The sequence below is a fragment of the Staphylococcus sp. CWZ226 genome (genome assembly GCF_018986355.1).
Classification (GTDB): domain Bacteria; phylum Bacillota; class Bacilli; order Staphylococcales; family Staphylococcaceae; genus Staphylococcus; species Staphylococcus simulans.
The window spans coordinates 1-57671 of sequence record NZ_JAHMSB010000014.1; the positions used below are offsets into that span (position 1 = coordinate 1).

59 protein-coding genes and 1 riboswitch (1 of these 60 running past the window's edge) are annotated in these 57671 nt (G+C 34.4%); of the genes, 49 read left to right on the forward strand and 10 right to left on the reverse strand.

Annotated features, from left to right (window positions below; translation table 11 throughout):
* Window positions 1-209: 209 nt before the first annotated feature.
* Window positions 210-596, reverse strand: coding sequence for a rhodanese-like domain-containing protein (locus tag KRR19_RS10570; RefSeq protein WP_002481030.1), 387 nt, complete (start codon window positions 594-596; stop codon window positions 210-212).
* A 224-nt stretch (window positions 597-820) separates the two neighbouring features.
* Between KRR19_RS10570 and KRR19_RS10575 the strand changes: the two genes are divergently transcribed.
* A complete protein-coding gene (locus tag KRR19_RS10575) occupies window positions 821-1651 on the forward strand; it encodes a lipoate--protein ligase family protein (protein WP_002481029.1) in 831 nt (276 codons plus the stop codon).
* A gap of 49 nt (window positions 1652-1700) precedes the next feature.
* Here the strand turns inward: KRR19_RS10575 and KRR19_RS12270 are convergent, their stop codons facing one another.
* On the reverse strand, window positions 1701-1913 hold the full coding sequence (locus KRR19_RS12270) for an SA1362 family protein (RefSeq protein ID WP_057510475.1): 213 nt from the start codon (window positions 1911-1913) through the stop codon (window positions 1701-1703).
* A 26-nt stretch (window positions 1914-1939) separates the two neighbouring features.
* The gene (locus tag KRR19_RS10580) at window positions 1940-2527 is read right to left on the reverse strand and encodes a hypothetical protein (protein WP_105978016.1); all 588 of its coding nucleotides are present in this window, start codon (window positions 2525-2527) and stop codon (window positions 1940-1942) included.
* A 244-nt stretch (window positions 2528-2771) separates the two neighbouring features.
* Here KRR19_RS10580 and KRR19_RS10585 point away from each other — a divergent pair, with 244 nt between their 5' ends.
* The 21 genes from KRR19_RS10585 (at window position 2772) to gndA (ending at window position 24269) form a co-directional block, all read left to right on the forward strand.
* Window positions 2772-3830: a M24 family metallopeptidase gene (locus KRR19_RS10585; protein WP_057510476.1), complete on the forward strand. Its 1059-nt coding sequence runs from the start codon at window positions 2772-2774 to the stop codon at window positions 3828-3830.
* Between the two features lie 27 nt (window positions 3831-3857).
* Window positions 3858-4415, forward strand: a complete 558-nt coding sequence (gene efp, locus KRR19_RS10590) for an elongation factor P (RefSeq protein ID WP_002481025.1) — start codon at window positions 3858-3860, stop codon at window positions 4413-4415.
* 212 nt (window positions 4416-4627) lie between these two features.
* Complete coding sequence (gene accB, locus KRR19_RS10595; protein WP_002481024.1) at window positions 4628-5101, forward strand: acetyl-CoA carboxylase biotin carboxyl carrier protein; 474 nt, start codon at window positions 4628-4630, stop codon at window positions 5099-5101.
* A 2-nt stretch (window positions 5102-5103) separates the two neighbouring features.
* Window positions 5104-6456: an acetyl-CoA carboxylase biotin carboxylase subunit gene (gene accC, locus KRR19_RS10600; RefSeq protein ID WP_002481023.1), complete on the forward strand. Its 1353-nt coding sequence runs from the start codon at window positions 5104-5106 to the stop codon at window positions 6454-6456.
* 15 nt (window positions 6457-6471) lie between these two features.
* Entirely contained in the window at window positions 6472-6843 is a 372-nt protein-coding gene (locus KRR19_RS10605; protein WP_023015159.1) for an Asp23/Gls24 family envelope stress response protein, read from the forward strand.
* Between the two features lie 20 nt (window positions 6844-6863).
* Window positions 6864-7253 (forward strand): transcription antitermination factor NusB, encoded by a 390-nt coding sequence (gene nusB / locus KRR19_RS10610; RefSeq protein ID WP_002481021.1) that lies wholly within the window; start codon window positions 6864-6866, stop codon window positions 7251-7253.
* A gap of 15 nt (window positions 7254-7268) precedes the next feature.
* On the forward strand, window positions 7269-8609 hold the full coding sequence (gene xseA, locus KRR19_RS10615; protein WP_207021186.1) for an exodeoxyribonuclease VII large subunit: 1341 nt from the start codon (window positions 7269-7271) through the stop codon (window positions 8607-8609).
* On the forward strand, window positions 8602-8835 hold the full coding sequence (locus tag KRR19_RS10620) for an exodeoxyribonuclease VII small subunit (RefSeq protein ID WP_002481019.1): 234 nt from the start codon (window positions 8602-8604) through the stop codon (window positions 8833-8835). Before xseA ends, KRR19_RS10620 begins: the two co-directional genes overlap by 8 nt.
* Entirely contained in the window at window positions 8828-9703 is an 876-nt protein-coding gene (locus tag KRR19_RS10625; RefSeq protein WP_105978087.1) for a polyprenyl synthetase family protein, read from the forward strand. The genes KRR19_RS10620 and KRR19_RS10625 overlap by 8 nt, the downstream gene beginning before the upstream one ends.
* A gap of 178 nt (window positions 9704-9881) precedes the next feature.
* Window positions 9882-10334 (forward strand): transcriptional regulator AhrC/ArgR, encoded by a 453-nt coding sequence (gene ahrC / locus KRR19_RS10630; protein WP_002481017.1) that lies wholly within the window; start codon window positions 9882-9884, stop codon window positions 10332-10334.
* 14 nt (window positions 10335-10348) lie between these two features.
* Entirely contained in the window at window positions 10349-12025 is a 1677-nt protein-coding gene (gene recN / locus KRR19_RS10635; protein WP_156666978.1) for a DNA repair protein RecN, read from the forward strand.
* A gap of 27 nt (window positions 12026-12052) precedes the next feature.
* A complete protein-coding gene (locus KRR19_RS10640) occupies window positions 12053-12943 on the forward strand; it encodes a phosphate acyltransferase (protein WP_002481015.1) in 891 nt (296 codons plus the stop codon).
* A gap of 1040 nt (window positions 12944-13983) precedes the next feature.
* On the forward strand, window positions 13984-15042 hold the full coding sequence (buk, locus tag KRR19_RS10645; RefSeq protein ID WP_057510481.1) for a butyrate kinase: 1059 nt from the start codon (window positions 13984-13986) through the stop codon (window positions 15040-15042).
* A gap of 10 nt (window positions 15043-15052) precedes the next feature.
* On the forward strand, window positions 15053-16477 hold the full coding sequence (gene lpdA / locus KRR19_RS10650) for a dihydrolipoyl dehydrogenase (protein WP_216733620.1): 1425 nt from the start codon (window positions 15053-15055) through the stop codon (window positions 16475-16477).
* Window positions 16478-16496: 19 nt separating this feature from the next.
* Complete coding sequence (locus tag KRR19_RS10655) at window positions 16497-17489, forward strand: thiamine pyrophosphate-dependent dehydrogenase E1 component subunit alpha (protein WP_002481011.1); 993 nt, start codon at window positions 16497-16499, stop codon at window positions 17487-17489.
* Window positions 17489-18472 carry an alpha-ketoacid dehydrogenase subunit beta gene (locus tag KRR19_RS10660; protein WP_216733621.1) on the forward strand — a complete coding sequence of 328 codons (984 nt, stop codon included), beginning with the start codon at window positions 17489-17491 and terminating at the stop codon, window positions 18470-18472. Before KRR19_RS10655 ends, KRR19_RS10660 begins: the two co-directional genes overlap by 1 nt.
* A 19-nt stretch (window positions 18473-18491) precedes the next feature.
* Window positions 18492-19796 carry a dihydrolipoamide acetyltransferase family protein gene (locus KRR19_RS10665; RefSeq protein WP_216733622.1) on the forward strand — a complete coding sequence of 435 codons (1305 nt, stop codon included), beginning with the start codon at window positions 18492-18494 and terminating at the stop codon, window positions 19794-19796.
* Window positions 19797-19892: 96 nt separating this feature from the next.
* On the forward strand, window positions 19893-20330 hold the full coding sequence (gene brxB / locus KRR19_RS10670; RefSeq protein ID WP_002481008.1) for a bacilliredoxin BrxB: 438 nt from the start codon (window positions 19893-19895) through the stop codon (window positions 20328-20330).
* A 12-nt stretch (window positions 20331-20342) separates the two neighbouring features.
* Entirely contained in the window at window positions 20343-21320 is a 978-nt protein-coding gene (locus KRR19_RS10675) for an aromatic acid exporter family protein (protein ID WP_057510485.1), read from the forward strand.
* Between the two features lie 334 nt (window positions 21321-21654).
* Window positions 21655-22779 (forward strand): M20/M25/M40 family metallo-hydrolase, encoded by a 1125-nt coding sequence (locus KRR19_RS10680; RefSeq protein WP_216733623.1) that lies wholly within the window; start codon window positions 21655-21657, stop codon window positions 22777-22779.
* Window positions 22780-22859: 80 nt separating this feature from the next.
* The gene (gndA, locus tag KRR19_RS10685) at window positions 22860-24269 is read left to right on the forward strand and encodes an NADP-dependent phosphogluconate dehydrogenase (RefSeq protein ID WP_002481005.1); all 1410 of its coding nucleotides are present in this window, start codon (window positions 22860-22862) and stop codon (window positions 24267-24269) included.
* Between the two features lie 65 nt (window positions 24270-24334).
* Here the strand turns inward: gndA and KRR19_RS10690 are convergent, their stop codons facing one another.
* Window positions 24335-25189 (reverse strand): effector binding domain-containing protein, encoded by an 855-nt coding sequence (locus tag KRR19_RS10690; RefSeq protein WP_156666983.1) that lies wholly within the window; start codon window positions 25187-25189, stop codon window positions 24335-24337.
* A gap of 135 nt (window positions 25190-25324) precedes the next feature.
* A complete protein-coding gene (gene zwf / locus KRR19_RS10695; RefSeq protein ID WP_002481003.1) occupies window positions 25325-26809 on the reverse strand; it encodes a glucose-6-phosphate dehydrogenase in 1485 nt (494 codons plus the stop codon).
* Between the two features lie 137 nt (window positions 26810-26946).
* Between zwf and rnz the strand changes: the two genes are divergently transcribed.
* Entirely contained in the window at window positions 26947-27867 is a 921-nt protein-coding gene (gene rnz, locus KRR19_RS10700; protein WP_023015174.1) for a ribonuclease Z, read from the forward strand.
* An 88-nt stretch (window positions 27868-27955) separates the two neighbouring features.
* On the opposite strand, the gene proC is transcribed toward rnz, so the two are convergent.
* Window positions 27956-28765 carry a pyrroline-5-carboxylate reductase gene (proC, locus tag KRR19_RS10705; protein WP_002481001.1) on the reverse strand — a complete coding sequence of 270 codons (810 nt, stop codon included), beginning with the start codon at window positions 28763-28765 and terminating at the stop codon, window positions 27956-27958.
* Between the two features lie 133 nt (window positions 28766-28898).
* Here proC and KRR19_RS10710 point away from each other — a divergent pair, with 133 nt between their 5' ends.
* The gene (locus KRR19_RS10710; protein ID WP_199183487.1) at window positions 28899-29660 is read left to right on the forward strand and encodes an SDR family NAD(P)-dependent oxidoreductase; all 762 of its coding nucleotides are present in this window, start codon (window positions 28899-28901) and stop codon (window positions 29658-29660) included.
* 109 nt (window positions 29661-29769) lie between these two features.
* Here KRR19_RS10710 and KRR19_RS10715 read toward each other — a convergent pair whose 3' ends face one another.
* Window positions 29770-30678, reverse strand: a complete 909-nt coding sequence (locus KRR19_RS10715; protein WP_002480999.1) for an aldo/keto reductase — start codon at window positions 30676-30678, stop codon at window positions 29770-29772.
* Between the two features lie 85 nt (window positions 30679-30763).
* Between KRR19_RS10715 and KRR19_RS10720 the strand changes: the two genes are divergently transcribed.
* From KRR19_RS10720 to xerD, 3 genes are all read left to right on the forward strand, one after another.
* The gene (locus KRR19_RS10720) at window positions 30764-31306 is read left to right on the forward strand and encodes an NUDIX hydrolase (protein ID WP_023015176.1); all 543 of its coding nucleotides are present in this window, start codon (window positions 30764-30766) and stop codon (window positions 31304-31306) included.
* A gap of 105 nt (window positions 31307-31411) precedes the next feature.
* Entirely contained in the window at window positions 31412-31864 is a 453-nt protein-coding gene (gene fur / locus KRR19_RS10725; protein ID WP_002480997.1) for a ferric iron uptake transcriptional regulator, read from the forward strand.
* A gap of 22 nt (window positions 31865-31886) precedes the next feature.
* Window positions 31887-32786, forward strand: a complete 900-nt coding sequence (gene xerD, locus KRR19_RS10730) for a site-specific tyrosine recombinase XerD (protein ID WP_002480996.1) — start codon at window positions 31887-31889, stop codon at window positions 32784-32786.
* Between the two features lie 23 nt (window positions 32787-32809).
* On the opposite strand, the gene KRR19_RS10735 is transcribed toward xerD, so the two are convergent.
* Window positions 32810-33322: a DUF309 domain-containing protein gene (locus KRR19_RS10735; RefSeq protein ID WP_002480995.1), complete on the reverse strand. Its 513-nt coding sequence runs from the start codon at window positions 33320-33322 to the stop codon at window positions 32810-32812.
* A gap of 102 nt (window positions 33323-33424) precedes the next feature.
* On the opposite strand from KRR19_RS10735, the gene KRR19_RS10740 reads away from it, so the two are divergent.
* The 6 genes from KRR19_RS10740 (at window position 33425) to KRR19_RS10765 (ending at window position 39060) form a co-directional block, all read left to right on the forward strand.
* Complete coding sequence (locus KRR19_RS10740) at window positions 33425-34156, forward strand: segregation and condensation protein A (protein ID WP_023015178.1); 732 nt, start codon at window positions 33425-33427, stop codon at window positions 34154-34156.
* Window positions 34146-34694: an SMC-Scp complex subunit ScpB gene (gene scpB / locus KRR19_RS10745; protein ID WP_057510490.1), complete on the forward strand. Its 549-nt coding sequence runs from the start codon at window positions 34146-34148 to the stop codon at window positions 34692-34694. The genes KRR19_RS10740 and scpB overlap by 11 nt, the downstream gene beginning before the upstream one ends.
* Complete coding sequence (locus KRR19_RS10750) at window positions 34687-35421, forward strand: pseudouridine synthase (RefSeq protein WP_156666985.1); 735 nt, start codon at window positions 34687-34689, stop codon at window positions 35419-35421. The genes scpB and KRR19_RS10750 overlap by 8 nt, the downstream gene beginning before the upstream one ends.
* 319 nt (window positions 35422-35740) lie before the next feature.
* A complete protein-coding gene (locus KRR19_RS10755; RefSeq protein ID WP_002480991.1) occupies window positions 35741-36463 on the forward strand; it encodes a response regulator in 723 nt (240 codons plus the stop codon).
* Entirely contained in the window at window positions 36447-38204 is a 1758-nt protein-coding gene (locus KRR19_RS10760) for an ATP-binding protein (protein ID WP_002480990.1), read from the forward strand. Before KRR19_RS10755 ends, KRR19_RS10760 begins: the two co-directional genes overlap by 17 nt.
* Window positions 38205-38316: 112 nt before the next feature.
* Window positions 38317-38452, forward strand: a riboswitch (FMN riboswitch).
* A 59-nt stretch (window positions 38453-38511) separates the two neighbouring features.
* Window positions 38512-39060: an ECF transporter S component gene (locus KRR19_RS10765; RefSeq protein ID WP_002480989.1), complete on the forward strand. Its 549-nt coding sequence runs from the start codon at window positions 38512-38514 to the stop codon at window positions 39058-39060.
* Between the two features lie 116 nt (window positions 39061-39176).
* Here KRR19_RS10765 and KRR19_RS10770 read toward each other — a convergent pair whose 3' ends face one another.
* Window positions 39177-39425 carry a ferredoxin gene (locus tag KRR19_RS10770; RefSeq protein ID WP_002480988.1) on the reverse strand — a complete coding sequence of 83 codons (249 nt, stop codon included), beginning with the start codon at window positions 39423-39425 and terminating at the stop codon, window positions 39177-39179.
* Window positions 39426-39523: 98 nt separating this feature from the next.
* On the opposite strand from KRR19_RS10770, the gene KRR19_RS10775 reads away from it, so the two are divergent.
* The 4 genes from KRR19_RS10775 (at window position 39524) to ypdA (ending at window position 44817) form a co-directional block, all read left to right on the forward strand.
* Window positions 39524-40480, forward strand: coding sequence for a helix-turn-helix domain-containing protein (locus KRR19_RS10775; protein WP_216733624.1), 957 nt, complete (start codon window positions 39524-39526; stop codon window positions 40478-40480).
* Window positions 40480-41856: a RecQ family ATP-dependent DNA helicase gene (locus KRR19_RS10780; protein WP_002480986.1), complete on the forward strand. Its 1377-nt coding sequence runs from the start codon at window positions 40480-40482 to the stop codon at window positions 41854-41856. The genes KRR19_RS10775 and KRR19_RS10780 overlap by 1 nt, the downstream gene beginning before the upstream one ends.
* Before the next feature lie 273 nt (window positions 41857-42129).
* A complete protein-coding gene (locus tag KRR19_RS10785; RefSeq protein WP_207021193.1) occupies window positions 42130-43677 on the forward strand; it encodes a LysM peptidoglycan-binding domain-containing protein in 1548 nt (515 codons plus the stop codon).
* Window positions 43678-43830: 153 nt separating this feature from the next.
* Window positions 43831-44817, forward strand: a complete 987-nt coding sequence (gene ypdA / locus KRR19_RS10790) for a bacillithiol disulfide reductase YpdA (protein WP_002480984.1) — start codon at window positions 43831-43833, stop codon at window positions 44815-44817.
* 61 nt (window positions 44818-44878) lie between these two features.
* Here the strand turns inward: ypdA and KRR19_RS10795 are convergent, their stop codons facing one another.
* Entirely contained in the window at window positions 44879-45853 is a 975-nt protein-coding gene (locus KRR19_RS10795; RefSeq protein WP_105967085.1) for an asparaginase, read from the reverse strand.
* Between the two features lie 78 nt (window positions 45854-45931).
* Here KRR19_RS10795 and cmk point away from each other — a divergent pair, with 78 nt between their 5' ends.
* The 12 genes from cmk to aroA form a co-directional block, all read left to right on the forward strand.
* Entirely contained in the window at window positions 45932-46603 is a 672-nt protein-coding gene (gene cmk, locus KRR19_RS10800; protein ID WP_002480982.1) for a (d)CMP kinase, read from the forward strand.
* Between the two features lie 292 nt (window positions 46604-46895).
* On the forward strand, window positions 46896-48086 hold the full coding sequence (rpsA, locus tag KRR19_RS10805; RefSeq protein WP_023015187.1) for a 30S ribosomal protein S1: 1191 nt from the start codon (window positions 46896-46898) through the stop codon (window positions 48084-48086).
* Window positions 48087-48236: 150 nt separating this feature from the next.
* Window positions 48237-49547 (forward strand): ribosome biogenesis GTPase Der, encoded by a 1311-nt coding sequence (gene der, locus KRR19_RS10810; RefSeq protein ID WP_002480980.1) that lies wholly within the window; start codon window positions 48237-48239, stop codon window positions 49545-49547.
* Between the two features lie 19 nt (window positions 49548-49566).
* A complete protein-coding gene (locus KRR19_RS10815; RefSeq protein WP_023015188.1) occupies window positions 49567-50565 on the forward strand; it encodes an NAD(P)H-dependent glycerol-3-phosphate dehydrogenase in 999 nt (332 codons plus the stop codon).
* Window positions 50566-50734: 169 nt separating this feature from the next.
* Window positions 50735-51007: an HU family DNA-binding protein gene (locus KRR19_RS10820; protein WP_002480978.1), complete on the forward strand. Its 273-nt coding sequence runs from the start codon at window positions 50735-50737 to the stop codon at window positions 51005-51007.
* A 179-nt stretch (window positions 51008-51186) separates the two neighbouring features.
* Window positions 51187-51744, forward strand: a complete 558-nt coding sequence (locus KRR19_RS10825) for a hypothetical protein (protein WP_002480975.1) — start codon at window positions 51187-51189, stop codon at window positions 51742-51744.
* 16 nt (window positions 51745-51760) lie between these two features.
* Entirely contained in the window at window positions 51761-52486 is a 726-nt protein-coding gene (locus KRR19_RS10830; RefSeq protein ID WP_023015189.1) for a demethylmenaquinone methyltransferase, read from the forward strand.
* 1 nt (window position 52487) lies between these two features.
* On the forward strand, window positions 52488-53444 hold the full coding sequence (locus KRR19_RS10835) for a polyprenyl synthetase family protein (RefSeq protein ID WP_002480973.1): 957 nt from the start codon (window positions 52488-52490) through the stop codon (window positions 53442-53444).
* 105 nt (window positions 53445-53549) lie between these two features.
* Window positions 53550-53999 (forward strand): nucleoside-diphosphate kinase, encoded by a 450-nt coding sequence (gene ndk / locus KRR19_RS10840; RefSeq protein WP_002480972.1) that lies wholly within the window; start codon window positions 53550-53552, stop codon window positions 53997-53999.
* A gap of 205 nt (window positions 54000-54204) precedes the next feature.
* Entirely contained in the window at window positions 54205-55371 is a 1167-nt protein-coding gene (gene aroC, locus KRR19_RS10845; protein ID WP_023015191.1) for a chorismate synthase, read from the forward strand.
* A gap of 17 nt (window positions 55372-55388) precedes the next feature.
* Window positions 55389-56465 carry a 3-dehydroquinate synthase gene (gene aroB, locus KRR19_RS10850; RefSeq protein ID WP_207021195.1) on the forward strand — a complete coding sequence of 359 codons (1077 nt, stop codon included), beginning with the start codon at window positions 55389-55391 and terminating at the stop codon, window positions 56463-56465.
* Window positions 56466-56474: 9 nt separating this feature from the next.
* Window positions 56475-57671: the 5' portion of a 3-phosphoshikimate 1-carboxyvinyltransferase gene (aroA, locus tag KRR19_RS10855; RefSeq protein ID WP_070625925.1), read on the forward strand. It continues 102 nt past the right edge of the window; 1197 of the gene's 1299 nt are visible here — the first part of the coding sequence; it begins with the start codon at window positions 56475-56477; the stop codon falls past the right edge of the window.

Sequence of the window (57671 nt, forward strand, 5' to 3'; positions counted from 1 at the left end):
CTTACATAAGAGTCCGTGAGGACTTCTATTATAAAGATTTTTATACATATTTTCGAAAATTTCATAAAAAAAATAAACTACCGTTACACTTTTTCAAGTTATAACGGTAGTTTGTCTACGGTCTGAACCCTCGTTTTTAATGAACGAGGGTTTTCTTCATGAAAAAAGCAGCAATGACAATTCATCGCTGCTACATTTTAATTATAATGCTATTTTTTTGATTTAACTTTCCCGGTCCATTTTTTGTAACCGCCTTTAAGCATGTAGATATCTCTATATCCATTTTTTCTTAAAATACGCGCTGCTCTATAACTTGCTACACCATTGGCATCGCATAAATAAATAGGCTGATCCTTTCTTAGACCTTTAAATCGTTGACTAAAAAGCGTCATAGGAATGTTTCTGGCACCAATAATATGGCCATAATCATAGTCAACTTTTTCTCTTACATCAATCACTTGAGCTTTACGTAAACCTTTATGGAATTCTTCTTGATCTAATTCTGTTACAGCTCTTTTATTGATGAAAAATTGGATTAACATATATACAGCAATAATAACTAAAACAGCTAAAATGATTATCCAAAAGCTATTCATCTTGCTTCCTCCTATATTTACCGATACTACAATTATAAGACTGTTTCACTCATTTATCAAAAAGTTTTTCTCAGAAATGAACCGAGATTTCATTTTGTACAAAAATGCAAATCAGATTTAATATTTACTGAAGAAAATCCAGCCATGAATATTAATCAAATATGCTGTATGTATGGTAATATACATACATATAGTTAAATACAAGGTGATTGGAGATTTTAAAATTGACAGAAACATGGAATTTTATTAATTCGGGCAGTCATGACCCATTTTATAATATGGCTATGGATGAAGCTTTATTAAACTTTGTATCCAGAGGTGAAATCGATCCTGTCATCAGATTTTATACATGGGATCCAGCAACGCTTTCTATTGGTTATTTCCAAAGATTAAAGAAAGAAATTGATATTGAAAAGGTCAAAGAAAAAGGCTATGGCTTAGTAAGACGACAAACAGGTGGAAGAGGCGTGTTACACGATAAAGAACTAACATATAGCGTAATCGTTCCTGAGTCTCATCCTAATATGCCTAAAACAGTTACAGAAGCATACAGAGTCATTTCACAAGGTTTATTAGAGGGATTTAAGTTATTAGGCTTCGACGCTTATTTTGCTGTTCCTAAAAGTAAAGAAGAAAGAGAAAAATTGAAACAACCAAGAAGTTCTGTTTGCTTTGATGCTCCAAGCTGGTATGAACTCGTCGTAGAAGGAAGAAAAATTGCAGGTAGCGCACAAACTAGACAAAAAGGCGTTATTCTTCAACATGGTTCTATTTTAAAAGATATTGATATTGATGACTTATTTGATATGTTTATCTTTAAAAATGACCGCTTAAAAGATAAAATGAAGCAAGCTTTTGTAGATAAAGCTGTTGCGATAAATGATATTTCGGATAAAACAATTTCGATTGAAGAAATGGAAGTAGCATTTGAAAAAGGATTCCAAAAAGGGTTGAATATTAACTTTAAACCATTAGAACTTACTAAAGAACAACAAGCTGAAGTAAAAGAACTTGCAGAAAAATACAAATCTGAAGAGTGGACTTATAGAAAATAAGTAAAATCCCCTGAACCTCTATTTAAACGGTGGTCAGGGGATTTCATTTTTATTTACGACGGTTTCTATATTTCCATTTTGCTATTTTATATTTCCTTTGATCTTTTGTTAAAAAGAAGAAGAAATACAGTAAGTAAGCAATACCTGCGATAATAGCTAAGCTAATTATCGTTCTTACAAGGGAAAATAATATTGAATCTAAGTTCAATATTAACCCGATAAGCGCAATTAATAATATGAGATAAAATAATACTTTACGCATGTTTTCACCTTTCAATACTTCTTGCTTTATGAATTAGATTTACTAACTTTAATTTGTGCTAATTCTTGTTGGCCTTGTTTTATTTTCTTATCACTTTTTGTAGAGTAACCATCTCTGATAGTTTTAAATGCACTGACCAACTTATTATTAAGTTCTTCAATGTTTTTATTATCAGATTTATCTTTATCAGACATACTACTTTTTTCAAGATCGATTTTGTATTTATCATGTGCACTTTGTAAATCAGTGACTATTTTATCGAGTTTGCTGACCACAGCTTCTTTTCGTTTATTCTTTTGGACATCACTTTCAATTTTGTGATAATCCTTTAATGTATCAGTCACTTTTTGATAGTAATCTGATGTCGCGTTAGCATTTTTGGTTTTCATGCTATTTTGTGCTGCTTCTTTAGTATTCTTTTTATCAGCGCCGAGTTGTTTTTCTTTATCTTTTAAATCACTGATATTTTGCTCTAGTTCTTGGTTTTCTAATTTTAATTGATGATTATCATCTCTTAATTTAGTAGTTTTTTGTTCAAGTGGACCTAAGTTTTGACTCCCGCAGCCCGTTAGTAAAATCGTTGCTCCAATAATCGAAATAAATTTCTTTTTCATAACCTTCTCCTAATTCAAAAGCAAATATTATAGCAATATTTTATCATATTTAGTTCTCAGATTCTTATATTTCAGTTTGCACTTTAATTTTCTTATACTTTTTGGGAATTCTTCTTTGATATAAGGTATAAAAGCTTATAGTTCTATGCGCTTTGTGATAAACTTTGGTTATAATAAAAGTGATATAGTCACTATCACAGCTCCATAAAATTACATGATTAAGAATGACATAGGAGGAGTATGTATGTCTAGAATTGAAAAAGTAAATCAAATTATTTCAGAAAAAAATTTAGATGCGTTAGTTGTATTATCTGATTACAACCGCCGTTATTTATCAGGGTTTACTGGTACGAGCGGTGCATTAGTAATTACACCTGAGCGTCGCATCTTGATCACGGATTTCCGTTATATCGATCAAGCTACAAATCAAGCTTCTGAATTTGAAATTGTGAATCGTTCTGCAGGTTTAATTGACGAAGTTAAAGATGTTCTCGAACAAAACCAAGTGAAATATGCAGGATTTGAAGGGCACATCGTAAGCTATGATACATTCCAACAATTAAATGATTCAGACGTTGAATATCAAAGTGTCGGTAATGTAATTGAAGATATCAGAGCTATTAAAGATCAATCAGAAATTGATACGATTCAAAAAGCTGCAGATATTGTAGACAAAACGTATGAACATATTTTAAGTATCGCAAAAGCAGGAATGACTGAACAAGAATTAAAAGCTGAATTAGAAAGTAAAATGTTAAAATTAGGAGCAAGCGGTCCTTCATTTGACACGATCGTTGCTTCAGGATATCGAGGTGCTTTACCACACGGTGTAGCAAGCGATAAAGTGATTGAAGAAGGCGAGTTGATCACTTTAGATTTTGGTGCATATTATAATGGTTATGTATCTGATATCACACGTACTTTTGCAATTGGCCAACCAGATCCTAAACTAGTAGAAGCTTATAATATTGTATTAGAAGCACAGAAAGCTGCAGTCGCACAAATTAAAGCAGGAATGACAGGTAAAGAGGCAGATGCTATCGCACGTGATATTATCGCAAGTTACGGTTATGGAGATAATTTCGGACATTCAACAGGTCATGGTATTGGTTTAGAAATTCATGAACAACCAATGCTTGCAAAACAATCTGATTATGTATTAGTTCCAAATAATTGCGTAACGGTAGAACCGGGTATCTATATAGAGGGACTGGGTGGCATCAGAATAGAAGATGACATCTTAATCACAGAAAATGGTAATGAAGTCTTTACTAAATGCACAAAAGACCTTATTATTTTATAATGAAAGCGTATATGAGGAGGAAACTGAATGATTTCGGTTAATGATTTTAAAACAGGTTTAACAATATCTGTTGATAATGGTATTTGGAAAGTTATTGATTTCCAACATGTAAAACCAGGTAAAGGTTCAGCATTTGTTCGCTCTAAATTAAGAAACTTAAGAACTGGCGCAATTCAAGAAAAAACATTCCGCGCAGGTGAAAAAGTAGAACAAGCAATGATTGAAAACCACCGTATGCAATATTTATATGCAGATGGTGACACTCATGTATTTATGGACAATCAAACATTTGAACAAACTGAATTGCCTGGAGATTATTTAGAAGAAGCATTAAAATACTTGAAAGCAAACATGGAAGTTCAAATCCAAACTTATGAAGGCGAAACGATTGGTGTTGAATTACCAAAAACTGTTGAGCTTACTGTAACAGAAACTGAGCCTGGTATTAAAGGTGATACTGCAACTGGTGCAACTAAATCAGCTACAGTAGAGACTGGATATACGCTTAACGTGCCTCTATTCGTTAACGAAGGAGACGTTCTCGTAATCAACACTGGCGACGGCAGTTACGTTTCAAGAGCCTAAATTTTAAATCACCCCTTTTCTGACATCCTATCCATTAATGATTATCAGCAATTTTATGCTGATGGATTCGATGAATGAAAGGGGTTCTTTTATTTTATTATCGTTAAATTACACGATGAGAAAGTTTAAAGTTACAGTGATATGCTTGAATTGATAATTTCAGTCAAGTAAAATATACAAGAAGAGTAAAAACAATCTGAAGGAGCAGTACTATGAATTTTAAAGAAATCAAGGAATTAATTGAAATACTAGATAATTCAAATCTTACTGAAATTAATATAGAAGATAACAAGGGAAGTATCATTAATTTAAAGAAAGAAAAGGAAAGAGAAATCATTACACCACAAATTTCTCAACAGGCTTTCCCTGCACAAGCAGCTGCGCCAGCACCTGTTCAAAATGATTCAGCTGTCAGCGAAGCTTCTTCTGCTGCAAATTCAGAAGCTGATCAGGGGAAAACAATTAACGCACCAATGGTAGGAACATTCTATAAATCACCGTCACCAGAAGAAGAAGCTTATGTAAAAGTTGGGGATACTGTATCAAACGATTCAACAGTATGTATTTTAGAAGCTATGAAGTTATTTAATGAGATTCAAGCAGAAGTTTCTGGGGAAATTACTGAAATCTTAGTTGAAGACGGACAAATGGTAGAGTATGGCCAACCGTTATTTAAGGTGAAATAATTATGAAAAAAGTTTTAATTGCCAATCGCGGTGAAATTGCCGTTAGAATCATCAGAGCGTGTAAAGACTTAGGGTTACACACAGTTGCAATTTATTCTGAAGGGGATAAAGAAGCACTACATACTCAAATTGCTGATGAAGCGTACTGTGTGGGTCCTACACAATCTAAAGATTCATATTTAAACATTCCAAATATCTTATCTATTGCTACTTCTACTGGATGCGATGCAGTTCATCCTGGGTATGGATTCTTAGCAGAAAATGGGGATTTTGCAGAATTATGCGAAGCGTGTCAACTTAAGTTTGTTGGTCCAAGTTACGAATCTATTCAAAAGATGGGGATCAAAGACGTAGCCAAAGATGAAATGATTAACGCAAACGTACCAGTTGTTCCAGGTAGTGACGGACTAGTAGATTCAATCGAAGACGCTAAAAAAACAGCGGAAGAAATCGGTTATCCCGTTATCATTAAAGCTACTGCAGGCGGTGGTGGTAAAGGTATTCGTGTAGCTAGAGATGAAAAAGAATTAGAAAATGGCTACAAAATGACACAACAAGAAGCAGAAACTGCCTTTGGTAATGGCGGACTTTATCTTGAAAAATTCATTGAGAATTTCCGTCATATCGAATTCCAAATTATTGGTGACCAGTTTGGTAATGTGATTCAGTTAGGAGAACGTGACTGTACAATTCAACGAAGAATGCAAAAACTTGTCGAAGAAGCACCGTCACCTATATTAACTCCTGAAAAAAGACATGAAATGGGTCAAGCATCTATCAGAGCTGCTAAAGCAGTAAACTATGAAAATGCAGGTACAATTGAATATATTTATGACTTAGATACTGATGAATATTACTTCATGGAGATGAATACTAGGATTCAAGTTGAACACCCTGTTACAGAAATGGTAACCGGGATTGATTTAGTCAAATTACAATTATTAGTTGCTATGGGTGAGCCATTGCCTTTCACTCAAGATGATATTAAAATCAATGGTCATGCAATGGAATTTCGTATTAACGCTGAAAACCCTTATAAAAACTTTATGCCATCACCAGGTAAAATCACACAATATTTAGCACCAGGCGGTTACGGAGTAAGAATAGAATCAGCTTGTTACACAAACTATACTATTCCACCTTATTACGATTCTATGGTTGCTAAATTAATTGTGCATGAACCTACACGTGAAGAAACAATTATGGCAGGTCTACGTGCTTTAAGCGAGTTCTTAGTATTAGGCATAGACACAACAATACCATTCCATATTCGTTTATTAGAAAACGAAATTTTCAATAGTGGACAATATAGCACTAAATTCTTAGAGCAAAATGATATTATGAAAGAAGATTAAGAAGGAGGCATTCACATGGTTAAAGTATCCGAAGATACACATGCACATTTAGGCAGAGTAGAAATTTCTCCAGAAGTACTAATCTCAATTGCAAGTATTGCAACATCTGAAATAGATGGATTAACTGGACACTTTGCTGAAATCAAAAATGCTTCACCTGAAAAGTTGAATCGTAAAAATTTAACTAAAGGTATTAAACTTGAAACAAAAGAAGATGGAATTTATATAGATGTATTCTGTGAGTTTAAGTATGGTATCAACATCTCTCAAACAGCATTGAAAATTCAACAAACAATTTTCAATTCCCTCAGCAATATGACAACTATAGTTCCTAAACAAGTCAACGTTCATATTACGCATATTGAAGTTGAAAATAACAAGAAATAAGTAACAAAGGAGCACGCTCAATGAGTCGTAAAGAATCAAGAAGCCAAGCATTTCAAGCACTGTTTCAACTTGAAATGAAGAATACAGATTTATCTATAGATGAAGCCATTAATTTTATTAAAGATGATTACCCAGATTTAGAATTCGATTTTATTCATTGGTTAGTATCAGGCGTAAAAGATCATGAACCTGTACTCGATCAAAAAATCCAAGAGAATTTAAAAGATTGGAAAATCTCTCGTTTATTGAAATCAGACCGTATCATTTTAAGAATTGCAGCTTTTGAACTAGAGCATAGTGATACACCACCAAAAGTGGTTATTAACGAAGCTGTTGAACTTGCTAAGCAATTTAGTGACGAAGACCATTATCGTTTTATCAACGGTGTATTAAGTAATTTAAATCAATAGGATAGAGTGATAAGTATGTCCGATTATTTAAGCGTTACAGCCTTAACTAAATATATCAAATATAAATTCGACCAAGATCCGCATCTGCAATCGGTTTTATTAAAAGGTGAATTATCTAACTTTAAACGTCATAGTAGCGGTCACTTATATTTTAATTTAAAAGATAATAATAGCGTCGTAAACGCTATGATGTTTAAAGCACAAGCTAATAAACTAGATTTCACACCCAAAGAAGGTGATGAAGTTTTAATAGAAGCACGCGTGAGTGTTTACGAAAGACGTGGGAATTATCAAATTTATGTAAATAAAATGCATTTAGATGGAATTGGCAACTTATATCAACGTCTAGAAGAACTTAAAAAGGCCTTAACTAAGCAAGGTTTATTTGATATGAGCCACAAAAAGCCGATTCCTAAGTTCCCTAAAAAAATTGCAGTGCTTACCGCGAGTACAGGTGCAGCAATACGAGATATTCACTCTACAATAAACAGTCGATTTCCATTAGTAGAACAAATTCAAATTAGTACATTAGTTCAAGGCGAACAAGCTAAAAATGATATTGTAGAAAAATTACAATATGCTGATACTCTTGGTGCAGATGTCATCATTTTAGGACGTGGCGGAGGATCTATTGAGGATTTATGGAATTTCAATGAAGAAGATGTAGTACGAGCAATCTTTAATACACAAACTCCTGTTATCTCAGCAGTAGGTCACGAAACAGATTTCACATTAAGCGATTTTGTAGCTGATGTAAGGGCTGCTACACCAACTCAAGCTGCTGTCATTGCAACACCTGATCAAGTTGAGCTGACACAATACATCAAACAAATAGAGTTAAGTCTATCCAGACACATCGTCCAATTAATTAATAATAAGAAAAAACATTTAGAACATGTAGCTTCTTATTATAAATTTAAACAGCCATCGTTGTTGTATGATCAACAAATCCAACGACGAGATGAATTAGAAAAACAACTAAGTCTTGCGATGACTAATCATTTGACTTATTTACGACAACGTATTGATTTGCTAAACAGTCGCATAAACGTTAGAGATTTAAAACAACATACGCAACAAGCTATTTTAAACAAATCTCAACTTGATAAGGTATTAAACAAATCAATAAATAATATTTTGAGTAATGCTAAAACGATGTTGGCACAGCGATTAGAAAATTTAAATAATTTAAGTCCAACCAATACAATGTTGCGCGGTTACACGATTGTCAATAAAGATGAACAAGTTATTACAAGTACGCAATCATTAAAAACTAATGACCACATCAGTTTAACCATGAAAGATGGCGAAGTTGATGCAATAGTTAAGAAAGTTAGGTGCAATAAAGATGAGTAATGAGCAAAGTTTCGAAAATATGATGGAAGAGTTAGAAAACATCGTAAAAAAATTAGATAATGAAACAGTTTCTTTGGAAGAAGCATTAGACTTATATCAAAGAGGGATGAAGCTTTCAGCATCTTGTGATGAAACATTGAAAAATGCTGAAAAGAAAGTAAATGAACTCATGAAATCTAATGATGGAGAACAAGCTGAGACATCAGCTGAGAATGAAAATGAATAAAATGATTGAACTAATCAACCAACAATTACTAGAAACAATTCCTGATTCAGCTCTTGGCACTAATTTAGAAGAAAGTATGCGTTATTCTCTTGAAGCTGGAGGAAAACGTATACGACCAGTCCTATTATTAGAAACTTTAAAAATGCTGTCTAAAAACCATACTTACACTAAGGGTGTTCGTACCGCATTAGCGTTAGAAATGGTGCACACATACTCGCTCATACATGATGATTTGCCTGCTATGGATGATGACGATTATCGTAGAGGCAAATTAACAAATCATAAAGTATACGGTGAGTGGAAAGCATTATTAGCTGGGGATGCGTTATTAACAAAAGCTTTTAACTTAATAAGCACAGATAATGCAATTGATGCTGAAACTAAAGTAGCTTTAACATCCCAACTTTCTGATGCGAGTGGTCATTTAGGTATGATTGGCGGACAAACATTAGATATGGAAAGTGAAAATAAAAAAATATCTTTAGAGACTTTACAACAAATCCATCGTGAAAAAACCGGTGCTTTACTGTCTTTCGCAATCAATGCCGCAGCAACAATCGCAAAAGTTGATACTGAAGTATCCGAGATTCTTGATACGTATAGTGAACATTTAGGTTTAATTTTCCAAATTAAAGATGATTTACTCGATGTCTATGGAGATGCTGAAAAATTAGGTAAGCCTGTTGGCAGCGATGAGAAAAATCATAAAAGCACTTATGTGACTTTACTTGGTCTAGAAAAAACAGAACAACGACTTCAATATCACGTTGAGCAAGCGAACCAATGTTTGAAACAATTATCTGATAAACAATATGATACAACTGAGCTTGAAAGTCTGACACAGTTGTTCTATAAACGTGATCACTAAAATTATAAGCTGAGTCCTAATATTCAATTTAGACTTAGCTTATTTCTATTTATGAACTTTTATAAATATGCACTATTATTGGATATTAATAAGCGATATAAGAAGAAAATAAAAGCATTTTGTTTGAACATGTGATACTATGAATGTATAAATATTCGTAATTTGAGGTGTAAGAAAAGTGGCTAAAAAATCAGTAAGACACATAAAAATTAGAGAAATCATATCCACTGAGCAGGTTGAAACTCAAGATGAATTAGTAAAACGTTTAAATTCATTTGATCTGAATGTGACACAAGCAACGGTTTCACGAGATATTAAAGAATTACAGTTAATCAAAGTACCTGCACCGACAGGTCAATATATTTATAGTTTGCCAAATGATAGAAAATACCATCCGTTAGAGAAACTTGGACGTTATTTAATGGATTCCTTTGTAAATATTGAGGGTACAGGTAATTTATTAGTATTAAAAACACTTCCAGGTAATGCTCAATCAATCGGTGCTATCTTAGACCAAATCGATTGGGATGAAGTACTCGGCACTATTTGTGGTGATGATACTTGCTTACTCATTTGTCACGATGAGGATGCTGCAAATGCTATCAAAACACGTATTTTTAATTTGTTATAAGGAAGCGATAAGCCATGTTACAAACACTAACAATTAAACAGTTTGCTATCATTGATGAATTAGAAATTAACTTTGGAAACGGATTAACCGTATTAAGCGGTGAAACAGGTTCAGGGAAATCTATAATCATCGATGCTATTGGACAACTTATAGGCATGCGTGCATCTTCAGATTTTGTTCGTCATGGCGAAAAAAAAGCAACCATAGAAGGTATCTTTGATATTGATAATAATCCCGAAGTGATTAGAACCTTGAACGAATTAGAAGTTGATGCTGATGAAGATTTCTTAATCGTTAAAAGGGAGATCTTCAGTTCAGGTAAAAGTTTGTGCAAAGTAAATAACCAAACAGTAACATTGCATGATTTACGTTTAATTATGCAAGAATTACTTGATATCCATGGTCAACACGAGACACAATCACTGTTAAAACAAAAGTACCATCTTCAACTGATTGATTCATATTCAGATGGCAAATATGATGATATTTTAAAACAATATCAAAATACGTATCAAACTTTTAAAGATAAAACACGTGAACTCGATGAGTTGGAATCTGCTGATCAAGCTTTATTACAAAGGTTAGATCTAATGAAGTTCCAAGCTGATGAACTATCTGAAGCCAATTTACAAGAAGGCGAAGTTGAACAACTTGAAGCTGATATTAAACGCATTCAGAATTCTGAAAATTTAAGTTTGGCTTTAAATGCTGCACATGCAACTTTAACAGATGAACAAGCTATCCCGGATCGTTTATATGAATTGAGTCTGCAACTTGCGAACATTGATGAAATTATTCCTAAAAAGTTCACCGAACTTAAAGAGCAAGTCGACCAATTTTACTATACGTTAGAGGATGCTAAGCATGAGTTGTATGATGAATTATCAAATACAGAATTTGATGAACAGTATTTAAATGAACTAGAATCTCGTATGAATTTACTAAATAATCTTAAAAGAAAATACGGTAAAGATATTTCTAGTTTAATTCAGTATCAAGCTAAACTAGATGATGAGATTAACAAAATAGAAAATTATGAGCAAAGTACAGCAAACTTAAAAGAAGAGATTATTCAGTTACAAAAACAATTAAATAAAGAAGGTCAAATGCTTTCAAAAGAAAGAAGAAAAGTGGCGCGTGAACTAAGAGATCATATTGTAGAAGAAATTCAAAATTTACAAATGAAAGATGCCAATCTCGAAATCTCATTCAAACCTTTAGATGAACCGAATGCAGAGGGTATAGAAAAAATAGAAATATTAATCAGCCCTAACAAAGGGGAACCACTTAAAAGCTTGGCTAAAATTGCTTCGGGCGGAGAATTATCTCGTATCATGTTAGCTTTAAAAAGTATTTTTGTTAAATCTAGAGGTCAAACTGCTATACTATTTGATGAAGTTGATTCTGGTGTTTCTGGTATTGCAGCTCAAAAAATGGCTGAAAAAATGCGTGCAATTTCTGAATATATTCAAGTTATATGTATCTCACACTTACCACAAGTAGCATCTATGAGTGATCATCACTTACTAATCAGCAAAGCATCACAAGATGATAGAACAACAACACATGTTGAAGAATTAATTGGAGAAAATCGTATAGATGAAGTTGCACGAATGATTTCTGGTGCTAATGTGACGAAATTGACAAGAGAAAATGCTAAAGAAATGATAGAGCAAAATCATGCGCTGTAATCTATTTGAAATGAGGGGAGATTAACTATGGAATTCGAAACATTGATCTCTAATACTAAAGAGTTACAAGGTAACATTGGTGTTTTATTTGCGAATGACGAGAAAACAATAGCTGCGATTGTACAATTGCTTAAACAAACAAAATGCCATGTTACGCTCTACGGTACTAAAGATCCAACTGAATTAATACGTTCTTTTAATATAGAAGGGGACTTATTAAGTCGTATACACTTACGAACATTTCACGAGCGTGAGGATGTCTTTAAGAAGTGTGCAGATGATTTAAACTCAGAACAAACTCATGTTTTAATGAAGGGTAACTTACCATCATCAGAAATCTTATCTTTTGTACTAAAACATAAGTCATTTATGGATGAACGACGTTTCTTAAATCATGTATCATGTTTCGATATTCCTTCATATCACAAAATGTTAATCATTAGTGATGTTGCTTTAAATGTAAAGCCTAGCATAGATGATCGTATTCATATGATTGAAAATATTGAAAGCTTTGCGAAGAATATTGGTTATAAAAGTTTAAATGTGGGATTATTATCATCATTAGAGCATCCCACAACCAAAATTCCTTCATCAGTAGATGCTGCAGAAATTGCCGCACACTTTAAACAACATAATTTTTTAAAGGTTGAAGGACCATTCGCCTTTGATAACGCGATTGATAAAGAAAGTGCAATTGAAAAGGGTATTGAATCTGAAATCGCTGGTGATGTTGACGCGTTGATTGTTCCACATCTTGATGTCGGCAACACACTCTATAAATCATTAACTTATTTTGCAAATGCCCAAACGGCTAATTTAATTTTAGGATCGAAATTCCCGATTGTTTTAACGTCTCGAGCAGATTCTATACAAAACAAAGTTAATTCAGCTATTTTGGCACTGCATACATTAAAATAGACATATGAAAAATTCCATTGAAATCTAACTTTTTACTAAATAGGAACAGGATGAGTAAATTCATTTCTGTTCCTATTTTCATGAATAATAGTATCAATTCCTCAGAATATAGTACGATTTTTCTTAAAAGCAAAGATATTTCAAATAAATCCTTTTAACGATTTAATTTCAGGTTTTAAATATTTATTGCACCATGAAGAGATTTTTTTGATAGTTGTACTTTCTGTACTTGTAAACTTTTTCTTGCAGCTTATAACTTACTACTGCCATTTAGTAATCAAATATTTCCTGATATAGCAATAGGTTTATATGGTTCATTTTTAACTGCTGAAGCTATTGGTGAAATAATTGGCGCATAAATAATAAGAATATCAAAAAAGATCTACCAATTCAGAAATTGATGACTTTATTAGGAATTTCAGGAACCTCATTAAGTGTTTGCCCAATTGTATACTTATTACTACATAACTATTTTGTGATTCTACTCATACCATTAATTTTCAATTTATTTTTAACAATGTTTAACATACAAATTTTTTCATATACTCAAAGAAATATTGAAGACATATATTTAGGAAGAGTTTTTGGGATTATATTTTCAGTTGCAATACTATTTATGCCGTTAGGAACTTGGGTGTTTTCTTCTATAATGAAACCTACTAATCTATTCAATTTCTCAATTGTTGGAATAGCCATAGTTATGTTATCCATCATTTTCAGACTCATATTAGGTTTTCGTCATAACTAATCTTTTGTATCAAAATTAAATCATGACATACAAATCTATTATGTGATATTCAGGTTTCTATAACGTTTAAGGCTAATGAATTAAAAGTACGATTTTCATTTGTCAGTGAAAGTCGTATTTTTATTTTGTTTTTAGAGATTTAAACTGCAAAATAACTATTTGAGGGTAACAAGTCATTACTTTTATAGGGGATTACTTTTAATTGAATACTAGATTAAGGTAAAATATAAAGGGTAGTTTTGAGAAAACATGAATACTGCATCATGAATGCAATATAAAGCAGGTGAAATATATGACCAATATTTTAGTCATAAATTTAGGTAGTACCTCTTCAAAAATAGGCTTTTATCAAGATGAAAATTGTGTTTCAATGGAAACGATTCATCATGATTTGAACATCTCACAAAAGCCTTTACTTGATCAAGAATCATATCGAATTGATTCCATAAAATCATTTATAAAAGAAAAGACTCCAGGGATGCAAAGTATCGATGCGATAGCTTGTAGAGGCGGTCTACTTAAACCCATAGCTGGCGGTACATATACAGTGAATTCTAAAATGTATGAAGACTTAAGATCTTTCAAATATGGTGTACATGCTTCCAATTTAAGTGGGATTATAGGGTATAAATTAGGAGAAATACTAAATATACCTGTATTTATTGTTGATCCTGTAGTTGTTGATGAATTAATTGATATCGCAAGGATAACAGGTATAAAGGATATTAAGCGTAGAAGTGTTTTTCATGCTTTAAATCAAAAGGCAGTTGCACGTCAATATGCAAAGTCCATTCAAAAGCCTTATAACAAAGTCAATGTTATTGTGGTTCATATGGGTGGAGGTATTACAGTAGGTGCGCATTTACAAGGTAAAGTTGTGGATGTGAATGAAGGCTTATACGGCGAAGGTCCAATGAGTCCGGAACGTGCTGGCACAATTCCGAATGATATGCTTTATCAATTTGGAGTTGAGCGTGGGTATTCACCTGAAGCACTTCAACACTTTATTAGCAAGAAAGCAGGACTCGTTAATTTATGTTCTACTAATAACATGAAACAGTTAGTGAATGAATATAGCGTAAATAAAACAACTCATTTAATTTTAGATGCAATGATTTATCAAATTGCGAAGACAATTGGCGAAAGGGCTGTTATTTTTAAAGGCGATATCGATCAAATTCTTTTAACAGGCGGAATTGCACACAGTCAACTCATCACGGATAAAATTCAAGAATATGTAGAATGGATTGCTCCTGTTAGTGTATATCCAGGCGAGTTAGAGATGGAAGCTCTTGCAAATCAAGTTTATGAAGCAGTTAATTTACGCGAAGAAGTAAAAATATATAGTTAGGAGATCAATCATGGCAGAAGAACAATATGATTTAGTTATTCTAGGTGGTGGCACTGCAGGTTATGTCGCAGGCATCCGCGCATCTCAATTGGGCAAAAAAGTCGCGATTGTTGAAAATCAATTACTCGGCGGTACATGTCTGCATAAAGGATGTATTCCGACTAAAGCCTTGTTAAAGTCAGCTGAAGTATTACATACAGTTAAACATGCTGCGGCATATGGTATTGAAACAGAACAATTTAATTTGAATTATAATAAAGTATATGAACGAAAAAATGATATTGTTAAACAAATGTATACTGGCGTTAAGCACTTAATGCAGCACAACCATATCGATATCTACAACGGCACTGGACGTATCCTGGGTTCATCAATTTTTTCACCTCAACCAGGTACAATATCTGTTGAATACGAAGATGGTACATCTGAACTTATTCCGAATGATTATGTGCTGATCGCGACAGGTTCTAGACCAGCGGAATTACCTTTCTTATCATTTGATCACCAAGTTGTACTTTCAAGCAATGACATTTTAAAAATGACAGAGCTTCCTCAGTCCATTGCTATTATTGGCGGCGGTGTTATTGGTATGGAATTTGCTTCATTATTAAATGATTTTGGTGTTGATGTAACAGTTATAGAAGCAGGTGAACGCATTTTACCTAGTGAAAATAAATCAGTTACACAAACATTAAAAAAACACCTGAATGATAGAGGTGTGCAGATTCGTGAAAATGTTCAATTATCTGAAGACCAAATTCAAATTAGTGATGATTCAGCTGAAATCAAACTAGAAAATGAAACACTGCAAGTAGATAAAATTTTATTAGCAGTAGGTCGCAAACCAAATACAGAGGATATCGGCTTAAACAATACAAAAATTAATTTAGACGAAAAAGGTTTTATTGAAGTTAATAACAAACAACAAACCCAAGAACAACATATTTATGCAGCTGGAGACTGCATCGGTAAATTACAACTTGCACACGCTGGTTCTAAAGAAGGGACAACTGCAGTAGAAGCAATGTTTGAAGACTCAGTAATTCCAGTTGATTATAATGCAATTCCAAAATGTGTTTATACTTATCCTGAAATCGCATCAATCGGCATGGATGTAGAACAAGCTAAAGCCGCAGATTATAAAAAAGCACGTAGTTTTAAAGTTCCTTTTAAAGCTATTGGTAAAGCTGTGATTGAAGATGCTAATCAACAAGATGGTTTTTGTGAAGTAGTAGTAGACCAAGAAACAGATTCTGTATTAGGATTAAGTATGATAGGTCCACATGTAACAGAACTAATCAACGAAGTTGCTTTACTACAATTTATGAATGGATCTACGCTTGAATTAGGACTAACAACACATGCACATCCTTCACTTTCAGAAGTTCTAATGGAAGCTGGACTTAAAGCAGCAAAACGCTCTGTTCATGCGTAATATGAGGAGGAAATAGAAAATGATGGATTATAAATCTGCCGGTCTGACCGAAAATGATTTAAAAGAAATGTATAAATGGATGGATCTTGGCCGCAAATTAGATGAAAGAATGTGGCTCTTAAACCGTGCAGGCAAAATTCCTTTCGTAATTAGTTGCCAAGGTCAAGAAGCAGCACAAATCGGTATGGCGTTTGCGATGGAAAAAGGAGATGTTTCAGCACCTTATTATCGTGATTTAGCATTAATCACATATCTCGGTATTACACCTGCTGAAACAATGATGTCAGCTTTTGGTAAAAAAGGAGATATCAACTCTGGAGGTAAACAAATGCCTTCACATTACAGTAAAAAATCTGTCGATATTTTATCACAAAGTTCACCAGTAGGCACGCAAGTATTACAAGGTGTAGGTGCAGCTTTAGCATTAAAAATGGATCGCAAACCTAATATTGCTATGGCAACACTAGGTGAAGGAACATCTAACCAAGGCGATTTCCATGAGGGACTAAACTTTGCTGGGGTTCAAAAATTACCATTTATTTGTGTGATTGAAAACAATGAATATGCAATCTCAGTCCCATCACACTTACAATATGCTGCTGAAAAACTTTCTGATCGTGCGCTTGGATATGGTATCCACGGAGAAAGAGTAGATGGAAATGACCCAATTGCAATGTATAAAGCTATGCATGAAGCACGCGAAAGAGCATTAAGTGGCGAGGGTTCTACTTTATTAGAAGCAATGTGTACTAGAATGACTGCACATTCTTCTGATGATGATGACCAATATCGTAGTCCTGAAATTAGAGAAGGCTTAAAATCTCAAGATTGCAATATTAAATTTAAAGCACATCTGATGGATTTAGGCATTGCGGATCAAGCTTGGTTCGACGAAATTGAAAAAGAAAATAAATCAATCGTCAACAAAGCAACAAAAGAAGCAGAAGCTTCTCCTTATCCAGATCCAAGTGAAACATATACATTTGTTTACGAAGAAGGAGGGCTTGAATAATGGCTAAACTCACTTATTTAGCAGCTATCAAACAAGCAATTTATCAGGCTATGGAAAAAGACCCTGATGTATTTGTATTAGGAGAAGACGTCGGTAAAAAAGGTGGCGTATTTGGTGTTACTCAAGGCTTACAAGAAAAATTCGGAATTGAACGTGTCATCGATACACCATTAGCCGAATCAAATATCGTTGGTACAGCTATCGGAGCATCTATGTTAGGTAAGCGCCCAATTGCTGAAATTCAATTTGCTGAATATATTTTACCAGCGACTAACCAAATTATGAGTGAAGCTGCAAAAATACGTTACCGTTCAAATAATGATTGGAGTTCACCAATCACTATTCGTGCACCTTTTGGTGGAGGTATACATGGCGCTTTATATCATTCTCAAAGTATAGAAAGTGTTTTTGCATCTACACCTGGATTAACAATCGTTATTCCATCTACACCATATGATGCGAAAGGTCTGCTATTAGCTTCAGTTGAATCGAATGATCCTGTACTTTATTTCGAACATAAAAAAGCGTATCGGTTACTTAAAGAGGAAGTACCTGAAGAATATTATACAGTCCCACTAGGTAAAGCGGATGTAAAACGTGAAGGCAATGATATTACAGTCTTTACTAATGGTTTATGTGTTAATTACAGCTTACAAGCTGCAGATGTTTTAGCAGAAGAAGGTATAGATGTAGAAGTTGTCGACTTACGTACAGTTTATCCATTAGACAAAGAAACGATTATTGAACGTGCAAAACGTACAGGTAAGATTTTACTTGTAACTGAAGATAATTTGGAAGGCAGCATTATGTCAGAAGTATCAGCAATCATCGCTGAAAATTGCTTGTTTGATTTAGATGCTCCAATCATGCGTCTTGCTGGTCCAGACGTGCCATCTATGCCATTCTCGCCACCATTAGAGGATGAATTCATGATGAATCCAGATAAAATCAAAGCAAAAATGTTAGAACTTGCGCGTTTCTAAATTATAGGAGGCTTATCAAATGGAAATCAAAATGCCGAAACTCGGAGAAAGTGTACATGAAGGTACAATTGAACAATGGTTAGTAGAAGTCGGCGATACTATTGAAGAATACGAGCCTATTTGTGAGGTTATTACAGATAAAGTAACAGCGGAAGTACCGTCTACTGAAGCTGGTACAATTACCAAAATCCTAGTTGAAGCTGGGGAAACTATTAGTGTCGGGACACCAATTTGTGAAATTGAAGCTGAAGGTTCATCAGATGAGAGTTCAGAATCTGATTCAAAACTAGAATCAACAGCAACTACAGAAAAATCCGAAAATGAAAATACATCAACAGAATCCCAATCTGAATCTAAACAAAATTTTAAGAGCGCTACCTCTGATAAACCACTAAATAATGGTAGATATTCACCTGTTGTATTTAAACTAGCTTCTGAACATCAAATTGATTTATCACAAGTTAAAGGGACAGGCTTTGAAGGTCGTGTGACAAAAAAAGATATTGAATATGTAATTGCTCACCCAGAAGCTGTCTCAACTCAAGCTGGGTCAACACCAATTCAAAATAAACCTGCTGAAAAAGAAAATATCCAACCTTCTGCATCTACAGAACAATCAACTGTTCCAGCTGATTCTGTTCCTGTGAATGGTGTGCGTAAAGCGATTGCTAAACATATGGTTCAAAGTGTTTCAGAAATTCCTCATGCATGGATGATGGTAGAAGCTGATGCAACAAACTTAGTGAAAACTAGAAATCATCATAAAAAGCAATTTAAGGCAAAAGAAGGTTATAATTTAACATTCTTCGCATTCTTTGTTAAAGCAGTTGCAGAAGCATTAAAAGAGTTTCCAATGTTAAACAGTAGTTGGCAAGGCTCTGAAATTAAAGTTCATAAGGATATCAATATCTCAATTGCAGTAGCTGTAGAGGATAAATTATATACACCAGTCATCCACAATGCAGATGAAAAATCAATTAAGGGAATTGCACGCGAAGTTAATGAATTAGCTCAAAAAGCACGTCAAAATAAATTAACACAAGCTGATTTACAGGGTGGAACTTTTACTGTAAATAATACTGGAACATTCGGTTCTGTCTCTTCGATGGGCATTATTAACCACCCACAAGCTGCGATTTTACAAGTAGAATCCATTATAAAAAAAACAGTTGTGATTGATGATATGATTGCAATTCGTAATATGGTGAACTTATGTATTTCGATTGATCATCGTATTTTAGATGGCTTACAAGCTGGTCGTTTCATGAACACAATCAAAAATAGAGTAGAACAATTTACAATCGAACATACGCATATTTATTAAACTGTTCTTAATGTTAAAGTTAATCCTGTTGAAGATTACTAAATTAATTAGTAGAATAAAATAGAACGTTATTAAGAACTGAAAGGTGATTTCGATATGGATTTAAATTTCGATTTATATATGAACGATGTTGTAGAACAAGCACGTAACGAGATAGAAAAAGCAGGTTATGAACAACTTACAACGCCTGAAGAAGTAGATGCTGTATTAAAACAAGACGGTACTACACTTGTTATGGTTAACTCAGTTTGCGGTTGTGCTGGAGGTATTGCACGTCCAGCTGCTGAACATTCATTACATTATGATAAACTACCTGATCGCTTAGTTTCAGTCTTTGCAGGACAAGATAAAGAAGCGACACAACAAGCGAGAGATTATTTTGAAGGTTATGCTCCTTCAAGTCCATCATTTGCGTTAGTTAAAGATGGTAAAATTGCTGAAATGATTGAACGTCATCAAATAGAAGGCCATGACATTATGGATGTTATTACACAGCTTCAAAATTTATTCGAAAAATATTGTGAAGAACGATAAGAGGTAAAGCAGATGATGCGTTTTAATCCCTATAAAATAGGATTTAGAACGATAAAGACTGCTGTAGGAATGGCACTTGGAATAATTATTGCCAAATTAATTGGTTTAGATAATTTTTCTTCAAGTGCCATTTTAGTTGTTTTATGTATTAAACATACAAAAGTACATTCCCTACAAGCAATTGTTTCTCGTTTTGTATCCTGTATTCTTATATTGATATTAGGATCTATCGTTTTTAGTTTGCTTGGTCAAAATGCAATTGTATTAGGTTTAATCGTCTTATTCTTTATACCTTTAACAGTAGTATTAGGGGTACAAGAAGGTATTATTACAAGTTGCGTTATATTGCTACATGTTTTTAATGCTAAAGTTATTGATTTACATTTATTTATCAATGAAGTTTTACTGTTAATCGTTGGCTTAGGTATCGCTTTTATTATGAACTTAATTATGCCAAGTCTAGATAAACAATTAAAAGAATATAAACATAAAATAGAGAAACAGTTTACTGAGACTTTCAATGCATTCAGTAAATCATGTTTTGATTTAGATTATCCAGTAGATGTGCCACTCAAAAACATTGAACTCGAAATCCAAAAAGCGAAATCTTATGCGTTCAGAGACGTAAAAAATCACTTTGTTCGTAACGAAAACTCTTATTATCATTATTTTGATATGAGAGAAGAACAATTGGAAATAATAGAGCGTATTGAACACCTACTGAAGAATATAAAATCAGAAGATAAAATGATGCACCGTTTAGGTAATTTGTTTGCTGAAATAGCTAAGAACGTTAATAGTAATGATTATACTGCGATGCGTCTGTATTCACTTTATGATTTACATATTGATCTTTATGATCAATCTCTGCCTCAGTCGAAAGAAGCCTTAATCAATCGTGCAAACGAAATACAAATTGTTAGTGAACTAGAACGTTATTTACAAATTAAATCTCATTTTGGATCGTTAAAATTATACGATGAAATATAAAAAAACGAGGGTGATCTTTTTTACAGATCATCCTCATTTTTTATTACTGCATCAATGGTGCTAAACTTGATAATATCAGTGCAACGATTACTGCTACCAACATAACGATGATAACAACTTTTGAGACTTTGCCTTTAAACACGTTATTCTCCTCCAGATAAACTTTCTTCTTAATTATAAATATAGTACTTTATTTTAAATCAATATGGTTATGTTTTCAACTTGACGCTTACAAATTATTATATCATGATTTTAACCTATTTTTTAGAACATATATGTTTTACAAAGCAGATAAATCGTATACACTAAACATAGTATAGGAAGGGGTTAGAACATGATTAACGAACAACGTTTACTAGAAACATTTTTAGAATTGGTACAAATCGACTCAGAAACAGGTCATGAAGAAATCATTCAACCAATTCTCAAAGAAAAATTTGAAAGTTTAGGTTTAACAGTAAAAGAAGATAATGCAGGTAAACAGCCCGACTTAGGTGCAAACAACTTAATCTGTACACTTGCGGCAACAGAAAATCACAATAAAACCCAAAAATTTTATTTTACAAGTCATATGGATACAGTTGCACCTGGTATTGGCATTAAACCTATCATCAAAGATGATGGATATATCTATTCAGATGGTACAACTGTACTAGGCGCAGATGACAAAGCAGGGATTGCTGCTTTACTTGAATTAATTCAAGTATTAAAAGAAAATCAAATCCCACATGGCCAAATTCAATTTGTTATCACAGTAGGTGAAGAGTCTGGTTTACTAGGTGCTAAGGCGCTTAATCCTGAATTATTAGATGCACAATTTGGATACGCAGTAGATGCCAGTGCACCAATTGGAACAACTGTATTGGGCGCACCTACACAGATGAAACTTAGTGCAGTAATTCATGGTAAAAAAGCACATGCCAGCACACCGGATAAAGGTGTAAGTGCTATTAATATTGCGGCGAAAGCAGTCAGTAAAATGAAGTTAGGTAAAATCGATGATGAAACAACTGCCAATATCGGTAGTTTTACTGGCGGTTCAGCAACGAATATAGTCGCTGACGAAGTCACATTACATGCAGAAGCCAGATCACATGACAATAACAAAATCGAAGCCCAAATCAACCATATGAAACAAGTATTTGAGGAAACTGCCGAAGCTTATGGTTGCAGTGCTGATGTATTTACAAGTAAAAGTTATCAAGGTTTTAAAGTAGCTGAAGATGCTAAAGTGACACAATATGCAGTAAAAAGTGCACAAAGTTTAGGATTAAGTGGAAATACAGTGGTTGCCGGAGGCGGCTCTGATGGAAATATTATCAACGCATTAGGTATTCCAACTGTGATTATTGGTATCGGATATCAAAATATCCATACAACTGAAGAAAGAATGGAAATTCAATCTTTAAATTTATTAGCTGAACAACTACTTAAAATTGTAGAATTAACTAGCGATTGATTTTAAGCTTGAATAAGTGAGCAGGAACGCTAATTGTGATACAATAAAATAGAAAATTTTATCAAAGAGAGGTAAGTAATATGACGCAACAAATTGGTGTAGTCGGTTTAGCCGTAATGGGTAAAAACCTAGCTTGGAATATTGAATCTCGTGGCTATACAGTCTCAGTTTATAACCGCTCAAAAGAAAAAACTGACACAATGGTCGAAGAATCAAAAGGCAAAAATATTCACCCAACTTATTCTTTAGAAGAATTTGTGAATTCACTTGAACGTCCACGTAAAATTCTTTTAATGGTTAAAGCAGGTCCGGCAACGGATGCGACAATCGAAGGTTTATTACCATTATTAGATGATGGTGATATTTTAATCGATGGTGGTAATACAAACTATCAAGATACGATTCGTCGTAACAAAGCATTAGCAGAAAGCGGCATTAACTTTATTGGTACAGGTGTATCAGGAGGAGAAGTAGGTGCATTGACTGGTCCTTCAATCATGCCTGGTGGTCAAAAAGAAGCATATGACAAAGTTGCTGATATCTTAGAAGCAATTTCTGCTAAAGCTGACGATGGTGCGCCTTGTGTAACATACATTGGTCCAGACGGTGCAGGACATTACGTTAAAATGGTACACAATGGTATCGAATATGCTGACATGCAATTAATCGCTGAAAGTTATGCATTAATGAAAGATGCATTGCATATGTCACATACTGAAATCGCAAATACATTCAAAGAATGGAATGCAGGCGAACTTGAAAGTTACTTAATTGAAATTACTGGTGAAATCTTCAACAAACTTGATGAAGACGGTTCCCCATTAGTTGAAAAAGTAATGGATAAAGCAGGTCAAAAAGGTACTGGTAAATGGACTTCTATTAATGCATTAGAACTAGGTGTACCATTAACAATTATTACTGAATCTGTATTCGCACGCTTTATCTCATCAATGAAAGATGAGCGCGTCGCTGCTTCTAAAGAATTAACTGGCCCATCACCAAAATTTGAAGGTAATAAAGATGAGTTCTTAGAAAAAATCCGTAAGGCGCTTTATATGAGTAAAATCTGTTCATATGCACAAGGTTTTGCGCAAATGCGTAAAGCAAGTGAAGAAAACGAATGGAACTTACAACTTGGCGATTTAGCTATGATTTGGAGAGCAGGTTGTATTATTCGTGCACAATTCTTACAAAAAATTAAAGAGGCATATGATAATAATCCAGAATTACAAAACTTATTATTAGATCCTTATTTCAAAGATATCGTAACAAATTATCAATCAGCATTACGTGATGTTGTTGCTGAAAGTGTTGCAAATGGTGTTCCTACACCTGGATTTGCTGCGAGCATTAATTACTTTGACAGCTATCGTTCAGAAAACTTACCAGCAAACTTAATTCAAGCACAACGTGACTACTTCGGTGCGCACACTTATCAACGTAAAGACCAAGAAGGTACATTCCATACACATTGGGCTGAAGAAAAATAATTTTATAAATCTATAAAAAGCACACTATCAGATTATCATTTCTGATAGTGTGCTTTTCACTTTAATTATTCATCTAAATCAACAGGCAACCATAATTGAATTTTTGTAAAAGGATTGTCGAAAGAAATATCAAATGGATAAACCTCTACATACAAAGCTTCAGTTTCATAAGGCAACGTCAGCTGCAATCTTGTTTCAATATAGTGCCATGCTTCATTGACCGCAAAATCAATCTCACCTTGTAAATTAAACTTAGCATATTGTCTAGAGGGTAAAAATCGACTTTCTAAATGAGCGGGGTACCGTTCGCTTGGTACACCTATAAACAATTCAACACCATTTTCCAGTGGGCACTTTACAACAAATAGTTCATGAGGACTTACATCGTTATAACGTTCAAGTTCTTTAATTTTACCATCTACTAATAAATCCTCTAAAAAATCAGCAACAAGAAATGGATTGCTTAAGTCCTCTGTATTCACAAATTTAGCATAACCGACTAATGCGTGATCCTCAGATTTTTCCAATCTATACGTATAAGGTGGACGATCCGTTGTTGCTATTCTTAAATATAATCTTTCTTGCATTTTCAACTCATCTTGCTTCAGCTTTGCTTGAATAGGGGAAATGCCATGATAATCACTAAATGCATTAGCAAAATCATTTGTATCTTCATAATGATACTTTTTAGCGATATCTACTAAACGAAAAGCCCCTACAATCACATCTTCAGCTGCTTTCGTTAATTTTCTAGCTTCTGCATACTCACTAGGAGATAAGCCGACAACCATTTTAAAAGACTGATCTAGATGCATGGGAGAAAGGCCAACGTAATCGCTTAAATCTTGCAAATGAAAAGGCTCATAAACACGGTCCTCAATATAAACAATGGCCTGTTGTATTTGCTTGATAACGTCCAAACTGCTCACTCCTAAAATAACTATTGTCCTATATTATACCGTATTCTTCTATGACTTTCCTACAAAAAGACGTTAAAAAAACAAGACAGTATCAATGTTGTGACACTGTCTTGTCTTCATAAATTTAAACTGATATTAATGTATATCGTCCCACCAGTGGAATCCATCACGACTTAATAACAATTCACTTGTTAATGGACCGTTAGTACCTGATTTATAGTTAGGGAAGTCAGGTTCAACTTGATCCCATTCTTCTTGAATTGCATCAACATATTTCCAAGTTGATTTTAATTCTTCCCAGTGTGTAAAGTTTGTTGCATCACCTTTTAAGCAGTCGAACAATAAGTTCTCATAGGCGTCAACGGTATTCATTTTATCTTGTGCACTCATTGAGTATGATAGTTGAACTGGTTCAGTTTCAATACCTTGTACGTTCTTCTTCGCATTTAAATGAATAGAAACACCTTCATTAGGTTGGATGTTAATAACCAATAAGTTGGAATCTAAATGCTTATCTTTTTCGTAATATAAATTCATAGGTACTTCTTTAAATTCAACCACGACTTGAATAGATTTACGTTTCATTCGTTTACCAGTACGGATGTAGAATGGTACACCAGCCCAACGGAAGTTATCAATCATGACTTTACCTGAAACAAAAGTAGGTGTGATTGAGTCTTCGCTGACACGATCTTCTTCACGATAGCTTTTAACATACTTGCCATCAATTTCACCAGCATCATATTGACCACGTACAAAGTTTGTACGAACCGCTTCAGAATCCAATGGTTGCAACGACTTTAACACTTTTACTTTCTCCGCACGGATATCTGCACTATTTAAACTGATCGGCGGTTCCATCGCTAACAACGCTACCATTTGAAGCATATGGTTTTGGAACATATCTTTCAATGCACCGCTAGATTCATAATACCCTCCACGGTCTTCAACACCTAAAATCTCAGATGAAGTCACTTGAATATTTGAAATGTATTTATTGTTCCATAAAGGTTCAAACATCGCATTCGCAAATCGTAACACTTCGATGTTTTGTACCATGTCCTTACCAAGATAATGGTCAATACGGTAAATTTCATTTTCTTTAAATGATTTTCTAATTTGTTTGTTTAATTTTTCAGCTGAAGCCAAATCACTGCCGAATGGTTTTTCAATTACAAGGCGTTTGAATCCTCTTGTCTTAGTTAAACCAGATGATTTTAAGTAATCCGTAACTAAACCAAAGAAATTAGGGGCCATAGCTAAGTAGAATAGACGATTTCCTTGTAAGCCGAATTCTGAATCGAGTTGATTACTAAACTGCAATAAATCATCATAGCTTTGTTCTTCGCTGACATCATGTTTGAAGTAAAATACATGTTCCATAAATTGATCAAGGTGTTTTGTATCTTTTACATGAGCTTGAATAGATGACTTAACTTGGTTGCGAAAATGCTCATTCGAATAGTCACGACGGCCAATACCAATGATTGCAACATGTTCATCTAAATTATCTTGTTGGTATAAATGGAATAGTGAAGGGAACAGCTTTCGATGACTTAAATCACCAGTTGCTCCAAAAATTGTAATCAAACATGGTATATGCTTTCTTTTATTACTCAAGATTCAAAACCTCAATTCTATATTAGATATGCTATTATTATAAACTATGAAGAATTAATGTAACACATTTATGCTTAAATTTCTTCGTGTTTGTCATTTTAGATATGGTACACTAACGTGTAGAGAGGAGCGTTATAATGGAAATTACATTTTTAGGTACTGGAGCGGCGTTGCCAACCAAAGAACGCAATACACAAGCAATAGCGCTCAACTTAGAACCCTATTCAAATTCAATATGGCTATTCGATGTAGGAGAAGGAACGCAACATCAAATCTTGCATCATTCGATTAAACTCGGAAAAGTAGACCATATTTTCATCACCCATATGCATGGTGATCATATATTCGGCTTACCTGGCTTATTAACAAGCCGCTCTTTCCAAGGCGGGGAAGATAAACCCTTAACAATCATTGGGCCAAGAGGTATTAAAAGCTATGTTGAAATGACATTACAAGCCTCATTATCTAAATTAAATTATCCAATTACATTTATAGAAATTGATGAACAATTACATTACCATCACGAAGGTTTTACAATCAGTGCATATGCTTTGAATCATGGTGTACCATCATTCGGCTATCGTATTGAAGCACCAACCACACCTGGTAAAATAGATGTCGCTGCATTAAAAGCTATCGGTATGGAACCAGGACCAAAATACCAAGAAGTCAAAGAACAAAATACTTTTGTATTCAACAATCAAACTTATGACTCATCACAATTTAAAGGTTCAGATAAAATAGGTCCTAAAATCGCAATATTCGGCGATACCATGCCTTGTAAAAATGAATATTTACTTTCTGAAGATGTTGACGTGATTGTTCATGAAGCTACATATATTGATGGTGATAGAACATTAGCGGATAGTCATCATCATAGCCATATTTCAGATGTATTAAAACTATTAGAAGATTCTCATGCGAAACAAGCATTGTTGAATCATATTAGTAACCGTTATAACCTGAGTGATATCGATGTGTTGTATGCTGAATTACAAGAGCATTATCCACATTTAAAATTTAAATTCGTAAGAGACTTTGATGCGTTTGAAATATAAATTCGTAAGAGACTTTGATGCGTTTGAAATATAAAAATGCTGAGGCAGATAATTTAACTGTCTCAGCATTTCTTTTATCAATTTTAACTTATTCGTCGTTCGATAACTCTTTACTTCTTTTTACTGCCGCATTGAAGCAATCTTCGAAAATACTTTCAATATCGTGTTGAGCTAAAGCATCTAAGCCTGCTTGCGTCGTTCCACCTTTAGAAGTCACGTTTTGTCTTAATTGTTCCATACTTAAATCAGAACGCTCAATCATTTTTCCAGTTCCGATTATCAAGTTACGTATAGATTCTTCAACTTCTTCTTTATCTAAACCAAGTCTGACACCCGCTTCTACATATTGTTCAAACACATGATACAAGAAAGCAGGGCCGCTGCCAGTAATCGCAGTGACTTGATGCAACGCATCTTCTTGAACTTCAATTTCTGAACCAAACGCATGGACAATATCAATAACTTGTTTTCTATCTTCTTGCTTATAGTTTTCTGAGAAGCTGATACCTGTGACTGAATGACCGACTTGTGCGTTCGTATTAGGCATAATACGTGCAATTGGGTTATCATGGTCAAGTTGTTTTCTGATATACTGTATCGAGATACCAGCCATGATGGAAATAAATCTATTTTTATCTGTAATATATGGACGGATTCTATCAGCTAATGCTTCAAAATCATAGGGTTTCGTTCCTAAAAAGACAAAGTCAGCATCTGCTAATAATGCGGCGTCATCATAACTATAATTAACGCCTAATTCGTCAGCATAGCCTTTTAAGACCGCTTCATTAGAACGGTTTGTAATATAAATATCATTAGGATCGATTACTTCAGATGCAATTATTCCTGCAAAAATAGCATGAGCCATGTTGCCTGAACCATAGAATACAATTTTCATATTTTGAATAGCACTCCCTATATTTTGATAATTGATACACTTATCATAGCAATATCAATCATTTTGCACAACAATGTTAATTTGAGGCTATAATTTCAACGGATATACAACTCATACAGAGCGGAGGATTATAATGCAACAGATAATAGGAAAGCATTTTATCGTAACAGGAGGCACGAGTGGACTTGGCTATGCACTTACGCAACAACTTTTAGCCAAAGGTGCTCATGTAACTTTACTAGTAAGAAACATAGAAAAATTTAATGAAACACATTTTCCAGTCAATCAACACTTATTAGATTCAAAGTATTGTGATTTAAATGATGCAACAGATATTCATCAACTCACATTTTCAAAACCAATCGATGGATTTATACATAGTGCAGGGTTGGGATATTTTAAACCTATACTGCAACATAGTGAACAGGAAATGATAGAAACGTATACCATTAATGTCCTTCATTTCAACTTATTATTATCTCAACTTGCACCTTATTTTACACAACATCCTTTTATAGTCGGTGTCAGTAGTTTAGCAGCTTTTTCTATCCAAACAGCAAGTGGTCACTACGCAGCAAGTAAAGCAGGATTTAATCAAGTATTAAACACATTAAGATTGGAACAGCCAGATTATCAAGTGACAGTAGTAAATGCAGGACCGATACGTACACCATTTCATGCTAAAGCAGATCCTACACTAAATTATGCTGCACAAGTTGATAAGTTTATGTTAGATCCTAATGTACTAGCGAGAGATATCATTTCTGCGATGTTAAAAGGAAAGGCTGAAGTTAATCGCCCTAAATGGTTGCACAAACTTTTGAAAATCTATCAATTATCACCAAGAACACTTGAAAGGTTGGCACCGCAATTATTTAATAATAAAAACTCATAATAAAAAGACTTGTCATATCCGTCCAAAATAGTTCTCAGTAACAACGTGACGTTATTTTGAGGAGATGACAAGTCTTATTCATTTATATTCCTATTTATGATTTAGTGGTTTAGTTGAGATGATTTGTATAATGTAAATCTTTTACGCGTTCTTTTGCGGCATGTAAACGTGTTAAATCCACATGTGTTTGATAATTCTTCACGTTTTCTTCTAGTTGTTCAACACTACTAGCACCTGCCACAATTGAACCTAAAACGTCTTGTGTTAATAAGTAATTGAAAGTGAGTGCTGATAAATTATTTTCAATTTCTTTAAGCGATGCGACTGTACTGCCAAGTTCTTGATAACTATAATCAAAAATACCATCCGCAAATTTTTGGTCTAACGCTGTATTGCTTTCAGCTGTCAGTAATCCTTTAAATAATGGTCCACGCGCGAGCATTTTAACACCTTTTTGATGTGCTTGTTGAATTAAATCTTCAGGACGATTATCAATCAAATTATACTGTGCCATCCAAGTGTCAATTTGACTGTGCTCTAAATAATATTTAATAACATTAGGGCGAATAGAAGAGATACCATAGGCACGAATTAATCCTTCTTGTTTTAATTCGTCAAAAGCACTGATTGTTTCATCAAGCGGATCTTCAATTGTTCCGCCATGTAATTGATATAAATCTATTTGATCGACACCTAAGTTTTTTAATGATTGTTTGACACTTTCTTTGATGTGTTTCTTAGAAGGATCCCAAAATGTCGTACCATCTGGTTGAAGGTGGTTACCGACTTTGGTTCCGATAACGATATCTTCTGAGTTTTGATACGGTTTCAAAATTTCTCCTACTAACTTTTCATTGATGCCTTTGTCATACATGTCTGCTGTATCAAAATATGTTATTCCTAATTCAATGGCACGTTCGATAATGGCTTGTGCATGTTTCTTTTCTGTACCAAGACTCATACACCCTAAACCTAATTCAGAAATCTCTAAACCGCTATTCAAAACATTCTTTTGCATGTTGTGACTCCTTTCGATACACTTTAATTGTCTAACACTGCTAGTTTATCAGTATTTCAATATAGTTAAAAGGAACGTGATTCAAATGGATTTAACAGAGAAAACATTAAATAAACAAACTATCTACAAAGGTAAAATTATTGAAGTAGATGTAGATGAAGTACAATTACCAAATGGCAAGACTTCAAAACGTGAAATTGTTAATCACACAGGTGCAGTTGCAGTATGTGCATTAACTAACGAAAACAAAGTAGTTTTCGTTAAACAATATCGTAAACCGATTGAACAAGTATTGTTAGAAATCCCAGCAGGCAAGTTAGAAAAAGGGGAAGAACCAAAATCAGCAGCTTTACGAGAATTAGAGGAAGAAACAGGTTATAAAGCGAATAGTTTAGAATTAATTGCTGATATTTATACCTCTCCTGGATTCGCAAATGAGAAAATCGCTATTTATTTCACTGACGATTTAGTAAAAGGCGAGGTCCATCTAGACCCAGATGAATTTGTTGAACAAGTAGAGTTGAGTCTCGATGAAATCAATGATTTAGTACAAAATCATAAAATTGAAGATGCCAAAACTTTAATCGCGTTACAACACGTATTATCACATTATAATCATTCTAAATAACAAATGAGAATGTGTTGCAATTTGCCTCAAATACTGGTAATTTATAAATGAGTCATTAAATTACATTACAATGATAATAATTATTAGTAGAGGAGTGAGGCTTCCGTGGAAGAACGTTTAAAACGCGTGAAGCAACAGTTACAAAAATCATCCTACAAATTAACTCCACAACGTGAAGCAACGTTAAGAGTGCTTATTGAAAACGAAGAAGATCATCTCAGTGCAGAAGATGTCTATTTAAAAGTAAAAGACAAAGCACCAGAAATTGGTTTAGCAACTGTCTATCGTACTTTAGAACTGCTTGCTGAACTTAAAATCGTCGATAAAATCAACTTTGGCGATGGCGTTTCACGTTTCGACTTGAAAAAAGAAGGCGAAAAGCACTTCCATCACCATCTTGTATGTATGGAATGTGGTAAAGTTGAAGAAATTGTCGAAGACTTATTGCCAAAAGTCGAAGAAAGAGTAGAATCTGAATTTCATTTCAAAATTTTAGACCACCGTTTGACATTTCATGGTATTTGTCGTGAGTGCCAACAAAAGAAAAAAGAGAGTTAGTTTAGGTTAGAAGGTGAACGGATTGGAAACGAATTTTCAAAATATTATTGAGGAATATTTAAAGTTCATCCAAATTGAAAAAGGTTTAAGTGTTAACACCATTGGGGCCTATCGTCGTGATTTAAATAAATATAAAGCCTATTTAGAATTAAAAAAGGTTAAACATATAGATTTTATTGATAGAGAAACGATTCAACAATGTTTAGGATATTTACACGATGAGGGTCATTCCGCAAAATCAATCGCACGCTTTATCTCCACTGTTCGAAGCTTCCATCAATTTGCGCTCAGAGAACGCTATGCCGCAAAAGACCCGACAGTTTTAATTGAAACTCCGAAATATGAACGCAGATTACCAGATGTGTTAGATGTCGATGATGTTTTAGCGTTGTTAGAAACACCGAATTTAGGAAAAAACAACGGCTATCGTGACAGAACTATTCTAGAGCTTCTTTATGCAACGGGTATGCGTGTAACAGAGTTGATTCATGTCAGAGTCGAGGATGTCAATCTGATTATGGGCTTTGTCCGCGTATTCGGTAAAGGAAGCAAAGAGCGGATTATCCCTTTAGGTGAAACGGTGATTGATTATTTGAAAAAGTATATCGAAACTGTTCGTCCGCAATTATTAAAGCGTACAGTTACGGACGTACTCTTTTTAAATATGCACGGCAAACCTTTATCACGACAAGGAATATGGAAACTCATTAAACAATATGGTGTCCAAGCCAATATATCTAAAAAGCTGACACCCCATTCATTACGTCATTCATTTGCGACACATTTACTAGAAAATGGGGCAGATTTAAGAGCAGTTCAAGAGATGTTAGGACATTCTGATATTTCAACTACACAACTTTATACGCATGTTTCGAAATCTCAAATCAGAAAAATGTACAACGAATTCCATCCACGTGCATGAGCCATGATCATTTGGTTCATGCACTATTTTTTATGTTTCAATTGGTTTTGTTTTAATGCTTCTAATCTTGCTTGTTCAACTTCATGACGATCTCTTAACAAGTGATGGTCGCAGATATAAGGAAGTGTATTAATTTGATGCATGATTGCATAATCAGGATAAATGCGTTTGATTTGTTTTTTCATTGTTGATAGTAAAGGTAATTCTACTGGTTTAAATAGTAGCTCCTGATTAGTACTTTCAATTAACTCACGTAATAACATTAGATAACTTCTGCTTTCTAATCCTAATTGATCTAATTTAGCATAATTCGCATGAGCAACTCGATAAGCACGATTAAATAATGTATGTGCACCTTTATAATTTGCGCGTCTATAGTGATAGCATCCGGTCGCACACAAAATTAAACTCACTACAGCGTCTTGTTTCGTGAAATGAGATTGAGCTTTCCATGCGTCTTCTAAAATATCATGGCACAAAAAATAATGTTGTTTAGTGTGGAACTGATAGTAAAACTCGATTAATGCTTGTTTCATCTGTAAAGCGCTCCTTGTTTCTCGTTTAATTCTTATAATGATTGATGTATAATATTGTACTGAATGACAAATGCGACTTGCAATTAAAGGAGATACAAATGGATGTACGAAGTTAAACTAGATGCTTTTAATGGGCCGCTCGATTTATTATTACACTTGATACATAAATATGAAATTGATATTTATGATATTCCCATGAAAGCTTTAACCGAACAATATATGAATTATATTCATGCGATGAAACAATTAGAAATTAATATTGCAAGTGAATACCTAGTTGTAGCATCAGAGCTGCTTATGATTAAAAGCAAAATGTTATTGCCGCAACAACCAGATCTAGAAGATGAAGACTTAGACGATCCTCGTGAAGATCTAGTAGGAAGATTAATAGAATATCAAAACTACAAAGAATATACTGAATTTCTAAATGAAATGAAAGTTCAAAGAGAACAGTACTATAGTAAACATCCAACTGACTTAAGTCATTTAGAAACTGCAGAATTATGGGATGAAAACCATACGATTGACCTTACTGAATTAATTATGGCGTATCAACGTATCAAGACTAGAGCTTCATTTGACACGCCGAGACAAGTTACTATCCAAAAAGAAACATTTACGATTGAACAAGCGTCAACACAAGTGTCTGAACGTTTGGCAAAAGCAACGTCATTTAATTTCTTCAGTTTGTTCACTTTTAAAGAGACAACAGAGCATGTCGTTACACATTTTCTAGCAATTTTAGAATTGTCTAAATCAGGCATTATTCAAATTACACAAGATAAAGAATTCGCAGACATTAATATAACTCGAGGTGTAAATTATGGCGCTTAAGCAAATCGGAATATTAGAAGGTTTATTATATACAGCAGGGGATGAGGGGTTAGAAATAACTCAGCTGCAAGACATATTAGATATCTCTGAGGAAGAATTGCTTGCATTAGTAGCTGACTATGAATCACCCGGACTCATGATTCATCAATATGGAAACACATTAGTTCTGACAACTAAACAAGCATTAGCTGATTATATCGAACAACTTGTGAAGCAACAATCTAATATGAAACTATCTCAAGCAGCCATGGAAGTCCTTTCAATCATTGCTTACAACCAACCTGTCACAAGAAGTGATATTGAAGTCATACGAGGAATTAATTCTGATGGTGCTGCCAAAACATTGATTGCTAGAGGGTTAATCGAAGCTAAAGATGAAGACAATTCAAGAAGCCAACAATTATATACTACGCCGTTATTCTTAAATGTATTCGGCATGAAAAATATAGATGAATTACCAACGACCGAAGAAGAGGAAGAAGAAATAGAATCATTCTTCAACAATTTAATTAACCAAAAAGGAGATAATAATGAGTAAAGAATTAGAGAGATTACAAAAACGTATCGCAAATAGCGGTTATACGTCTAGAAGAAAAGCAGAAACATTAATTACAGAAGGTAAAGTTAAAGTGAACGGGGAAACTATAACTGAATTAGGTACTAAAGTAAAACCTTCAGATAATGTTGAAGTTGAAGGCGTTAAATTAGAACAAGAAGACAAACTTTATATTTTATTTTACAAACCAGCACAAGTTATCACAAGTGTATCTGATGATCGAGGTAGAACAGTCGTAACTGATTATTTCGAGGATTTAGAAACACGTATCTATCCAGTTGGCCGTTTAGACTACGATACATCTGGATTGCTTATCTTAACTAATGATGGCGAGTTTACAAACTTAATGACACATCCTCGTTATAAAATTAAAAAGAAATATGTAGCTAAATTAAAAGGTTATTTGATGCGCGATGAAGTGAAACAACTTGAAAAAGGAATTCAATTAGAAGACGGAAAAACACATCCAGCAGAAGTTAAAATTAAAAATCAAGATAAAGAAAAAAATACAACACTTGTTGAAATTACAATTTCAGAAGGTAGAAATCGACAAGTACGTCGTATGTTCGAACATTTCGGTCATGAAGTAACAAAATTGACGCGTATTGAAATGGGTGGTCTGACATTAAAAGGCTTGAACGCTGGAGAAGGACGTGTCTTAACGCCACATGAAGTAAAAAAACTTCGCAATTTAGCCGCAAATGGTTAAAACTTGTAGCAACAGCATAAAAGTTTGTGAAATTATGCACAAATTATGTTAATCTATTTTTATTCACAAGGTTACAATTAACTTGTTGATATATGCTTATGTTATAATATGCTTTGTAGTGAAAAATCGTCTTTTTTTACAACCTTTATATATAATAAAAATATGAAGACGATACTCAAATTATTAAATCCGAGAAAGTTATGACAGATATTTTATCAATACAGGAAATCATTCATGATGTTTATGATGTTTTAGGACTTGTCTGTCTTTCTTATTGGACAACTATTGTTGAATGCTCATATGGGAGGTACATAAAATTATGACAAAAATTCTTGTCGTTGATGATGAAGAAAGAATTCGCAGACTATTAAAATTATATTTAGAACGAGAATCTTTTGATATCGAAGAAGCTCGAGACGGCAAAGAAGCATTAGATTTAGCTTTAAATCATGACTATGCTTGTATCTTGTTAGACTTGATGCTTCCCGAAATCGATGGTATTGAAGTTGCAAACCGTTTGAGAGAGTACAAAGAAACTCCAATCATTATGTTAACTGCAAAAGGGGAAGAAACGAACCGTGTAGAAGGATTTGAATCAGGTGCAGATGATTATATCGTCAAACCATTCTCTCCAAGAGAAGTCGTACTTAGAGTAAAAGCTTTATTACGACGCACGCTAACAGCAACTTCAGATCAAAATGAACCACATGCTAGAGATTTAATCGAATTTAAGCATTTGGTTATTGATAATGATGCACACCGTGTACTTGCAGATGGTACACAAGTCAATTTAACACCTAAAGAATACGAATTATTAATTTTCTTAGCGAAAACACCTAACAAAGTATTCGACCGTGAACAATTATTAAAAGATGTTTGGCATTATGAGTTCTATGGAGACTTGCGTACTGTAGATACTCATGTTAAACGACTCAGAGAAAAATTAAACCGTGTCTCAAAAGATGCAGCTCAAATGATTCAAACTGTATGGGGCGTTGGTTATAAATTTGAGGTCGACAACAACGATGAAACGACTCAATAATGTCGTCATAAAACTGTGGTTAACTATTATTTTAATAGTAACGACAGTTTTAATTTTACTTAGTGCTGCATTAATCACATTCATCCAACAGTATTATACGCAAGATACTGAACATTCTTTAGTCAACGATGCACATCGTATCAGTAATCTGCTAGAGGAGTCAGATAATAAATCATTAGCTATCAAACATAGTAAAATGCTTATCGAAGGCCCAAGCGGTTTGATTATAATGAAAAATAAAAAGGATGAATATTATAACTCACATTCAAAATTCAAAGAACAAATGATGGATGTGATTCAAAAAGATAAAGACTTTGCGCAAGTATTTGACAATAAACAAAAAGCATCTGAACATATTAAAATGACTGTTGATGGTCAAAAACATACGTATGTTTTAGTAGGATATCCAACAAAAGTTGATAACACACATCCTAATGGTGCAGTCTTTATTTACCAAGACCTAAAAAGCATCGATGATACAAATAATGTTATTACCATTATCATACTTGTTACAGCGGTTATTTTCTTAATCGTGACCACTGTATTCGCATTCTTCTTATCATCACGAATCACAAAACCGCTTCGCCAACTCAGAACCCAAGCAACCGGCGTTTCTAAAGGCAATTATTCTTTAGTGAACGATATTCATACAAAAGATGAAATAGGTGAACTCGCACACTCATTCAACCTGATGAGCAATGAAATCCAACGTCATATTGATGAAATCTCAGCCTCTAAAAATATTAGAGAAAGTTTAATCAATTCGATGGTAGAAGGTGTATTGGGTATTAATGAGAATAGGGAAATCATCCTATCTAACCAACTCGCTCAGCAAATGGAAAATGAGCTTGATGGAGAAAACAAAGCATTATTCGTTGAACAAATGAATAATACTTTCACAGATAAGGAAACACAGTTTGAAGAATATGAAGTCAATAACCGTTATTATGTGGTAATTATGAGTTATATTGATCAATTCCAACCAAACGGCAGCAGTGGTATTGTCGCAATCATTCGAGATATGACAAATGAACACAAACTGGATCAAATGAAAAAAGACTTTATTGCGACAGTTTCACATGAACTCAGAACACCAATTGCCTTATTGCAAGGTTATACGGAATCGATTGTAGACGGTGTAGTTTCAGAACCTGAAGAAATTAGAGATTCGCTTTCTATTGTCTTAGATGAGACACAACGTTTGAATCGATTAGTCAATGAGTTGTTAAATGTTGCGAGAATGGATGCTGAAGGCTTATCTATTCACAAAGAAGTGCAACCTATCAGCCAATTGCTTGATCGCATGCAGTTGAAATATCGTCAACAAGCAAGTGAATTAGAAATTGATATAGATCTCGCGCCAGAGACACACAACCAATTATGGTTCTATGATTCGGATCGAATGGAACAAGTACTTACAAACCTAGTCGATAATGCGACAAGATATACTGGTCCTGGAGATTCCATTAAAATCACAACTGGCGAAGATGATAATTACGATATTTTATATATCTCAGATACTGGCAGTGGTATTGCACCTGAACATGTAGAATTAGTTTTCGATAGATTCTATAAAGTAGATGCTTCTAGAAAACGCGGCAAAGAGGGAACAGGACTTGGTCTATTCATCAGTCGTATGATTATTGAAGCACAAGAAGGTACAATTAATTTAACGAGTGAATTAGGTAAAGGCACGACTTTCATTATTAAATTACCAAAACCACATCATCATGAAGCATAATCATTTAACTTGGGCGAAACGCCCAAGTTTTTTTATTTTCCTAGTTAAGCAATCGGATTGAACTTTTAAGATAAATCGGCTACAATAAATAGGAAAATAAAATATTAATGAAATTCATCTTCGGGGTCGGGTGCAATTCCCAACCGGCAGTAATTTAAGCCTGCGACCTGTATTTATCGATTGATAGATATGGCTGATCTAGTGAGATTCTAGAGCCGACAGTATAGTCTGGATGGGAGAAGATGGAGGGTTTATTTGTTGTGCAATGAAATCCTCCTATTCACGTAGATGAATGGAAGGAGCCTTTATGAATCAACAAAACAACAAACGTTTCATCGTCATAAGTATGTTGAGTGCAATTGCTTTTATTTTGATGTTTATCAAATTTCCTTTACCATTTTTGCCTCCGTACTTAACTTTAGATTTTAGTGATGTACCTGCTTTATTAGCAACCTTTATTTTTGGACCTATAGCAGGCATCATCGTCGAATTGATTAAAAACTTATTGAATTTCTTATTTAACATGGGAGATCCAATTGGGCCTTTAGCAAACTTTGTAGCAGCAGTAAGTTTATTATTAACTGCGTACTATGTCAGCAAAGCGGTTAAAAGCCGCTTCAATATCATCATTGGCCTCATTGTAGGTACAATCGTCATGACATTGGTATTAAGTGTTTTAAACTACTTCGTATTATTACCGCTTTACGGTATGATTATGAACTTAAGCGATGTCATGAAAAACTTAAAAATCATAATAGTATCTGGTATTATACCGTTCAATATTATTAAAGGTATCGTAGTATCTATCGTTTTCTTATTGTTATATAAACGATTAAAGAAAGCACTGCGTTATTAATAACAAACTAAAGAAACCCCCGGAAATATTTTTCCGGGGGATTTTTTAAGACATCATCTGTCTTGTTTTATCAATCTATGTTAAGCGAAGACAGCCAACTGGTCTCACGATTGATACTATTCGAATTTTAATGCATCACCATCAAACGGTTCGTCTGCAATTTTAATAGAATCTGTTGGGCAACCTTCGTCTGCATCTTCTAAGTCTTCGTATAATTCTTCTGGAACAGGCGCTGTCCCTTCATTATCATCTAAGATAACATAAGCAATACCTTCATCATCATAATCATAAATGTCAGGTGCTGCAGCACCGCATGCGCCGCAAGCAATGCATGTATCCATATCTACAATCGTATATTTAGCCAATTTACTTCGCCTCCTTCTCTAAAAATGCTACACTGATAACGTAATTTATATTTTAACACCAGTTTATCTTTTTTCAATACTATAAGTCATAGGTGATGATGGATTTGAACGAAATAATTCAATACATAAAAAAACATGCATTTCATTATAAAACTGACAAAAGTATCTACAATATACTGATTGGTGCTAAAACGCATCAAACCTACTTTGATGCATGTAGCCAACAACTTTTATCATTATATCATAGTCAACCTGATTTAAAATATACGTCATTCGAACGAATCTATCATCAGAATAACGAAGATTTATCATCAATTCCGTTAAAAGTTTCAACACGTTATACCTTTGAAAGTATCCAACAGACTTTTCAAGTTTTGCAGTTGTTAATACAAACCATTTCATTCAAACAACATCACACGCTTTCTTTTATACCCGTTTCAGAAATCAGTAAAGTACAAAAGCGAGTAAAAACTATTTATTTTAAGCTTGAAGCACAGCAAAGCTTAGATGCATTTAAAACAGAGATATATCAGCTTTTCGAACTATTAAACCAAGCACAGCCGCGTTCTATATTGCATTATTTCTTACAAGGTTATGATGAAGTCATGTATACGAACCAACAAGTCAGCTTAATCGAAAATTTAAAAATGTCAGAGTTAGCCATCATTAAAATGAATGATTTAGTCGAGATGATGCATTTATTGGAAGATCAAGAGACTTTTCCTACCTTGCACCAAGCTATTATCTTACCTGCGCTTTCTATCAATACTAAAGATACATTAAAGTTAGTAAATGACGGTTTATCGTTAGAAGCAATTGCACAAAAAGAAGGCGTAAAATTAAATACAATTGAAGACCATATCATTGAGCTATATATTAAAGGATATTTTACTGATTACAGCTTGTATTTGGATAAGGAAGATTTAAATGAATTTAAAACATTTTATATTGACCGCCAAGAAGAACGATTACGAAATTTTAAGGCAGCGTTTCCTAATATGAGCTATTTCGAAATTAAACTTGCGATTACCATATTAGCGAGGGAGGGGATTTGATGCTGGAAGAAGCTTTAAAAAAATGGTTTGGCTTTGATTCATTTAAAGAAGGTCAAAAACCTATTATCGAAAATGTATTGAATCATCAGCACACTTTAGGCATTTTACCTACTGGTAGTGGTAAAAGTTTGTGCTATCAACTGCCGACTTATATTAAACAAAAACCCACACTTATCATTTCTCCTCTAATTTCATTAATGGATGATCAAGTTATGCAGATGCGAAAGAACGGAGAGCGTTCTGTCAGTTACATTCACTCTGGTATGAGTTATGAAGAAAAGATGAAGAATTTAAAACAATTGAAATCATCAAAGTTTATCTTTTTAAGTCCTGAATTCATCTTGCATCAAGATAATATTAAATGGATTGATTCGATAGATTTAGGTATGATTGTGCTTGATGAAGCACACTGTATTACAGAGTGGGGTTATGATTTCAGACCGCATTACGCGTTAATTGGCAGAATCACTAAAAAATTTCCAAAAGCGACATTGCTCGCACTGACTGCGACTGCACCATTACATTTACAAGAGGATATAGAAGATATCGTACAGACAAAATTGAAGGTGGTCAAAACCAAAATGAGCAGAGATAATATTATGTTATCTCATCTCAACTTTGAAAATAACGCCGAGAAAAATGAATGGTTAAAATCTTTCATAGAACATTCAGGACCAACTATTATTTATGTATCTTCAAAGAAAAAGTGTAGGGAACTAGCGCAAATGATTTATGATGAAGGTTACCTTACCGGCATATACCATGGTGATTTATCATATCAAGAAAGACAAACTGTACAACAACAATTCATACAAAATAAAATTCCTATGATTGTCGCAACAAGTGCATTTGGCATGGGAATTAACAAACCTGATATCCGCACAGTCATTCATTATCATTTACCGGTCAGCCCTTCAAGTTACCTTCAAGAAATTGGTCGTGCCGGAAGGGATGGACAACTTAGCCAAGCTATCAGTCTTTATCAACCAGACGACTATTTCTTATTAGAAACTATTCTTTTTGCGGATATCATAACTGAAGCTGATATTGATGCATTTGATCAAGGTGCCAACTTACCTGAACAAAAGGCAGAAATTCTTGATGTTTTAGCAACTCAATATACAATCGAACAAATAAAAACGATTTTCTCAATCTCAGAACAACGCAAAAAAGAAGGGTTATTAACCATGATGGGATACAAAAACTTAACAACTTGCAGACGTCATTATTTAATGTCATATTTCGGAGAAACGATCACTCCGACAGAAAAATGTTGTGACAATGATAATACAATTCAACCTATAAATGTATTAAATAAAAAGAAAGTCGCAAGAAAAATGGATTATTTAGAAAAATTAAACCAAATATTTACTTAATATTAATCATTATCCTTTGATTTAATGTTATGGTTAGTGAATAACCACTTACATCCTAGAGATATTAGTAGAAATAATATAAACTTGTGACAACGTAGTTAAATGGATACTTTATTTTGAAAAACAAGTTGCAGATAGGGTATAATTCTCTTTGCTTAGTATGTATTGCAAGTTATAATTAACTTACAAGATGTGTTTTTCAACCTCTTCATTTAGGGTATGAACACTACATATGTAAATAAAAATATTTTTAATATAGAAAGGATGATGACGTTGTCAAACAACAATTTCAAAGATGATTTTGAACGCAACCGTCAATCGATTGATCCTAAACCATCTCATAAAAAGCCTGATCATTTAGACGAGTCAGTTGACACAGAAACAAATCATCAAGAAGAACCTATAAAAGAAAAGCAGGAACAACATTTCCCACCGAGAAACGCGCATAAAAGACGTCAAAGAAGACGTGCTACTGCAACACATCAACGTGAAGAAAAAACAGAAAAACCAAATGACTTACATAGCCAAGAAGAAGAACCAACGAAAAAAGAGTCAAAAGGTCATATTTCTGAAACTGTAAAAGGTCAACAAAACGGCAAGAAAAAAGCTGCAGGTACAGCAGCAGGCAGTGTTGGCGGCGGTATTATCGGTAAAGATTTAGAAAAAAATCATGAAAAAGCTTCTGAAACTAAAGAAGATAAGAAAGATAAGGATATCAAAAAAGAAGAACCCACAAATACTGAAAAAGACAACTCTGGTAAAAAAGCTGCAGCTGCTGGTGCAGCTGGTGTAGCTGGAGGCGCTGCTGCTGGTAAAGCTGCTCAAAAACATTCTGATAAGAAAAAAGATGAAAAACAAAAAACTGAAGAGCAACCTAAAGAGAAAGACACAACGAAAAAAGACAACTCTGGTAAAAAAGCTGCTGCTGCCGGTGCAGCTGGTGTAGCTGGAGGCGTTGCTGCTGGTAAAGCCGCTCAAAAACATTCTGATAAGAAAAAGGCCGAAAAACAAAAAGCTGATGAACAACCTAAAGAGAAAGACACTGCGAAAAAAGACAACTCTGGTAAAAAAGCTGCAGCTGCCGGTGCGGCTGGTGTAGCTGGAGGCGCTGCTGCAAGCAAATCAGCGCATGCAGGTACTGGAAACGGAGGCGCAGGTAATGGCGGTTCTGGCAATGGTAGTTCCGGAAACGGCAGTGCTGGCAATGACGGAGAACCTCCTAAAAAGAATAAAGGCGGATTAAAAAAATTACTTCCTTTACTTTTAGGCTTATTATTAATCGCAGCTATCGCAATTTTTGCTGGTTTAGCATTAACAGAACAAGGCAGTCATAAAGCACAAGACGACAACAAAGTTGCACAAAAATCGGATAAAGACAAAAATAAAGATAAAAATGAAGATAAAGATAAAAAAGCAGCAGACAAAAACAAAGATAAAAAATCTGATAAAGCAAAACACGATCATTCTAAACATCATGCCGCTTCAGATTCAGAAGCAACTGACGAATCACAAGCACAAGATCAAGACCAAAATGCTTATGATCAACAACAAAACGCTGCACAAAACCAAAACGGTCAATATAATCAAAATCAGCAAGGTCAACAAAACAATCAATACAACCAAAACCAACAAGCGCAACAAGCACAACAACATAATCAAGGTGGCCAAACACATACAGTATACGGTAAAGAAAACTTATATAGAATTGCAATCCAATATTATGGTGAAGGTACACCAGAAAATGTTGAAAAAATCAAACGTGCAAATGGTTTAAGCAACAATAATATTTCAAATGGACAACAACTAGTTATTCCACAATAATGATAGTAGCCTCACTACAAAATGGTAGTGAGGTTTTTTCTTTCATTAATGCTTCACAATTTCTAATCTTTCTTAGATGAAAAAAGATGAATACCTTTTAAAAATTTGTATGACTGATATAATATTAGGGGTGTGAAGAAGGAGGTCAACTGTATGCAAACAGTAGAAAGTATCATTATCGGCGGCGGACCTTGTGGGTTAAGTGCTGCGATTGAACAAAAGAAAAAAGGAATTGAAACATTAGTAATAGAAAAAGGGAATGTTGTAGAGTCTATTTATAATTACCCTACGCATCAAACATTCTTTTCTTCTAGTGATAAATTAAGTATCGGCGATGTACCATTCATCGTTGAAGAGTATAAACCAAGAAGAAATCAAGCGTTGGTGTACTATAGAGAAGTTGTTAAGTATCATCAATTAAATATTCATGCATTTGAAGAAGTGCTTACAGTTAAAAAAATGGGTAAACGCTTCACAATTACAACAACTAAAGATACGTATCAATGTCGTTTCTTGACTGTTGCGACAGGCTATTACGGTCAACATAACGAATTGGAAGTAGAGGGTGCTAAATTGCCAAAAGTCTTCCATTACTTCAAAGAAGCACATCCTTATTTTGACCAAAACGTTGTGATTATTGGAGGTAAAAACTCAGCAGTTGATGCGGCGCTTGAACTAGAAAAAGCAGGTGCAAATGTGACAGTACTTTACCGTGGCTCAGATTATTCATCAGCAATCAAACCATGGATTTTACCTAACTTCGAATCATTAGTAAGACATGAAAAAATCGATATGCATTTTAATGCAAACGTGACTAAGATTGATGAGGATAGCCTAACATTTGAACAAGAAGGCGAATCTTATACAATTCCTAACGATTATGTCTTTGCGATGATCGGTTATCATCCAGACTATGACTTCTTACAAACGATTGGTATCGATATTAATACAAATGAATTCGGTACTGCACCTGTGTATGATAGAGAAACCTACGAAACAAATGTAGAAAATTGCTATATTGCAGGTGTTATTGCAGCTGGTAATGATGCAAATACTATTTTCATTGAAAATGGCAAGTTCCACGGTGGCATTATTGCACAAAATATTGTTGCTAAAAAACAAACACCGCTTGAATCTTAATTCAATACTCAAAAAACCGAGAAACAGTACTAGCTGCTTCTCGGTTTTTAGTTATATCCAATTATACTTGTGCATCAAAGTATGCTTTAAGTTGTTCTTTATCATAATGATTGCTCATCGCAACAAGGAGCTTAAGACGTGCTTTTTGACCATTCAAACCGTTTGAAAAGATGACGCCTCTTTGTGCTAAATCGTATCCGCCGCCTTCGTAAGCATAGATAGGACCAACAATACCGTTAAATGATCTTGATACCAGGATTACAGGAATACCTTTATCTAAACAAGCCATTAATCCTTTTAAAGCAGTAGGGGGTAAATTACCTTGCCCAAGGGCTTCAACTACAATACCGTCAACTGCTCTTTCACTGTAAAACAAGAAAATATCACTCGGCATATCCATATAAGCTTTAACAATAGGTACATCTAATTTCGGATTGATTTTATCTAAAATTTTATGTCTGTACGGTTTATGGTGAAACTGTACACTCGTTTTTGTTAATACACCTAATGGTCCATGGTTAGGACTTTGGAAAGTATTCGTATTTGATGTATGTGTTTTAGTTACATTTCGCGCAGTGTGAATTTCATCATTAAATACAACCATTACACCTTTATCAGATGAATCATCTGAAGCAGCCACACGAAGTGCTGAAATGAAATTATACAATCCATCTGAACCGATTTCGTTAGAGGAGCGCATTGCACCTGTGATTACAATAGGTTTGTCAGTTTGTGTAATTAAATCTAATAAGTATGCTGTTTCTTCTAAAGTATCTGTACCATGTGTAATTACAAAACCATCGTATTGATCATGCTTGCTGTTTTCTTCAATAACATCCCTGAGCTTAACAACATCTGCAATTGTCACATGGGGAGACGGCAGATTAATAGGATTAATCTCAGTAACGTCTGCATATTGTTTGATAATATCATGGTGCTTTGAAATGGGATTTTCTTCATTTTCTACTACTTTATTGCTTTCATCTTCAGACATACTGATTGTACCACCGGTATGCATGACTAAAATCTTTTTCAATGTCATCGCTCCTATCTCTATAATACGTTTTTATGATAAAATAAATATGAATAAACGACAAGGGAAGGTTTTCTAGATATGAGTTTAATTAATATAGCTATTGATGGCCCTGCAGCAGCGGGCAAGAGTACCATTGCACGAAAGGTTGCTGAAAGCCATTCTATGATCTATGTAGATACAGGCGCGATGTATCGTGCAATTACCTATAAATATTTAAAAGAAGGTAAACCAGAAGACTTTCAATCTCTTATTGAAAATGTAACATTAAAATTGGTTTATGATGATGTGAAAGGTCAACGTGTGTTGTTAAACGATGAAGATATTACAGATTTCTTACGTTCTAACGAAGTCACACAAAATGTTTCTTACGTAGCATCTAAAGAACCAGTTAGAACATTTGCGGTTGAAGTACAGCAACAATTAGCTGCTGAGAAAGGGATTGTGATGGATGGACGTGACATTGGCACAGTAGTGTTACCAGATGCTGAATTAAAAGTATATATGATTGCATCTGTTGATGAACGTGCTGAACGCAGACAAAAAGAAAATGAAGCAAGCGGAATTCCTTCCTCTTTAGATCAATTAAAAAAAGAAATCAAAGCACGTGATGATTACGACATGTCTCGTGAAATATCTCCATTACGTCAAGCAGATGATGCAATTACTGTGAACACAACTGGAAAATCTATCGAAGAAGTAGCTGAAGTAATTAATCAACTTATCAGTGAAACACAAAACAAGCAGTCATAATTTCAGATGTTAGGCTGATGTTAATTATATTAATTTGATTATAAAAATTCATAATCATTCTATGGCGATGCTAACAGATTCAAATAATTATGCCATACTGTGAATAATAAATGAGTTTTTGTGGTATATATTATAGTGAGAATAAATACGTACATTGGAACGTAAAAATAATACTTTTTTACTGCAGAACTTGAGAGAATTCTTCACTTTTTGTGAATAGAGGTGAATTTCTTGACAATTCTGTCAGTTTGTAAGATGTTATAATTATGTAGTGTACAAGGAGGCATACAAGATGACTGAAGAATTCAATGAATCAATGATTAATGAAATTAAAGAAGGAGATAAAATCTCTGGACAAGTCCAAAAAGTCGAAGAAAAACAAGTGATTGTTGATGTCGACGGTGGCAAATTTAGCGGTATTGTACCGATTAGTCAATTATCTACTCATCATATTGATAGCCCAAATGAGGTTGTCAAAGAAGGAGATGCGGTAGAAGCTTATGTGACTAAGGTAGAAAATGACGAAGAAAATGAAACAGGTGCATATATCCTTTCAATTCGTCAATTAGAACAAGAGAAGTCTTATCAATATTTACAAGAGAAACAAGAAAATAACGAAATTATCGAAGCAAAAGTAACTGAAGTCGTTAAAGGCGGTTTAGTTGTAGACGTAGGACAAAGAGGGTTTGTCCCAGCTTCATTAATTTCTACTGATTTCATTGAAGACTTTTCAAGCTTTGATGGACAAGTTTTAGAACTACGTGTTGAAGAACTTGATCCAGAAAATAATCGCGTCATCCTTAGCCGTAAAGCAGTTGAACAAGAGCGTAATGAAGCTAAAAAAGCTGAATTACTAGAATCTCTTAATGAAGGCGATGTAATTGAAGGTACAATCGCACGTTTAACTAACTTTGGTGCTTTCGTAGATATCGGCGGTGTTGATGGTTTAGTTCACGTATCTGAACTTTCTCACGAACACGTTGATAAACCGGAAGACGTTGTTTCAGTGGGCGAAAAAGTTAAAGTAAAAGTAAAATCTGTTGAAAGAGACTCAGAAAGAATCTCACTTTCAATTAAAGATACTTTACCAAGCCCATTCGAAAGTATTAAAGGTGAAATCCATGCGGATTCAGTTATTGAAGGTCGCGTGGTAAGATTAACTGACTTCGGCGCATTTGTAGAAATTGCTGCTGGCGTTCAAGGACTTGTTCATATTTCAGAAATCAGTCGCAAACATATCGCTAAACCTAGCGATGTACTGGCACCTAACCAAACAGTTACTGTGAAAGTACTAAGCGTTGATGAAGAAAATGAAAGAATTTCACTTTCTATCAAAGCAGCTGTACCAGCTGAAGAAGAAGTACTTCAAATCGACGATGACGAATCACGTGACTATGTTGAAGGTAAACATGAAGAAGAAGATAATGATAACCCAACATTAGGTGAAATGTTCGGCGACAAATTGAAAAACCTTAAATTTTAATAAGTAATTCGCTAACATCAGTCAAGACTGTAGTAAGTGTCCTAACTTCACACTTTACAGTCTTGACTTTTTTATTGCCTAAATTTCTTTTGCTTTAAATAAGCCATGTGATAAAATTAACTAGATATATGAAAGAGAGGAAGTTAGCTTATGACTAAACCTGTTATTGCTATTGTAGGTCGACCGAATGTCGGTAAATCCACAATATTCAATAGAATTGTCGGAGAGCGTGTATCGATTGTAGAAGATACACCCGGCGTTACAAGAGACCGCATCTATTCTAGCGGTGAATGGTTGACACATGACTTCAATATCATTGATACAGGCGGTATTGAATTATCTGATGCACCATTCCAAACACAAATCAGAGCACAAGCTGAAGTCGCAATTGATGAAGCAGATGTTATTATTTTCATGGTTAACCAACGTGAAGGATTAACGCAAACTGACGAAATGATTGCGCAGATGCTTTATAAAACAAATAAACCTGTCGTTTTAGCTGTCAACAAAGTTGATAATCCAGAAATGAGAGCAGACATTTATGATTTCTATGCACTTGGTTTCGGAGAACCATTCCCAATTTCAGGTTCACATGGACTTGGTTTAGGGGATTTGTTAGATGAAGTAGCTAAACACTTCAAAGATGAAGGCGATGATCTTTATGATGAAGACACTATCAGATTATCTTTAATCGGACGTCCTAATGTTGGTAAATCCAGCTTAGTCAATGCAATTCTTGGGGAAGATCGTGTTATTGTTTCTAATATCGCCGGAACAACACGCGATGCCATTGACACAGAATATTCTTATGAAGGACAAGATTATGTCTTAATTGATACAGCAGGTATGCGTAAAAAAGGTAAAGTATATGAATCAACAGAGAAATACTCTGTATTACGCGCATTAAAGGCCATAGAGCGCTCTAATGTCGTACTTGTTGTCTTAGATGCTGAAGAAGGTATTATTGAACAAGACAAGCGTGTTGCAGGGTATGCACACGAAGAGGGTAAAGCTATTGTTATAGTAGTAAATAAATGGGATACGCTTGAAAAAGACAGTAAAACCATGAAAAAATTCGAAGACGAAGTTCGTAAAAACTTCCAATTCTTAGATTATGCACCAATCGCATTTGTTTCTGCGAAAGAAAAACAACGTTTACGTACATTGTTCCCATTAATCAATGAAGCGAGCGAAAACCATAAAAAACGTGTTCAAAGCTCAACATTGAATGAAGTCATCACAGATGCTATCGCAATGAATCCAACACCGACTGATAAAGGTCGCAGATTAAAAGTGTTCTATGCAACACAAGTTGCTATTGAACCACCAACATTTGTGGTATTTGTTAACGATGAAGAACTAATGCACTTCTCATATAAACGCTACTTAGAAAATCAGATTCGAGATGCATTTGGTTTCGAAGGAACACCAATCAAAATAATTCCAAGAAAACGAAATTAGTATTGAAAGGATGAAGTATATGAGTAAGGTTGCCGTTTTTGGTATGGGCAGTTTTGGTACAGCATTAGCGAATGTACTCGCACAAAACGGTCACGAGGTCTTAATGTGGGGTAAAAATAAACAAAGCATTGAGGAAATCAATACTTATCATACAAATTCACGCTATCTAAACGAAGCTAAATTAGAAGAGACAATTAAAGCCACTTCTGATTTAGAAGAAGCTGTCAATTTTTCAGATACGTATCTGATTGCACTACCAACAAAAGCTATTAGAGAAGTAGTTAAACAAATCGATGAGAAATTAGATTCAAAAAAAGTGTTTATCCATGTCGCAAAAGGAATTGAAAACTCAACATTCGAACGTGTATCAGAAATGATTGAAGATTCTGTTGCGCCAGAACATAATGGCGGTGTTGCTGTATTATCTGGACCAAGTCACGCGGAAGAGGTAGTTATTCAACAACCAACAACTGTTGCAGCTTCTTCTAAAGACCCAGAAATCAGTAAATTAACACAAGATTTATTTATGAATGAATATCTGCGTGTATACACGAATAACGATTTGGTTGGCGTAGAATTAGGAGGCGCTTTAAAAAACATTATTGCCGTGGCTAGTGGTATTGTAGCTGGTATGGGGTTCGGCGATAATGCTAAAGCAGCCTTAATGACACGTGGATTAGCTGAAATCAGCAGATTAGGGGAAGCACTTGGCGCAGATCCGATGACGTTTTTAGGTCTCGGCGGTATCGGGGACCTAATTGTAACTTGTACTTCAACGCATTCAAGAAACTATACACTTGGGTATAAAATCGGCCAAGGTAAAACAGTAGAAGAAGCACTTTCAGAAATGAACATGGTTGCTGAAGGGTTCTATACAACTGAATCTGTGCATAATTTAGCTAAAGAAAAACACATTGATATGCCGATAACATCTGCATTATATGGCGTATTGTTTGAAAATGTGCCATTAGAGAAAAGTTTAAAATTATTAATGGATAGAGACAAAAAGTCAGAATAGAAATTAAATTAATTTACTATTATTGTATATTTACACATAGGTGGCTAAAAAACCTTATAAATCGCGGTTTTATGCTTATAAATAATTGCGATAGTAAGAGCCGTTGTGTTAAAGTCATAGCATAATGATATTAAGTTATCATTAGCAAACCCTTGGGAGGTGACTCATAATGAACAAAACAGACTTAATTAATGCTGTTGCAGAACAAGCTGAATTAACTAAAAAAGAAGCTGGTTTAGCAGTTGATGCTGTATTCGAATCAATTCAAAACTCACTATCAAACGGTGAAAAAGTACAATTGATTGGTTTCGGTAACTTTGAAGTTCGCGAACGTGCAGCCCGTAAAGGTCGCAACCCGCAAACTGGTAAAGAAATCGACATCCCAGCAAGCAAAGTTCCAGCATTCAAAGCTGGTAAAGCTTTAAAAGATGCAGTTAAATAATGAATTCAATACTTAACAGAAAAGCCCTTTTCGGGGCTTTTCTTTTTATTACATACTTTTTCATTGAATTACTTTTACGACTGAAATTGCTAGATATTGCAAGCAGTTGAACAAAAGTGATTTTATTTTTCTATATATAATGTTAAGATGATTATTGATTAATAACGTGAGGTGCAGACATGGATTCAACATTAAGTACATTAAAAAACCAAATAGATCGTAAGCTTAATGGTATACATAGTCATGAACCAATTCAGTATAATCATCAATTGGCTCATGTACTTGATGCGCAAGATATTTTGCCTGACGCAAAATTAGCATGCCTCGCAATTGATACATCCATGAGTCATCTTGATTCAATCACGAGTAGTCATCTTTCTAAAAATGCGATTCTGATAGGGGATTTGATCAGTGCACATTTTTATACGTTGACAGCATCTATCAATGATTCAGAATATCTAGAAGCTATGAGCAATGCAATCATTAAAGTAAACGAATTAAAAACCGCTTTGCATTACAAAACGCTTTCTCATGACGCGATAAAAGACGCAGTTCGATATATTGAAACTATTTTCCCTGCAATTACCATCCAGCATTTCAATCCAAATGTTGAATTAAGCAACGCAAAAGATAGTTTAATTCAATACGCTTCAGAAAATTATCCAGCGTATCTTAAAGATTATAGTGAAACAGAACTCGAAGCTATTTTTAATGAATTGCGCAGTAATATAAAATAAAGTAGAGGTAATATATATGGCTAAAAATAAAGCAGATAAAGAAAAAGTGCACAAAGTCTTTCAAAACATTTCCACTAAGTATGATCGACTCAATAATATTATCAGTTTTGAACAGCACAAAGTATGGCGTAAACGCGTCATGAAATCAATGCAAGTTAAACCTGGCAGCAAAGCATTAGATGTTTGTTGCGGTACAGCGGACTGGACAATTTCATTAAGCAAGGCTGTCGGTCCTACAGGTGAAGTCATTGGTCTAGATTTCAGTGAAAACATGTTAAAAGTTGGAGAAGAAAAGACTAAAAATATGGCTAACATTCAACTTGTACAAGGCGATGCCATGGAATTACCTTTTGATGATAATGAATTTGATTACGTAACAATTGGTTTCGGATTAAGAAATATCCCTGATTATGTCATTGCACTTAAAGAAATGAACCGTGTTTTAAAACCAGGTGGCATGGTGGTCTGCTTAGAAACAAGCCAACCTACAATCCCAGTTTTCAAACAACTTTATCAATTATACTTTAAATTTGTTATGCCGATTTTCGGTAAGTTTTTCGCTAAATCTAAAGAAGAATATGAATGGCTTCAACAGTCAGCTTTCAACTTCCCAGATCGTGATGAACTTAAAGCGCTGTTCCAATTAGCAGGGTTCAGAGATATTGAAGTTAAAAGTTTCACTGGCGGAGTTGCCGCAATGCATTTAGGGTATAAGGAAAAAGAAACAGCAAAAGGTGATTAATGTGGATAAGCTGAACATTAATAGAGAAGTTAAAAAAATTGAAAGACAACTGAAGGACACAATAAAAAGCAATAATGTTGTATTAGAAGAGGCGGCACACCATTTACTTTCATCAGGCGGTAAACGTGTGCGTCCGTCTTTTGTTATTTTAAGCAGTGAATATGGGGATTCACCTAGAAACAAAGATACTTATAAGATTGCTGTTTCGTTAGAATTGATTCATATGGCAACTTTAGTGCATGACGATGTGATTGATAAAAGTGATAAACGCAGAGGCCGTTTGACTATCAGTAAAAAATGGGATCAAGATACAGCGATATTAACAGGGAATTACTTATTAGCTTTAGCATTAAAACACATTGCATCAATTGAAGACAAAAGAATACATACAATTTTATCACATGCTATTGTAGATGTATGTCGTGGGGAACTCTTCCAATTCCAAGATCAATTCAACTCCAACCAACCTGTCACAAATTATTTACGTCGAATTAACCGCAAAACAGCTTTGTTGATTCAATTAGCGACAGAACTAGGTGCATTATCTGCACATGCAGATACTAAAACGGCTAATAAAATGAAAAGAATCGGACATTATATTGGAATGAGTTTTCAGATTGTCGATGATATTCTAGACTTTACAAGTACTGAGAAACAACTAGGTAAACCAGTTGGCAGCGACTTAATGAATGGTCATATAACGTTACCAGTGCTATTAGAAATCAGAAATAATCCATCATTCAAACAAAAGATTGATGCATTACAACCAAATAGCCCAAAAGAAGATTTTATTTATTGTGTTAATTATATTAGACAATCTGACAGCATCGACCAATCTAAGCAAGTGAGTCGTCATTATTTACAAAAAGCAGTACGTTTGTTAGATGAATTAGAAGAAAACACAGCTACAACATGGTTTAAAAAACTAATTAAGCGTATGGAATCTAGAAATGTATAAAAAACAATCACAAAATATTGAAAGCGCTTAAATAAACTGTTAAACTAAAAATGTATTTATTTAGATTCATAAAAATACACATCTATTTTCAGGAGGATTTGCGAAATGGAAAGAACTTTTCTAATGATTAAACCAGATGGTGTTCAACGTAATATCGTTGGAGAAATCATCACTCGTTTAGAGAAAAAAGGATTAAAACTCGTTGGCGGTAAATTTATGACTGTTTCCAAAGAATTAGCAGAAACACATTACGGTGAACATGCTGATAAACCATTCTACGAAGGTCTTGTTTCATTTATTACTTCAGCACCAGTATTTGCGATGGTAGTTGAAGGTGAAAATGTAGTAGAAGTAACCAGAAATATGATTGGTAAAACAAATCCAACTGAAGCAGCACCAGGTACTATCAGAGGTGACCTAGGCTTAACTGTAGGCAGAAATGTTATTCATGGTTCAGATTCTCCAGAATCTGCGAAAAGAGAAATCAGCTTATGGTTCGAACCTAATGAACTAAGTGTTTACACAGCCAACAATGAAGAATGGTTATACGAATAATAATATAGAGTATACAAATTAAATTCATTTTATCCAATGTAAACCAGATTGAATTACTTATTCAGTCTGGTTTTATTTTTTACCCGCTATAATAGTCAGAAAAATTTTACAATTAAATCATTTTAATTGTTTCTGTCCATATTTCACGTGTGCTATGATAGTAGGTATACTTATTATTACTAATTTGAAATGGAGTGATTGCATAATGAGATTTTTAACTTCTGGAGAATCCCATGGACCGCAACTGACTGTAATTGTTGAGGGCGTTCCAGCTAATTTAGCTGTAACAGCTGAAGATATCAACGTAGAAATGTTTAAACGTCAAGGCGGTTATGGTCGTGGTCGTCGAATGAAAATTGAAAAAGATGCAGTAGAGATTGTTTCTGGTGTGCGTAATGGTTATACATTAGGAAGCCCAATTACTTTTGTAGTGACAAACGACGACTTTACACATTGGAGAAATATTATGGGTGTTGCTCCTATTTCTGAAGAAGAACAAGAACAAATGAAACGTAAAATTTCAAAACCAAGACCTGGTCATGCAGACCTTGTCGGCGGTATTAAATACAATCATCGTGATTTAAGAAACGTCTTAGAGCGTTCATCTGCAAGAGAAACAGCTGCGCGTGTAGCTGTCGGTGCCTTATGTAAAATTTTATTAAAACAATTAGGTATTGATATATATAGCCGTGTCGTTGAAATCGGTGGTATCAAAGATGACGCTGAATATGATTTGGAAACAATTAAATCTCATGAAGATAGTAATGATGTTCGTGTTATCAATGAAGAAAAAGCACAAGCAATCAGAGATAAAATCGATCAAGCTAAAAAAGACGGCGATTCACTTGGTGGTGTCGTACAAGTAATTGTTGATCATATGCCAGTCGGTGTCGGCAGTTATGTTCATTACGATCGTAAATTAGACGGCAGAATTGCTCAAGGAGTAGTCGGTATCAATGCCTTTAAAGGTGTAAGCTTCGGAGAAGGATTTAAAGCAGCCGAAAAACCAGGCAGTCAAATCCAAGATCCAATTCTTTATAATGAAGAAACAGGCTATACACGCGCTTCGAACCATCTCGGCGGTTTAGAAGGCGGAATGAGCAATGGTATGCCGATTGTAGTCAACGGTGTGATGAAGCCTATCCCAACTCTTTATAAACCATTAGCTTCTGTAGATATTGAAACAAAAGAGCCATTCAAAGCTACAATTGAACGTTCAGACAGCTGCGCCGTACCAGCAGCAAGTATCGTTTGTGAACATGCAGTAGCATTTGAAATTACGAAATCATTATTAGAAGAATTCCAATCAAACTATATGGAACAACTTCAAGCACAAGTAGAAGAACGCAGACAACGTAACATTGAATTTTAAAATCAAAGGTGATTAAGATGCAACTGATGACAACATATCAAGACAATAACTATCCTATTATTATTCAGCATGATGCAATGACTCATTTAAGTACTTTTTTGTCACAATACAGAGATGTCGCTTTCATTGTTGATAAAAATGTAGCAAGTTTTCATCCAACCAAAATAGAACAAGCAACTTCAGCTATCAAATCAAATCAGATTTCACATATGATTTCAGTAAAAGGAAACGAACAAACGAAGTCCTTTTCTGTTTATGAGTCTGTGCTTGAACAACTTTTAGAAACAGGTATCACACGTAATACATGTATAGTCGCTATCGGGGGAGGCGTGGTTGGAGATTTTGCCGGATTTGTAGCTGCAACATTATTACGTGGCGTAGATTTTATACAAGTACCAACAACCATTCTTGCACATGATTCAAGCGTTGGTGGTAAAGTAGGTATCAATACGCCTCAAGGTAAAAACTTAGTAGGTGCTTTTCATCGTCCTAAAGCTGTTATATATGACTTAGACTTTTTAACATCATTACCTTATGTTGAAATCAGCAGTGGCTACGCTGAAGTATATAAACACGCATTATTGAACGGCGAAAGTGCGCTAAGAGAAATTGAAGCAGCTTATCCAAATATAACTGCATTATCAGAACTTAACCAATTAGATGATTTCTTACTTAAAGGTATTGAAACAAAACTGAATATCGTTGTTGCTGATGAACATGAACAAGGGAAACGCAAATTCTTAAATCTTGGTCATACCTTTGGACATGCGGTTGAATATCATGAGAAAATACCACATGGTCACGCAGTAATGATTGGTATCATTTATCAATTCATTGTTTCTAATCTCATTTTAGACACAAATTATGATATCCAACACTTCGTAGATTATATGCAAAAATTGGAATATCCGCTTAATGTTGTTTTAAATGCTGAATTCCAACCTTTATTAAATTTAATGTTAAAAGATAAGAAAAACGATCAAAATGGCGTTCAGATGGTGCTCTTGTCTGAAATTGGCAAACCAGTGGTGACACATGTTGATAATACTGTGCTCAAAAATGCATTTGAACAACTACAAAACCTGTTAAAGTGAGTGAAACTAATGAGTAAAACTGAAGAAATCAATGTTCAAGGTCCTTTACGCGGTGAAATAGAAGTACCTGGTGATAAATCTATGACACACCGTGCGATTATGTTAAGTTCATTAGCAGAAGGACAATCAACTATTTATAAACCTTTATTGGCAGAAGACTGCCTACGTACAATTCAAATATTTCGCCAACTTGGTGTTGAGTTTAAAGTTGAAGATGATAAAGTAATTGTAAATTCTCCAGGTTATCAAAAATTCGTTACACCACATCAAACCTTGTATACGGGTAATTCAGGTACGACGACACGTATCATGGCTGGATTACTTAGTGGATTAGGAATTGATTCTGTATTATCTGGTGACGAATCTATCGGCAAACGACCTATGAACAGAGTCATTGATCCTTTAACTGAGATGGGCGCTGCAATTCGCGGTATTGATGGCAATTATACACCTTTAATTATCAATAAAGGACAAATTAAAGGCATCGATTATAAAATGCCAGTAGCAAGTGCACAAGTTAAAAGTGCCATTCTATTTGCGAGCTTATTTTCTGATGCGTCTTCTATAATCCACGAGATAGGTATTACACGCAACCACACGGAAACCATGTTTGCACATTATCAAATACCGATTAAAACTGATGGTATGACAATCGAAACGACACCACGTGCGATTGATTCTATTCAAGCCAGAGATTTTAAAGTGCCGGGTGATATTTCATCAGCTGCTTTCTTTATTGTTGCAGCATTAATTACACCAGACAGCGATATTACAATTCATAATGTAGGAATGAATGAGACACGTTCTGGTATTATAGATATAGTACAAAAAATGAATGCGAACATTGAAATTTTCAATGTGACAGAAGGGGCGGAACCTACAGCTTCTTTACGCATCAAATACACACCCGATTTAAAACCACTCGACATATCAGGCGAATTAATTACACGCGCTATCGATGAAATTCCAATCGTTGCTTTGTTATGTACACAAGCACAAGGTTCAAGCGTGATTAAAGATGCAGAAGAGTTAAAATACAAAGAAACGAATCGAATTGAAACAACTTCAGATGAACTCGGCTTACTCGGCTTTGAAGTTCATCCAACCAATGATGGTTTTGTGATTCATCCATCTACATTCGAACATGCAGCAGAGGTAAGTTCTTACACTGATCATCGCATTGGAATGACCTTGGCAATTGCGTCA

Coding starts and splice junctions, on each gene's coding strand:
- KRR19_RS10740 (WP_023015178.1), top strand. CDS start 33,425: ATGTACGAAGTTAAACTAGATGCTTTTAATGGGCCGCTCGATTTATTA.
- efp (WP_002481025.1), top strand. CDS start 3,858: ATGATTTCGGTTAATGATTTTAAAACAGGTTTAACAATATCTGTTGAT.
- KRR19_RS10625 (WP_105978087.1), top strand. CDS start 8,828: ATGAATAAAATGATTGAACTAATCAACCAACAATTACTAGAAACAATT.
- KRR19_RS10620 (WP_002481019.1), top strand. CDS start 8,602: ATGAGTAATGAGCAAAGTTTCGAAAATATGATGGAAGAGTTAGAAAAC.
- ndk (WP_002480972.1), top strand. CDS start 53,550: ATGGAAAGAACTTTTCTAATGATTAAACCAGATGGTGTTCAACGTAAT.
- lpdA (WP_216733620.1), top strand. CDS start 15,053: ATGGCAGAAGAACAATATGATTTAGTTATTCTAGGTGGTGGCACTGCA.
- KRR19_RS10720 (WP_023015176.1), top strand. CDS start 30,764: ATGGATTTAACAGAGAAAACATTAAATAAACAAACTATCTACAAAGGT.
- accB (WP_002481024.1), top strand. CDS start 4,628: ATGAATTTTAAAGAAATCAAGGAATTAATTGAAATACTAGATAATTCA.
- accC (WP_002481023.1), top strand. CDS start 5,104: ATGAAAAAAGTTTTAATTGCCAATCGCGGTGAAATTGCCGTTAGAATC.
- brxB (WP_002481008.1), top strand. CDS start 19,893: ATGGATTTAAATTTCGATTTATATATGAACGATGTTGTAGAACAAGCA.
- gndA (WP_002481005.1), top strand. CDS start 22,860: ATGACGCAACAAATTGGTGTAGTCGGTTTAGCCGTAATGGGTAAAAAC.
- KRR19_RS10655 (WP_002481011.1), top strand. CDS start 16,497: ATGATGGATTATAAATCTGCCGGTCTGACCGAAAATGATTTAAAAGAA.
- nusB (WP_002481021.1), top strand. CDS start 6,864: ATGAGTCGTAAAGAATCAAGAAGCCAAGCATTTCAAGCACTGTTTCAA.
- KRR19_RS10765 (WP_002480989.1), top strand. CDS start 38,512: ATGAATCAACAAAACAACAAACGTTTCATCGTCATAAGTATGTTGAGT.
- cmk (WP_002480982.1), top strand. CDS start 45,932: ATGAGTTTAATTAATATAGCTATTGATGGCCCTGCAGCAGCGGGCAAG.
- der (WP_002480980.1), top strand. CDS start 48,237: ATGACTAAACCTGTTATTGCTATTGTAGGTCGACCGAATGTCGGTAAA.
- KRR19_RS10750 (WP_156666985.1), top strand. CDS start 34,687: ATGAGTAAAGAATTAGAGAGATTACAAAAACGTATCGCAAATAGCGGT.
- proC (WP_002481001.1), bottom strand. CDS start 28,765: ATGAAAATTGTATTCTATGGTTCAGGCAACATGGCTCATGCTATTTTT.
- KRR19_RS10825 (WP_002480975.1), top strand. CDS start 51,187: ATGGATTCAACATTAAGTACATTAAAAAACCAAATAGATCGTAAGCTT.
- KRR19_RS10780 (WP_002480986.1), top strand. CDS start 40,480: ATGCTGGAAGAAGCTTTAAAAAAATGGTTTGGCTTTGATTCATTTAAA.
- KRR19_RS10830 (WP_023015189.1), top strand. CDS start 51,761: ATGGCTAAAAATAAAGCAGATAAAGAAAAAGTGCACAAAGTCTTTCAA.
- KRR19_RS10815 (WP_023015188.1), top strand. CDS start 49,567: ATGAGTAAGGTTGCCGTTTTTGGTATGGGCAGTTTTGGTACAGCATTA.
- KRR19_RS10675 (WP_057510485.1), top strand. CDS start 20,343: ATGATGCGTTTTAATCCCTATAAAATAGGATTTAGAACGATAAAGACT.
- KRR19_RS10760 (WP_002480990.1), top strand. CDS start 36,447: ATGAAACGACTCAATAATGTCGTCATAAAACTGTGGTTAACTATTATT.
- KRR19_RS10640 (WP_002481015.1), top strand. CDS start 12,053: ATGGAATTCGAAACATTGATCTCTAATACTAAAGAGTTACAAGGTAAC.
- xseA (WP_207021186.1), top strand. CDS start 7,269: ATGTCCGATTATTTAAGCGTTACAGCCTTAACTAAATATATCAAATAT.
- KRR19_RS10660 (WP_216733621.1), top strand. CDS start 17,489: ATGGCTAAACTCACTTATTTAGCAGCTATCAAACAAGCAATTTATCAG.
- KRR19_RS10775 (WP_216733624.1), top strand. CDS start 39,524: ATGGATTTGAACGAAATAATTCAATACATAAAAAAACATGCATTTCAT.
- recN (WP_156666978.1), top strand. CDS start 10,349: ATGTTACAAACACTAACAATTAAACAGTTTGCTATCATTGATGAATTA.
- buk (WP_057510481.1), top strand. CDS start 13,984: ATGACCAATATTTTAGTCATAAATTTAGGTAGTACCTCTTCAAAAATA.
- rpsA (WP_023015187.1), top strand. CDS start 46,896: ATGACTGAAGAATTCAATGAATCAATGATTAATGAAATTAAAGAAGGA.
- KRR19_RS10710 (WP_199183487.1), top strand. CDS start 28,899: ATGCAACAGATAATAGGAAAGCATTTTATCGTAACAGGAGGCACGAGT.
- aroB (WP_207021195.1), top strand. CDS start 55,389: ATGCAACTGATGACAACATATCAAGACAATAACTATCCTATTATTATT.
- KRR19_RS10605 (WP_023015159.1), top strand. CDS start 6,472: ATGGTTAAAGTATCCGAAGATACACATGCACATTTAGGCAGAGTAGAA.
- KRR19_RS10665 (WP_216733622.1), top strand. CDS start 18,492: ATGGAAATCAAAATGCCGAAACTCGGAGAAAGTGTACATGAAGGTACA.
- KRR19_RS10580 (WP_105978016.1), bottom strand. CDS start 2,527: ATGAAAAAGAAATTTATTTCGATTATTGGAGCAACGATTTTACTAACG.
- scpB (WP_057510490.1), top strand. CDS start 34,146: ATGGCGCTTAAGCAAATCGGAATATTAGAAGGTTTATTATATACAGCA.
- KRR19_RS10715 (WP_002480999.1), bottom strand. CDS start 30,678: ATGCAAAAGAATGTTTTGAATAGCGGTTTAGAGATTTCTGAATTAGGT.
- KRR19_RS10570 (WP_002481030.1), bottom strand. CDS start 596: ATGAATAGCTTTTGGATAATCATTTTAGCTGTTTTAGTTATTATTGCT.
- KRR19_RS10585 (WP_057510476.1), top strand. CDS start 2,772: ATGTCTAGAATTGAAAAAGTAAATCAAATTATTTCAGAAAAAAATTTA.
- KRR19_RS10680 (WP_216733623.1), top strand. CDS start 21,655: ATGATTAACGAACAACGTTTACTAGAAACATTTTTAGAATTGGTACAA.
- aroC (WP_023015191.1), top strand. CDS start 54,205: ATGAGATTTTTAACTTCTGGAGAATCCCATGGACCGCAACTGACTGTA.
- ypdA (WP_002480984.1), top strand. CDS start 43,831: ATGCAAACAGTAGAAAGTATCATTATCGGCGGCGGACCTTGTGGGTTA.
- KRR19_RS10735 (WP_002480995.1), bottom strand. CDS start 33,322: ATGAAACAAGCATTAATCGAGTTTTACTATCAGTTCCACACTAAACAA.
- KRR19_RS10820 (WP_002480978.1), top strand. CDS start 50,735: ATGAACAAAACAGACTTAATTAATGCTGTTGCAGAACAAGCTGAATTA.
- rnz (WP_023015174.1), top strand. CDS start 26,947: ATGGAAATTACATTTTTAGGTACTGGAGCGGCGTTGCCAACCAAAGAA.
- KRR19_RS10755 (WP_002480991.1), top strand. CDS start 35,741: ATGACAAAAATTCTTGTCGTTGATGATGAAGAAAGAATTCGCAGACTA.
- KRR19_RS12270 (WP_057510475.1), bottom strand. CDS start 1,913: ATGCGTAAAGTATTATTTTATCTCATATTATTAATTGCGCTTATCGGG.